This window comes from Agromyces sp. CCNWLW213 (assembly GCF_037199545.1).
Lineage (GTDB): Bacteria > Actinomycetota > Actinomycetes > Actinomycetales > Microbacteriaceae > Agromyces.
The window spans coordinates 1-54,951 of sequence record NZ_JBBBDX010000012.1; the positions used below are offsets into that span (position 1 = coordinate 1).

55 protein-coding genes, 1 tRNA gene, 1 rRNA gene, 1 pseudogene and 1 riboswitch (1 of these 59 only partly in view) are annotated in these 54,951 nt (G+C 73.2%); of the genes and pseudogenes, 39 read left to right on the top strand and 19 right to left on the bottom strand.

The genetic code is table 11. The features are described 5' to 3' along the window. The 3 genes from rrf to WBQ80_RS16380 all read left to right on the top strand — a co-directional run. Window positions 1–73 (top strand): 5S ribosomal RNA (gene rrf, locus WBQ80_RS17030); the annotation flags it as partial. 95 nt (window positions 74–168) lie between these two features. Beyond that, window positions 169–2,082 carry a thioredoxin domain-containing protein gene (locus tag WBQ80_RS16375; protein ID WP_336573498.1) on the top strand — a complete coding sequence of 638 codons (1,914 nt, stop codon included), beginning with the start codon at window positions 169–171 and terminating at the stop codon, window positions 2,080–2,082. Window positions 2,083–2,098: 16 nt separating this feature from the next. Next, window positions 2,099–2,494 (top strand): DUF3054 domain-containing protein, encoded by a 396-nt coding sequence (locus WBQ80_RS16380; protein WP_336573499.1) that lies wholly within the window; start codon window positions 2,099–2,101, stop codon window positions 2,492–2,494. A gap of 19 nt (window positions 2,495–2,513) precedes the next feature. Here the strand turns inward: WBQ80_RS16380 and WBQ80_RS16385 are convergent, their stop codons facing one another. After that, window positions 2,514–2,846, bottom strand: coding sequence for a hypothetical protein (locus WBQ80_RS16385; protein WP_336573500.1), 333 nt, complete (start codon window positions 2,844–2,846; stop codon window positions 2,514–2,516). A gap of 146 nt (window positions 2,847–2,992) precedes the next feature. Between WBQ80_RS16385 and WBQ80_RS16390 the strand changes: the two genes are divergently transcribed. The 4 genes from WBQ80_RS16390 to WBQ80_RS16405 all read left to right on the top strand — a co-directional run bounded on the left by WBQ80_RS16390 (window position 2,993) and on the right by WBQ80_RS16405 (window position 7,544). Continuing rightward, window positions 2,993–4,582 (top strand): DUF7059 domain-containing protein, encoded by a 1,590-nt coding sequence (locus WBQ80_RS16390; RefSeq protein ID WP_336573501.1) that lies wholly within the window; start codon window positions 2,993–2,995, stop codon window positions 4,580–4,582. A gap of 131 nt (window positions 4,583–4,713) precedes the next feature. Then, window positions 4,714–5,649, top strand: coding sequence for a DnaJ domain-containing protein (locus WBQ80_RS16395; protein ID WP_336573502.1), 936 nt, complete (start codon window positions 4,714–4,716; stop codon window positions 5,647–5,649). A gap of 31 nt (window positions 5,650–5,680) precedes the next feature. Further along, window positions 5,681–6,964: a M18 family aminopeptidase gene (locus WBQ80_RS16400; protein ID WP_336573503.1), complete on the top strand. Its 1,284-nt coding sequence runs from the start codon at window positions 5,681–5,683 to the stop codon at window positions 6,962–6,964. A gap of 97 nt (window positions 6,965–7,061) precedes the next feature. Continuing rightward, the gene (locus WBQ80_RS16405; RefSeq protein WP_336573504.1) at window positions 7,062–7,544 is read left to right on the top strand and encodes a rhodanese-like domain-containing protein; all 483 of its coding nucleotides are present in this window, start codon (window positions 7,062–7,064) and stop codon (window positions 7,542–7,544) included. A gap of 51 nt (window positions 7,545–7,595) precedes the next feature. Here WBQ80_RS16405 and WBQ80_RS16410 read toward each other — a convergent pair whose 3' ends face one another. Further along, window positions 7,596–7,787, bottom strand: coding sequence for a hypothetical protein (locus WBQ80_RS16410; protein WP_336573505.1), 192 nt, complete (start codon window positions 7,785–7,787; stop codon window positions 7,596–7,598). A gap of 71 nt (window positions 7,788–7,858) precedes the next feature. Further along, window positions 7,859–9,235: an L-serine ammonia-lyase gene (locus WBQ80_RS16415; protein ID WP_336573506.1), complete on the bottom strand. Its 1,377-nt coding sequence runs from the start codon at window positions 9,233–9,235 to the stop codon at window positions 7,859–7,861. Window positions 9,236–9,416: 181 nt separating this feature from the next. Here WBQ80_RS16415 and WBQ80_RS16420 point away from each other — a divergent pair, with 181 nt between their 5' ends. Continuing rightward, window positions 9,417–9,974: a GNAT family N-acetyltransferase gene (locus tag WBQ80_RS16420; RefSeq protein WP_336573507.1), complete on the top strand. Its 558-nt coding sequence runs from the start codon at window positions 9,417–9,419 to the stop codon at window positions 9,972–9,974. Between the two features lie 12 nt (window positions 9,975–9,986). Here the strand turns inward: WBQ80_RS16420 and WBQ80_RS16425 are convergent, their stop codons facing one another. From WBQ80_RS16425 to WBQ80_RS16440, 4 genes are all read right to left on the bottom strand, one after another. Next, a complete protein-coding gene (locus tag WBQ80_RS16425; protein ID WP_336573508.1) occupies window positions 9,987–10,610 on the bottom strand; it encodes a CoA-binding protein in 624 nt (207 codons plus the stop codon). Then, complete coding sequence (locus tag WBQ80_RS16430; RefSeq protein ID WP_336573509.1) at window positions 10,607–11,932, bottom strand: O-acetylhomoserine aminocarboxypropyltransferase/cysteine synthase family protein; 1,326 nt, start codon at window positions 11,930–11,932, stop codon at window positions 10,607–10,609. The genes WBQ80_RS16425 and WBQ80_RS16430 overlap by 4 nt, the downstream gene beginning before the upstream one ends. A gap of 85 nt (window positions 11,933–12,017) precedes the next feature. Then, complete coding sequence (locus WBQ80_RS16435) at window positions 12,018–12,935, bottom strand: hypothetical protein (protein WP_336573510.1); 918 nt, start codon at window positions 12,933–12,935, stop codon at window positions 12,018–12,020. A gap of 122 nt (window positions 12,936–13,057) precedes the next feature. Beyond that, on the bottom strand, window positions 13,058–13,618 hold the full coding sequence (locus WBQ80_RS16440) for a cysteine hydrolase family protein (protein ID WP_337282612.1): 561 nt from the start codon (window positions 13,616–13,618) through the stop codon (window positions 13,058–13,060). 118 nt (window positions 13,619–13,736) lie between these two features. On the opposite strand from WBQ80_RS16440, the gene WBQ80_RS16445 reads away from it, so the two are divergent. From WBQ80_RS16445 to WBQ80_RS16475, 7 genes are all read left to right on the top strand, one after another. Further along, entirely contained in the window at window positions 13,737–14,060 is a 324-nt protein-coding gene (locus WBQ80_RS16445) for an antibiotic biosynthesis monooxygenase family protein (protein ID WP_336573211.1), read from the top strand. Continuing rightward, entirely contained in the window at window positions 14,057–15,229 is a 1,173-nt protein-coding gene (locus tag WBQ80_RS16450; RefSeq protein WP_336573212.1) for an FAD-dependent oxidoreductase, read from the top strand. Before WBQ80_RS16445 ends, WBQ80_RS16450 begins: the two co-directional genes overlap by 4 nt. A gap of 71 nt (window positions 15,230–15,300) precedes the next feature. After that, a riboswitch (guanidine-III (ykkC-III) riboswitch) is annotated at window positions 15,301–15,367 on the top strand. Window positions 15,368–15,378: 11 nt separating this feature from the next. After that, window positions 15,379–15,708, top strand: coding sequence for a DMT family transporter (locus WBQ80_RS16455; RefSeq protein ID WP_336573213.1), 330 nt, complete (start codon window positions 15,379–15,381; stop codon window positions 15,706–15,708). Between the two features lie 219 nt (window positions 15,709–15,927). Continuing rightward, the gene (locus WBQ80_RS16460) at window positions 15,928–16,359 is read left to right on the top strand and encodes a hypothetical protein (protein WP_336573215.1); all 432 of its coding nucleotides are present in this window, start codon (window positions 15,928–15,930) and stop codon (window positions 16,357–16,359) included. Further along, window positions 16,353–16,589, top strand: coding sequence for a helix-turn-helix transcriptional regulator (locus tag WBQ80_RS16465; RefSeq protein ID WP_336573216.1), 237 nt, complete (start codon window positions 16,353–16,355; stop codon window positions 16,587–16,589). Before WBQ80_RS16460 ends, WBQ80_RS16465 begins: the two co-directional genes overlap by 7 nt. After that, entirely contained in the window at window positions 16,586–17,584 is a 999-nt protein-coding gene (locus WBQ80_RS16470) for an NAD(P)-dependent alcohol dehydrogenase (RefSeq protein WP_336573217.1), read from the top strand. Before WBQ80_RS16465 ends, WBQ80_RS16470 begins: the two co-directional genes overlap by 4 nt. Further along, on the top strand, window positions 17,581–18,630 hold the full coding sequence (locus WBQ80_RS16475; protein ID WP_336573218.1) for an NAD(P)-dependent alcohol dehydrogenase: 1,050 nt from the start codon (window positions 17,581–17,583) through the stop codon (window positions 18,628–18,630). Before WBQ80_RS16470 ends, WBQ80_RS16475 begins: the two co-directional genes overlap by 4 nt. On the opposite strand, the gene WBQ80_RS16480 is transcribed toward WBQ80_RS16475, so the two are convergent. Beyond that, window positions 18,606–19,604: a YeiH family protein gene (locus tag WBQ80_RS16480; protein WP_336573219.1), complete on the bottom strand. Its 999-nt coding sequence runs from the start codon at window positions 19,602–19,604 to the stop codon at window positions 18,606–18,608. The genes WBQ80_RS16475 and WBQ80_RS16480 overlap by 25 nt on opposite strands. Further along, window positions 19,601–21,262 carry a dolichyl-phosphate-mannose--protein mannosyltransferase gene (locus tag WBQ80_RS16485; RefSeq protein WP_336573220.1) on the bottom strand — a complete coding sequence of 554 codons (1,662 nt, stop codon included), beginning with the start codon at window positions 21,260–21,262 and terminating at the stop codon, window positions 19,601–19,603. The genes WBQ80_RS16480 and WBQ80_RS16485 overlap by 4 nt, the downstream gene beginning before the upstream one ends. 53 nt (window positions 21,263–21,315) lie before the next feature. Here WBQ80_RS16485 and rsmI point away from each other — a divergent pair, with 53 nt between their 5' ends. The 14 genes and pseudogenes from rsmI (at window position 21,316) to WBQ80_RS16550 (ending at window position 35,740) form a co-directional block, all read left to right on the top strand. After that, entirely contained in the window at window positions 21,316–22,143 is an 828-nt protein-coding gene (rsmI, locus tag WBQ80_RS16490; RefSeq protein WP_336573221.1) for a 16S rRNA (cytidine(1402)-2'-O)-methyltransferase, read from the top strand. Window positions 22,144–22,205: 62 nt separating this feature from the next. Continuing rightward, the gene (locus WBQ80_RS16495) at window positions 22,206–23,333 is read left to right on the top strand and encodes an NADP-dependent oxidoreductase (protein WP_336573222.1); all 1,128 of its coding nucleotides are present in this window, start codon (window positions 22,206–22,208) and stop codon (window positions 23,331–23,333) included. Between the two features lie 129 nt (window positions 23,334–23,462). Beyond that, window positions 23,463–23,786 (top strand): annotated as a pseudogene (locus tag WBQ80_RS17035) (alcohol dehydrogenase catalytic domain-containing protein); the annotation flags it as partial. Between the two features lie 233 nt (window positions 23,787–24,019). Next, complete coding sequence (locus WBQ80_RS16500; protein WP_336573223.1) at window positions 24,020–24,568, top strand: zinc-binding dehydrogenase; 549 nt, start codon at window positions 24,020–24,022, stop codon at window positions 24,566–24,568. A gap of 92 nt (window positions 24,569–24,660) precedes the next feature. After that, the gene (metG, locus tag WBQ80_RS16505; RefSeq protein WP_336573224.1) at window positions 24,661–26,223 is read left to right on the top strand and encodes a methionine--tRNA ligase; all 1,563 of its coding nucleotides are present in this window, start codon (window positions 24,661–24,663) and stop codon (window positions 26,221–26,223) included. Window positions 26,224–26,279: 56 nt separating this feature from the next. Next, window positions 26,280–27,170 (top strand): TatD family hydrolase, encoded by an 891-nt coding sequence (locus WBQ80_RS16510; protein ID WP_336573235.1) that lies wholly within the window; start codon window positions 26,280–26,282, stop codon window positions 27,168–27,170. Between the two features lie 67 nt (window positions 27,171–27,237). Continuing rightward, window positions 27,238–28,131 carry a 16S rRNA (adenine(1518)-N(6)/adenine(1519)-N(6))-dimethyltransferase RsmA gene (gene rsmA / locus WBQ80_RS16515; protein WP_336573225.1) on the top strand — a complete coding sequence of 298 codons (894 nt, stop codon included), beginning with the start codon at window positions 27,238–27,240 and terminating at the stop codon, window positions 28,129–28,131. A gap of 116 nt (window positions 28,132–28,247) precedes the next feature. After that, window positions 28,248–28,790, top strand: a complete 543-nt coding sequence (locus WBQ80_RS16520) for a hypothetical protein (RefSeq protein WP_336573226.1) — start codon at window positions 28,248–28,250, stop codon at window positions 28,788–28,790. Between the two features lie 22 nt (window positions 28,791–28,812). Continuing rightward, window positions 28,813–29,766 carry a 4-(cytidine 5'-diphospho)-2-C-methyl-D-erythritol kinase gene (locus tag WBQ80_RS16525; protein ID WP_336573227.1) on the top strand — a complete coding sequence of 318 codons (954 nt, stop codon included), beginning with the start codon at window positions 28,813–28,815 and terminating at the stop codon, window positions 29,764–29,766. 291 nt (window positions 29,767–30,057) lie between these two features. Further along, window positions 30,058–30,858: a hypothetical protein gene (locus tag WBQ80_RS16530; RefSeq protein WP_337282613.1), complete on the top strand. Its 801-nt coding sequence runs from the start codon at window positions 30,058–30,060 to the stop codon at window positions 30,856–30,858. A gap of 159 nt (window positions 30,859–31,017) precedes the next feature. After that, window positions 31,018–32,877, top strand: a complete 1,860-nt coding sequence (locus WBQ80_RS16535; RefSeq protein ID WP_336573229.1) for an ABC-F family ATP-binding cassette domain-containing protein — start codon at window positions 31,018–31,020, stop codon at window positions 32,875–32,877. Window positions 32,878–33,067: 190 nt separating this feature from the next. Further along, complete coding sequence (locus WBQ80_RS16540; RefSeq protein ID WP_336573230.1) at window positions 33,068–33,955, top strand: MetQ/NlpA family ABC transporter substrate-binding protein; 888 nt, start codon at window positions 33,068–33,070, stop codon at window positions 33,953–33,955. Between the two features lie 97 nt (window positions 33,956–34,052). Then, window positions 34,053–35,081, top strand: coding sequence for a methionine ABC transporter ATP-binding protein (locus WBQ80_RS16545; protein WP_336573231.1), 1,029 nt, complete (start codon window positions 34,053–34,055; stop codon window positions 35,079–35,081). Next, complete coding sequence (locus WBQ80_RS16550) at window positions 35,081–35,740, top strand: methionine ABC transporter permease (protein ID WP_336573232.1); 660 nt, start codon at window positions 35,081–35,083, stop codon at window positions 35,738–35,740. Before WBQ80_RS16545 ends, WBQ80_RS16550 begins: the two co-directional genes overlap by 1 nt. 27 nt (window positions 35,741–35,767) lie before the next feature. On the opposite strand, the gene WBQ80_RS16555 is transcribed toward WBQ80_RS16550, so the two are convergent. Then, window positions 35,768–36,262 (bottom strand): MarR family winged helix-turn-helix transcriptional regulator, encoded by a 495-nt coding sequence (locus tag WBQ80_RS16555; protein ID WP_336573233.1) that lies wholly within the window; start codon window positions 36,260–36,262, stop codon window positions 35,768–35,770. 98 nt (window positions 36,263–36,360) lie between these two features. On the opposite strand from WBQ80_RS16555, the gene WBQ80_RS16560 reads away from it, so the two are divergent. The 4 genes from WBQ80_RS16560 (at window position 36,361) to WBQ80_RS16575 (ending at window position 40,591) form a co-directional block, all read left to right on the top strand. After that, a tRNA-Gln gene (locus tag WBQ80_RS16560) sits at window positions 36,361–36,432 on the top strand. Between the two features lies 1 nt (window position 36,433). After that, window positions 36,434–37,882, top strand: a complete 1,449-nt coding sequence (gene glmU, locus WBQ80_RS16565) for a bifunctional UDP-N-acetylglucosamine diphosphorylase/glucosamine-1-phosphate N-acetyltransferase GlmU (RefSeq protein ID WP_337282614.1) — start codon at window positions 36,434–36,436, stop codon at window positions 37,880–37,882. A 37-nt stretch (window positions 37,883–37,919) separates the two neighbouring features. After that, window positions 37,920–38,891 carry a ribose-phosphate diphosphokinase gene (locus tag WBQ80_RS16570; protein WP_336571071.1) on the top strand — a complete coding sequence of 324 codons (972 nt, stop codon included), beginning with the start codon at window positions 37,920–37,922 and terminating at the stop codon, window positions 38,889–38,891. Then, complete coding sequence (locus tag WBQ80_RS16575; protein ID WP_336571072.1) at window positions 38,891–40,591, top strand: long-chain-fatty-acid--CoA ligase; 1,701 nt, start codon at window positions 38,891–38,893, stop codon at window positions 40,589–40,591. The genes WBQ80_RS16570 and WBQ80_RS16575 overlap by 1 nt, the downstream gene beginning before the upstream one ends. A gap of 24 nt (window positions 40,592–40,615) precedes the next feature. Here the strand turns inward: WBQ80_RS16575 and WBQ80_RS16580 are convergent, their stop codons facing one another. The 5 genes from WBQ80_RS16580 to WBQ80_RS16600 all read right to left on the bottom strand — a co-directional run bounded on the left by WBQ80_RS16580 (window position 40,616) and on the right by WBQ80_RS16600 (window position 44,036). Beyond that, window positions 40,616–40,984, bottom strand: coding sequence for a hypothetical protein (locus tag WBQ80_RS16580; RefSeq protein ID WP_336571073.1), 369 nt, complete (start codon window positions 40,982–40,984; stop codon window positions 40,616–40,618). Next, the gene (locus WBQ80_RS16585; RefSeq protein WP_336571074.1) at window positions 40,981–41,319 is read right to left on the bottom strand and encodes a DUF202 domain-containing protein; all 339 of its coding nucleotides are present in this window, start codon (window positions 41,317–41,319) and stop codon (window positions 40,981–40,983) included. Before WBQ80_RS16585 ends, WBQ80_RS16580 begins: the two co-directional genes overlap by 4 nt. A gap of 10 nt (window positions 41,320–41,329) precedes the next feature. After that, window positions 41,330–41,683: a YidH family protein gene (locus tag WBQ80_RS16590; protein WP_336571075.1), complete on the bottom strand. Its 354-nt coding sequence runs from the start codon at window positions 41,681–41,683 to the stop codon at window positions 41,330–41,332. 36 nt (window positions 41,684–41,719) lie between these two features. Further along, window positions 41,720–43,189 (bottom strand): NADP-dependent phosphogluconate dehydrogenase, encoded by a 1,470-nt coding sequence (gene gndA, locus WBQ80_RS16595; protein WP_336571076.1) that lies wholly within the window; start codon window positions 43,187–43,189, stop codon window positions 41,720–41,722. A 100-nt stretch (window positions 43,190–43,289) separates the two neighbouring features. Next, entirely contained in the window at window positions 43,290–44,036 is a 747-nt protein-coding gene (locus WBQ80_RS16600; protein WP_336571077.1) for a FadR/GntR family transcriptional regulator, read from the bottom strand. Between the two features lie 236 nt (window positions 44,037–44,272). Here WBQ80_RS16600 and WBQ80_RS16605 point away from each other — a divergent pair, with 236 nt between their 5' ends. Further along, the gene (locus WBQ80_RS16605; protein ID WP_336571078.1) at window positions 44,273–44,920 is read left to right on the top strand and encodes a 50S ribosomal protein L25/general stress protein Ctc; all 648 of its coding nucleotides are present in this window, start codon (window positions 44,273–44,275) and stop codon (window positions 44,918–44,920) included. 158 nt (window positions 44,921–45,078) lie between these two features. Continuing rightward, on the top strand, window positions 45,079–45,663 hold the full coding sequence (gene pth, locus WBQ80_RS16610) for an aminoacyl-tRNA hydrolase (RefSeq protein ID WP_336571181.1): 585 nt from the start codon (window positions 45,079–45,081) through the stop codon (window positions 45,661–45,663). 32 nt (window positions 45,664–45,695) lie between these two features. Here pth and WBQ80_RS16615 read toward each other — a convergent pair whose 3' ends face one another. After that, complete coding sequence (locus tag WBQ80_RS16615; RefSeq protein ID WP_336571079.1) at window positions 45,696–46,394, bottom strand: RNase H family protein; 699 nt, start codon at window positions 46,392–46,394, stop codon at window positions 45,696–45,698. 106 nt (window positions 46,395–46,500) lie between these two features. On the opposite strand from WBQ80_RS16615, the gene mfd reads away from it, so the two are divergent. Continuing rightward, window positions 46,501–50,172, top strand: coding sequence for a transcription-repair coupling factor (gene mfd / locus WBQ80_RS16620; RefSeq protein ID WP_336571080.1), 3,672 nt, complete (start codon window positions 46,501–46,503; stop codon window positions 50,170–50,172). Window positions 50,173–50,185: 13 nt separating this feature from the next. On the opposite strand, the gene nhaA is transcribed toward mfd, so the two are convergent. Then, window positions 50,186–51,388, bottom strand: coding sequence for a Na+/H+ antiporter NhaA (gene nhaA / locus WBQ80_RS16625; RefSeq protein WP_336571081.1), 1,203 nt, complete (start codon window positions 51,386–51,388; stop codon window positions 50,186–50,188). A 161-nt stretch (window positions 51,389–51,549) separates the two neighbouring features. On the opposite strand from nhaA, the gene WBQ80_RS16630 reads away from it, so the two are divergent. Next, window positions 51,550–52,212: a MazG family protein gene (locus tag WBQ80_RS16630; RefSeq protein WP_336571082.1), complete on the top strand. Its 663-nt coding sequence runs from the start codon at window positions 51,550–51,552 to the stop codon at window positions 52,210–52,212. Between the two features lie 17 nt (window positions 52,213–52,229). Here the strand turns inward: WBQ80_RS16630 and WBQ80_RS16635 are convergent, their stop codons facing one another. Together WBQ80_RS16635 and WBQ80_RS16640 are read right to left on the bottom strand one after the other, a co-directional pair. Further along, complete coding sequence (locus WBQ80_RS16635; RefSeq protein WP_336571083.1) at window positions 52,230–53,312, bottom strand: ABC transporter permease; 1,083 nt, start codon at window positions 53,310–53,312, stop codon at window positions 52,230–52,232. Continuing rightward, window positions 53,309–54,232: an ABC transporter ATP-binding protein gene (locus tag WBQ80_RS16640; protein ID WP_336571084.1), complete on the bottom strand. Its 924-nt coding sequence runs from the start codon at window positions 54,230–54,232 to the stop codon at window positions 53,309–53,311. Before WBQ80_RS16640 ends, WBQ80_RS16635 begins: the two co-directional genes overlap by 4 nt. Before the next feature lie 181 nt (window positions 54,233–54,413). On the opposite strand from WBQ80_RS16640, the gene WBQ80_RS16645 reads away from it, so the two are divergent. Both WBQ80_RS16645 and hisS read left to right on the top strand, forming a co-directional pair. After that, a complete protein-coding gene (locus tag WBQ80_RS16645) occupies window positions 54,414–54,851 on the top strand; it encodes a hypothetical protein (RefSeq protein ID WP_336571085.1) in 438 nt (145 codons plus the stop codon). A gap of 71 nt (window positions 54,852–54,922) precedes the next feature. Further along, window positions 54,923–54,951, top strand: the 5' end (the start) of a protein-coding gene (hisS, locus tag WBQ80_RS16650; RefSeq protein ID WP_336571086.1) for a histidine--tRNA ligase. 1,234 nt of this gene lie beyond the right edge of the window; 29 of the gene's 1,263 nt are visible here — the first part of the coding sequence; it begins with the start codon at window positions 54,923–54,925; the stop codon falls past the right edge of the window.

Below are 54,951 nucleotides of genomic sequence, written 5' to 3' on the forward strand. Positions count from 1 at the left end.
CCCGGAAGCTAAGACTCGCAGCGCCGATGGTACTGCAGGGGCGACCCTGTGGGAGAGTAGGACACCGCCGGACATTCTTCACGGAAGAGCCGCCCAGAGTTGGGCGGCTCTTCTGCATTTCACCCTCGTGGGTCTGCCGCGGGCGCGGGGGGAGCCTACGCTGGGTCGATGGGGAACCGACTCGGCGCCGCACTCAGTCCGTACCTCCGCGCCCACTCGGAGAATCCCGTCGACTGGTTCCCGTGGGGCGACGCCGCATTCGACGAAGCCCGCCGTCGTGACGTCCCCGTCCTCGTCTCGATCGGGTACGCGACGTGCCACTGGTGCCACGTGATGGCGCGCGAGAGCTTCAGCGACCCCGAGATCGCCCGGGTCCTCAACGACCGGTTCGTGTCGATCAAGGTCGATCGCGAGGAGCACCCGGACGTCGACGCGAGCTACCTGGCCGCGGCCTCCGCCTTCACGCGAGAGCTGGGCTGGCCCCTCACGGTGTTCACCCGCCCGGACGGCCGTGCCTTCTACGCCGGCACCTACTTCCCGCCGCGCCCGATCCAGGGCGTCCCGTCGTTCGCCGACGTGCTCGCCGCGGTCGACGAGTCCTGGCGCGAACGCCGCGGCGACCTCGACCTGACGGCCGACGCCGTCGGCGAGGCCCTCGCCGCGGCATCCGTCGCCCGGACGAGCGGCGACCTGCCCGACGAGGTCGCGCTCCGGACCGCGGCGGAGAACCTCGCCCAGGCGGAGGATCGGCGATTCGGCGGCTTCGGTGGTGCGCCGAAGTTCCCCGTCGCGCCCGTGCTCGGGTTCCTCGCGCACCTGGGCGGCGACGCACGCGAGCTCGCGGCGCGCACGCTCCGGCGCATGGGCGCCTCACCGCTGCGGGATCCGGTCGAGGGCGGCTTCTTCCGATACGCCACGCAGGCCGATTGGAGCGACCCGCACTACGAGCGCATGCTCACCGACAACGCGCTCCTGCTCGCGGTCGCCGCCGAGCTCGGGACGGGAGCCGACGCGCCGACGTTCACGGAGTCGCTCGCCGACGGACTGATCGACTTCCTCACCGAGCGGATGCAGCTTCCCAGCGGCGGGTTCGCGAGCGCCCAGGACTCGGAGAGCGTCATCGACGGCCGGCGCAGCGAAGGCGGCTACTACCGCAGGGACGCCTCCGGCCGAGCCGAGCTCGAACCGCCGGCACTCGACGAGAAGGTGCTCACCGGATGGAACGGCCTGGCCATCGGCGCGCTCGCACGAGCGGGCTCGGTCTTCGCCGACGCCCGCGCGATCACCTCCGCGAGGCGGGCGGCGGACTTCGTGCTGAAGACGCATCTCGGCCCCGACGGCCGCCTCGCGCGCGCTTCGCTCGACGGCGAGCTCTCGGACGCGGTGGCGACGCTCGAGGACGCCGGCATGCTCGCCGGAGGCCTGCTCCGACTCGCGATGGCCTGCGGCGAGGTGCGGTACGCCGTCGCTGCGCGCGACCTCGTCGATGCGGCGTCCGCGGCTGCGCCCCGGGATGCGGACGTCCCGTTCGCCGCGCCCGCCGGGCCGGACCCCGTGCTCGCCGCCCGCGGATTGGCCCTCCCGGCCGATCCGGCGGAGGGCGCGACCCCGTCGGGCGTCACGGCGTGCGCGGCGGCGGCGTTCGAGTTGTACGCGCTCGGGGCCGGGGACCGCTACCGGATGCTCGCCGAGCGGGCGATGCGATCGGTCGGCGGCATCGCGACCGAGCGCCCCATCGCATTCGGCGGCTCCCTGGAGGTGATGGCCCGCCTCGCGGCGCCGCTCGTGCAGCTGGTCACGGTCCTGCCGGGAGGCCGCCGCGGAGACGTCTCCGCGGGCCGAGAGGACGCTGAGGCGGAGGGCGAGGCGCTGCTGCGCGCCGCCCGTCGGCAGCCGGCATCCGTCTCGGCGATCGTGACCGACGAGCAGGCCGAGGCCTTCGCGGCCGCGGGGTTCGAGCTCTTCGAGGAGCGACGCGCTCGCGACGGGCGCGGGGCGGCGTACCTGTGCCGCGCGTTCGTCTGCGCGCTCCCCGTGACGAGCGCCGACGGCCTCGCGGCGATCGGCCGGCCCCCGGCCTGATCCGTACCATGGACGGATGCCCTCGAACCGCCCCAGCGCAGCCGTCGTCGCGATCGCGGCGGCCGTCGATGCGCTGCTCGTGGTCGCGTTCGCGGTCGCGGGCCGGTCCAGTCACGCCGAGGGGCTCGACCTCTCCGGGGTGTGGCGCACGGCGTGGCCGTTCCTCGCAGGCGGCGCCGTCGGGTGGGTCGCCGCGCTCGGCTGGCGTCGTCCCTTCGCGGCATGGCCGACGGGCGTCGCCGCCTGGCTCGGCGCCGTCGTCATCGGCATGGTGCTCCGCACCGCGACCGGCCAGGGCACGGCGATGCCCTTCATCGTCGTCGCGACGCTGAGCCTCGCGGTGCTCATCGTCGGCTGGCGTGCCGCGCTCGCGCTCGTCACGCGAAGGCGTGCGCTCCGTCTCGTGCGCTGACGCACGAGCGGGACGGCGCTCACCAGGTCGACGGAACGCGCTCGAGCATGCTCCAGACGGCGCTGCTCAGCTCGGGGTGATCGAGGGCGATGTCGCGCAGCACCTCGAACTCGAACCGCGCGACGTCTCCCCGGCGCGCGGTCGGATGGTAGGCGCGGGCGCGCGCCGGGCTCCACCGCTCGGAGTGCAGCCGTTCCTCGCGGAGCGTCGCCACGACCTGCTCGTCGACCGAGGGCAGCTCGGGCAGGAAGGTCCACGGGTCCTCGCCCATGCGGCAGCGCAGCTCGATGAGCGCGGCGAGCTCATCGCGTGCGTCCTGACGCAGGCGTTCCAGCGTCGACGGCTCCGCCATGGTGCGACCTCCCCTCGCTCGTCCGATGGTAACCGACGGTACGCGGCGCATGTGTCGGCCGGGTTACACGCCGACTCCGGGCATGGCGGCCGGATGTCGCGCGGGTGACGATCCGGGAACGGGGGACCGGCTGGTTGAATGGGGCGGTGAGCACCGACCCCGCGCGCGCCGACGACGGACCTGATCCTGCGACGGTCGACGCCCTCGCCGCCGACCTGGCCGCCTCAGGATTCACCGTCGCCACCGTCGACGCGCTGTGGGAGCGCGGGGCGGCGATCGACGGCACGCACCCGGGCGCGGCGCTGCGACGCGGTCATCGCGTGCCCGCGCGGCGCGCCCTCGAGCGGGCGGGCTCCGACGATGCGGCCCTCGCGACGCTCGTGCGCTGCTTCGTGCTCGGCATGCCGGTGGCCTCCGCCGCCCTCGCCTCGGCGCTGCCCGCGCTGGGGCTCGACGGCGCGGAACGGCTGGGGCTCGTCGCGATCGACGGCCCCGACGCGGTGCCGCGCGTCGACCTGCGGCCGTACGCGTTCGCCGACGCGGCCGGCGAGGGCGAGTGGTGGATCGCCTCCGACCCCGGGGAGCTCGCGACCGGGGGCGCGCTCCCCGAGGAGCACGTGCTCGGCGTGGGCGGTGCGTCGCTCACGTTGAGCGGGCTGCTCCTGCCCGACCGCGCCCGGTCGACCCTCGACCTCGGCACCGGATGCGGCATCCAGGCGATGCACGCGGCGCGGTTCAGCGACCGGGTCGTCGCGACGGACGTCTCCACTCGTGCGCTCGGCTTCGCCGCGCTCAACCTGCGCCTCAACGGCATCGCGGGCGTCGAACTGCGGCACGGAAGCCTCTTCGACCCGGTGCCGGGCGAGCGGTTCGACCGGATCGTGTCCAACCCCCCGTTCGTCATCACTCCCCGCCGGGAGGGCGTCCCGACCTACGAATACCGTGACGGCGGCATGGTGGGCGACGGCCTCGTGGAAGCGGTCGTGCGCGGGACGGCCGCGCACCTCCGGCCCGGCGGGATCGCGCAGCTGCTCGGCAACTGGGAGTACCGGCGCCGCGGCGACGACCTCGTCGACGGCCTCGAGCGGGTGGCGGGCTGGGCGGCCGGGGCGGGCCTCGAGTACTGGATCGTCGAGCGTGAGCGGCAGGATCCCGGCGAGTACGCGGAGACCTGGATCCGCGACGGCGGAACGCGTCCCGGGACGCCGCAGTTCGAGGCGCTGTACGACGCCTGGCTCGACGACTTCTCGGCGCGGGGCGTCGAGTCGGTCGGCTTCGGGTACCTGCTGCTGCGGATGCCGCCGCCCGACGAGCGGCCCCGGCTCGCGCGCGCGGAGCGCCTCCACGGCTCGCTCGGCGCGGGCTCCGGCGGGCTCGCCGGGCACCTCGCCGACTGCCTCGCCGCCATGGACGGCGTCGCCGGGCTGGACGACGTCGGGCTGCGCGCCATCCGCATCGCCGTCGCGCCCGACGTCACCGAGGAGCGCCACCACTGGCCGGGCGCCGGGCAACCCGCGGTGATCCTGCTGCACCAGGGCGGCGGCTTCGGCCGGACGGTCGACGCCGGCACCGGACTCGCGGCGCTGGTGGGTGCCGCCGACGGCGAGCTGCCGCTCGGCGTGCTCTCCGACGCGATCGCGCAGCTCCTCGAGGTCGAGCCGGCGGAGCTCTGGGAGGAGCTCGCCCCGGCGGTGCGCGAACTCGTGGCGGGCGGGATGCTGCGCCCGATCGGCTGAGCGTCCGTCCCTCTCGCCGGCAGTCGCGAGCGCCCGCGCGGTCCGCCACGGCCGGTGCCCGCGGCCGCCGGCGTTCGGCGCGTTTCCGGGCGGCGGCGGTATTCTCGTGCTCGCCCACCGAAAGCGAGTCCATGCCCGACAGCCCTCTCTCCGCCTCCCCGTACGAGGTCCTCGGCGTGCCCGCCGACGCGGATGCCGCGCAGCTCCGCCAGGCGTACCGTCGCGCGCTGCGTCACGCGCATCCCGACACCGGCGGCGACGCGGTCCGCTTCCACGCCGTGCAGGCGGCGTGGGAGCTCGTCGGCACCCCGGAGGCGCGGGCCGCGTTCGACCGCGGCATCCGGACCACGGCGCCGTCCGACGCGCCGCACGACCCGTTCGCCCCGGCGGCACCCAGGCCGCGGCGGGACTCGCGGCCGCTCGCGCGGTCGTACGGCCACCCCGGCGGGTTCTCGCGCGAGCAGTACCTGGCGCTCATCCGGGAGTGGGCAGGGCGCGGCGTCACCCTCGACGACCCGTACGACCCGGCGCTCGTGCGGAGCGCCCCCCGCGACATCCGTCACGTGCTGGCCGACGCCCTCGCCGAGGAGGAGACGGCACGCGCCCTGTCGACGCTCGGCATCGCCTACACCGTGTGGCACGACCTCGCGACGGACGCGGGTGGGCCGGGGCTGCCGCCGAAGCTCGACCACCTCGTGCTCGGGCCCACCGGCCTCGTCGCGATCCAGTCCGAGGACTGGGGCGGCCCGGTCGCCCTCAAGCGCGGAGAGCTGATCGGCGAGGCCCTCGCGGGCGAACGGCCGATCCGGGCGCTCGCGGCGCGCGCCAAGGCGGTCACCCGGCCGGCGAGGGTCAAGCCCACGGCGCTCATCGTGGTCGTGCCCGACGAGCACGCCGCGGTGCCGCTCGAGGTCGGGGGCACGAACCGGGGCGCGGCGATCGTCCTCGCGCGGCGGTCCCGGCTCGCCAGCGCCATCCGCGACGGCATCCCCGGGTCGCCGCTGCTGGGCGGCGTCGACTCGATGGAGGTGCGGGCGCGCCTGCAGGCGACCATCCGCTTCGCGTGAACTCGCGCGCGTCGTGGGGGAGGATGGAGGGATGGGCCTGCCTGACGTCGACGCGTACATCGAGGACTTCACCGCATTCGTGACGGCATCGCCGTCGTCGTACCACGCCGCCGCCGAGGTCGCTCGCCGGCTCGAGGCCGCCGGGTTCGAACGGCTCGAGGAACGCGACGCGTGGCCGGCCGGCGCCGGACGCCGCGTCGTGGTCCGCGACGGAGCGGTCATCGCGTGGGTGCAGCCGGAGACGGCCGGCCCCACGACGCCGTTCCGGATCGTGGGTGCGCACACCGACTCGCCGTCCTTCAAGCTCAAGCCGAATCCGTCCAGCGCGGCGGCGGGGCTCTCGCAGGCGAACGTCGAGGTCTACGGCGGTCCGCTGCTGAACTCGTGGCTCGACCGCGAGCTGCGCCTCGCCGGCCGGCTCGTCACGCGCGACGGCGTCGAGCACCTCGTCGCGACGGGTCCGCTGCTGCGCATCCCGCAGCTGGCCATCCACCTGGACCGGGGCGTCAACAACGACGGGCTCACCCTCGACAAGCAGCGGCACGTGCAGCCGATCTGGGGCGTCGAGGGCGGCCCGGAACCGGCCGACCTCGTGGCGCACCTCGCGGGACTCGCGGGCGTCGCACCCGAGGAGGTGGTCGGGCACGACGTGCACGTGGTCGACGCCGCAGCGCCCGCGCGCTTCGGCCGCGGCGACGTCTTCCTCGCCTCGGGGCGGATGGACAACCTCAGCTCCGTGCACGCGGGCCTCACGGCGCTGCTCGACGCGCCGGCCGACGCCGGCCACGTGAGCGTGCTCGCCGCCTTCGACCACGAGGAGCTCGGCTCCGAGTCCCGCTCCGGCGCGAGCGGCCCGTTCCTCGACGACGTGCTCACGCGGATCGGTGCGGCCCTGGGTGCGGGGGTCGAGGAGCGGCGCCGGGCGTTCGCCGAATCCTGGCACGTCTCGAGCGATGCCGGCCATGCGGTGCACCCGAACTACCCCGAACGGCACGATCCCGTGAACCGTCCGGTGCTCGGCGCGGGTCCGCTGCTGAAGCTCAACGCCAACCAGCGGTACGCGACGGATGCCGCGGGCTCCGCGCTCTGGGCGGCGGCGTGCCGCACGGCGGGCGTCGGCATGCAGCAATTCGTGTCGAACAACGCCATCCCCTGCGGCTCCACGATCGGCCCGCTCACCGCGACGCGGCTCGGCATCCGCACGGTCGACGTCGGGCCGCCGCTGCTGTCGATGCACTCGGCGCGCGAGCTCGCCCACGTCGACGACCTCGCCGCGCTCGGCGGCGCGCTGTCGGCCTTCCTCTCGGGAGCCTGATCGCCGGCGCCCCGGCCGGAGCACGTTGGCGGGATCTCGCGCATCGTCGTCGCGAATCCCGCCGTCGCGCGCGGCCCGGTGATGCGAGCATCGGGGCATGACCACGACGAGCGCCGCCCCCGCCCTGTTCGACCACGTCGCCGCGCCCGAGGAGGCCGTGCGCCACTTCCGGGCCCGCCTCGGCTTCGAGACCGACGTGTCGGACGTCGCCGGCGCCCTCGCGACCGGCGACCCCGGCTTCGTGCTCGTCGACACGCGGAGCGAGGCGGCGTGGGAGGCGGGACGCATCCCCGGCGCGATGCACCTCCCCGGTCGGCGCGTCGCGGACGACGCCCGCCGGCGGATCGCGCCCGGGACCCCGGTCGTCGTCTACTGCTGGGGTCCCGGGTGCAACGGCGCCACACGCGCCGCGCTCGCCTTCGCGACCCTCGGCCACCCGGTCAAGGAGATGCTCGGCGGCTTCGAGTACTGGGCGCGCGAGGGCTTCGCGGTCGAGCGGGACGCCGGCACGGAGCGGCACCCGCTCGACCCGCTCACCAACGTCAAGACCGCGTCGGACGCGATCGAGTGCGCCTGCTGACCGGCGGCCGTCGACGTACCCGGTGCACCCGGCGCCCCGGCGCGGCATCCGTCAGCGCAGCGGGCCCCGACGGGACTCGAGCCACAGCGTGTGCTCGCGCAGGGCGTTGCGCACCGCCGCCTTCATGATGAGGTAGCCGATCCACAGGCTGAGCGCGAGGGTCGCGAGGTAGATGAGCGCGCCGATGAGGAGGGCGAAGGTGCCCACGCCGGCGACGATGTCGGGGTCGATGTTCGGGTCCACCCCGTTACCTTGGCAGAGCGCACCGGTCACGAGAAGGGACCATTCCGGGGGACAGGCGCCCCGGAGGGCCGTCAGCACTCGATGACGTTCACCGCGAGGCCGCCCTCGCTGGTCTCCTTGTACTTCGTCATCATGTCGATGCCCGTCTGGCGCATCGTCTCGATGACCGTGTCGAGCGAGACCACGTGCGTACCGTCGCCGTGCAGTGCGAGCCGCGCGGCGGACACCGCGGTCGAGGCGGCGATGGCGTTGCGCTCGATGCACGGCACCTGCACGAGGCCGGCCACCGGGTCGCACGTGAGGCCGAGGTGGTGCTCCATGGCGATCTCGGCCGCGTTCTCGACCTGACGCGGCGTGCCGCCGAGGACCGCGCACAGCGCTCCGGCTGCCATCGCGCAGGCGGACCCCACCTCGGCCTGGCAGCCGCCCTCGGCGCCCGAGATCGACGCGTTCTTCTTGACCAGGCTCGCGATCGCCGCGGCCGTGAGGAGGAAGCGCCGGATGCCCGCGCGGTCGGCGCCGGGGACGAAGCGCAGGTAGTAGTGCGCCACGGCCGGGATGATGCCCGCGGCGCCGTTCGTCGGCGCGGTGACGACCCGGCCGCCCGACGCGTTCTCCTCGTTCACGGCGAGCGCGAACGCGTGGAGCCACTCGGTCGAGGTGTCGCGGACGTGCTCGTCGCGGTCGTACTCCTCGAGCCGGCGTCGCACCTCGGGTGCGCGGCGCTTGACCTTGAGGATGCCCGGCAGGACGCCCTCCGTGTGCAGGCCGTGGTTGACGCACTCGGCCATCGCCGCCCAGATCGCGTCGAGTCCGGCGTCGATGCCCTCCTCGCCGTGCACCGCGACCTCGTTGCGCCGGGCGATGTCGCAGAAGCTCAGGCCGTGCTCGTCGCACAGGTCGAGCAGCTCGGCGGCGGTCGAGTAGGGCAGCGGATGGCGCAGCGCCTCGGCCTGCTCGGGCGCGTCGCCCTCGCGCCGGATGAAGCCGCCGCCGACGGAGTAGTAGGTCTCCTCGGCGAGCGGAAGGGCGTCGTCATCGCCCCAGGCCTGCAACGTCATGGCGTTCGGGTGACCGGGCAGGCGCGTACGCGGTTCGAGCGAGACGTCGGCCTGCGTCATCGTGACGGGATGCCGGCCGGCGAGGCGGACCTCGGCGCCCGAGGCGCCGAGCCGCGACCATGCTTCGCGCACGTCGTCGGGGTCGCAGTCGTGCGGGGTGAGCCCCGCGAGGCCGGCCACGACCGCGTCGGGCGTTCCGTGGCCCAGCCCGGTCGCGCCGAGCGAGCCGTACAGCGAGCAGGTCACGCGCCGCACCCGTTCCAGCGAGCCGTCGGCGACGAGCGTCCCGACGAAGGCCCGGGCCGCCCGCATCGGTCCGACCGTGTGGGAGCTCGAGGGCCCGATCCCGATCGAGAACAGGTCGAGGGCTGAGACGAACGCGGTCACCCACCCAGCGTACGTCGCAGCACGCGCACCGTTCCGCCGAACCGTCGAAGATTCGTGCGCGAAGCCGCGGGACGGTCGCGGATCCCGAGCCGATCCGCGCCGCACGGGCGCCCGCCGGCCGCCGCGGCCGGAGGGGGCGGCCACGGCGGTCGCACAGGCGAGGCGGCGTAGACTCGCCCGGATGTCCGTGAACGATTCCGCCGGGGTGCGCGTCCGTCTCATGCGCGACGACGAGGCCGCCCCGGTCGGCCGCCTCGTCCGCCAGGCGTACGCCGGCGACTACGAGCTCTCCGACGACTACCTCGCCGAGATCGAGTCCGTCGCCGATCGTTCGCGCGAGCACGAGGTGTGGGTCGCGGAGGACGCGACGACCGGTGCGCTGCTCGGCACGGTCACCACTCCGCGGGCGGGACGACGCATGTCGGCCGTCGCCCGCGAGGCCGACGAGCTCGACTTCCGGTTCCTGGGCGTCGCGCCGGCCGCCCGCGGCCGCGGCGTCGGCGAGCGGCTCGTGCAGCACGTCGTCGCGCTGGCCGCCCACCGCGGCCTCCGCCGCGTGGTGCTCAACACGGGTCCGCAGATGATCGCGGCCCAGCGCCTCTACGAGCGCCTCGGCTTCGAGCGCCTCCGCGAACGCGAGTTCACGTTCGGCCGGTCCGACGGCACGACCATCCTGATCTGGGCGTACGGGCGCGACGTCGACGACCTGGCGTCGGGCCGCTCGGCCCACGCCGCCTGACCGAGCGAGTCCTCAGCGCCCGCCGCGGCGGCTCGTGATCTGTCCGGTGTCGAAGCCGAGCAGGTGCAGGCCGCCGTGGAAGCGGGCGTGCTCGACCTTGATGCAGCGGTCCATGACGACCGTGAGGCCCTGCTCCTCGCCGTAGTAGGCGGCCTGCTCGTTCCAGATGCCGAGCTGCACCCAGATGGTCTTCGCGCCCGCGGCGACCACGTCGTCGACGACGGACGGGATGTCGCTTCCGCGACGGAACACCACGACGATGTCGGGCACCTCGGGCAGGTCCTGCAGGCTCCCGTACGCGGGCTGCCCGAGGATCTCGGTCTCGTTCGGGTTCACGAAGTGCACGCGATAGTCGCTCGACTGCTGGAGGTACGTGCCGACGAAGTAGCTCGACCGCTGCGGCTTGGGCGAGGCGCCCACGATCGCGACGGACTCCGCGTCGTTGAGGATGCGCTGCCGCTGCTTCGCGTCGGGGCCGATCCAGGTGCGCTGCGACGTCAGCAGCTTGGCGAGCGGGGAGCTCGAGGGGAGCTCGCACGACAGACCGTTGACGAGACGGACCGTCTCGACGTCGCCGGTTGCGGCATCCGTCGCCTCGAGGCGGCTCGCGGTCGTCGTCTCGGCGGCCGCGCTCATCGGGGGCCTCCGATCGTGGCGCCGGCGACGGCCAGGCCCGCGGTCGCCGCGGACAGCGCCTGGTCGAGGTCGGCGATGATGTCGTCGACATCCTCGATGCCGACCGAGAGACGCACGACGCCGGGCAGCACGCCCGCGTCGACGAGCTGCTGGTCGGTGAGCTGCGCGTGCGTCGTCGACGCGGGGTGGATGATCAGCGTCTTCGCGTCGCCGATGTTGGCGAGGTGGCTCGCGAGGTTCACCGATTCGATGAGCGTCTGGCCGACCTCGCGGCCGCCCTTGACCTCGAAGCTGAAGACCGAGCCGGGCCCCTTCGGCAGGTACTTCGCGGCGCGCTCGAAGTGCGGGTGGTCGGGGAGTCCGGCCCAGAAGACGCGCTCGATGCGCGGGTCGGCGTCGAGCCACTCGGCGACCACGCGCGCGTTGTCGACGTGGGCCTGGATGCGGTACGGCAGCGTCTCGACGCCCTGGGCGAGCAGGAAGGCGCTGTGCGGCGCGAGCGCCGGCCCGATGTCGCGCAGCTGCTCGGCGCGCAGCCGGGTCAGGAACGCGTATTCCCCGAAGTTGCCCGACCACTGCAGGCCGCCGTAGCTCGGCACGGGCTCGCCGAACAGCGGGAACTTCTCGGAGTGCCAGTCGAACCGGCCCGACTCGACCACGACGCCGCCCAGGGTCGTGCCGTGCCCGCCCAGGAACTTCGTCGCGGAGTGGGTGACGAGGTCGGCTCCCCACTCGATGGGGCGGTTGAGGTACGGCGTCGCGATCGTCGAGTCGACGATGAGCGGGATGCCGTGCGCGTGCGCGACGTCGGCGAGCCCCTCGAGGTCGGCGATCTCGCCCGACGGGTTCGCGACGGTCTCGACGAAGATCGCCTTGGTGCGCTCGGTGATCGCGGGCGCGTAGTCGGCCGGGTCGGAGGAGCGCACGAACGTGGTCTCGACGCCGAACCGGCGGAGCGTGACATCCAGCTGGGTGATCGAACCGCCGTAGAGGTTCGCCGACGCGACGATGTGGTCGCCGGTGCCCGCGAGGCTCGCGAACGTGATGTACTGCGCCGCGAGGCCGCTCGCGGTCGCGACCGCGCCGAGGCCGCCCTCGAGGCTCGCGACGCGCTCCTCGAACGCCGCGACCGTCGGGTTCGCCAGGCGCGAGTAGATGTTGCCGTACTTCTGCAGCGCGAAGCGCGCCGCGGCGTCGGCCGTGTCGTCGAAGACGAACGCGCTCGACTGGTAGATCGGGAGCGCGCGGGCGCCCGCCTCGGCGTCGGGGATGTTGCCCGCGTGGATGGCGCGGGTCTTGAAGCCGTATTCGCGGTCTGCCATGGGCCCACGGTAGTCCGCCTGCGCGCGGCATCCGCCCGCCGCCGTAACGGAGGGCAACGGATGCCGCCGCCGGCCGGCCGGGCCGCTACGTCAGGGTGAGGATCAGGTGCGGCACCTCGACCCGGAACGCCCCGCCCTCGGCGTCGAGGTGCACCGAGCCGTTCATCGCGACCCATTCGGTCAGCAGCTCGACCTCGATGAGCATGGACGCCTGCGCGGGGACGGACACCCCGGTCGCGGGCAGGAACTCGTTGAACGCGATCGACCTGCTGTCGTCGCTGCCGAAGAACCCGCCCGTCGTGCCCGCGCTGGTCAGGATGCGGTCGTGCACGATCGAGCGGATGGACGAGTCCATGGACCACACCGTCGTGCGGGCCCGCACGGTCGCCCGCGCCTCCGTGGTCGGGAAGAACCACGATGCGACGCCGCTCCACTCCGCATCGACCGACAGGTGCGCGTTGACCACGAGCCGGGCGCCCGCCGTCATCACGACCGGCTGGGTCCGCGGGTTGCGCCACAGGGTGAAGAAGCTGAGGCGGCCGGTCCCCGTCTCCCGGATCGAGTCGGCCGATTCGCTGAGCCGGTACCGGGCCCAGCTGTCGAGCGAGCCGACCTGCGAGTCGACGACCGTGCCGCCGCCCGCGAAGCTGCGGATGAACGTGACCCGGTCGATGATGACGTTCATCGGGTCGTCCGGCAGCACCATGGTCGGCGTCACCTCGGCGAGGCGCCGGGCGACCTCGCGCGAGGCGTCGATCGCGCGCCGCCGCTGGTCGTCGGCGCGTTCCCGCCGGGCCTTCGAGCGCTCCTCGGCGATCGCGTCGAGGCGCTCCGGGTCCAGCCCGCCGCCGAGGAGCTCGTGTCGGGCGAGTTCGGCGTCCTCCCGGGCCGCCTCGGCGCGTGCCCGCTCGCCCTCCTCGTCGTGCCATGCCGGGGCGGCCCTGCCGGCCGCCTCCTCGACGAAGGCCTCCGCCTGCTCGCGCTCGCGCGCATCCGTGTCCATGGTCGACGCCCTTCCCCCAACGTCCCCGTCACCGGACGGTGCCGGCGGACGAGGCCGATGCTAGACCCGCCGCGTCCCGGCGTCCACGGACCTTCGGCCCCGCAGGACGGGCGGGCGCGCGGCTACCCCCCGACGACGTCGTCGGTCGACACGACCCGTGCGAACCCGCCGCCGTCGAGGTTCACGGCGGTCGCGCGGGCGAGCTCCGCGGCCGACAGGCGGAGCCCGCCGGGGCCCGCCATGTCGAACGTGTGGGTCGCGTCGATCGGGAGGGTCACGTCGTATCCGAGGTTGCCCGCCATCCGGGCCGTCGTCTCGACGCACTGGTTGGTCTGGATGCCGCAGACGACGAGCTGCCGCACCCCGCGCTCCACGAGGAACGCCTGCAGGTCGGGCTCGCCGTAGAACGCCGAGTTGACGTGCTTGGTCACGAACAGGTCGTGGGGCGCGTCGGCCACGACGGGCTTCAACGCGTTGCCGGGGGAGCCGGGCGCGAGGGGCGACCCGGGCGTGCGCGAGTCGTGCCGGACGAGCACGATCGGCCGCGCGGCATCCGCCCACGCCTGCACGAGGCGACCGATGTTCGCCTCGGCGTCCGGGTTGTCGCGCTCGCCCCAATACGGGTCGTCGAAGCCCTGCTGCACGTCGATCACGATGAGGGCGGCGGTGTCGTCGAAGTCCATGGGTCCATCGTGGCGCGCGGGCCGGCGATCGGCGGCGGTCCGGCCTGCCGTTCTTCCGCGAGAGGCTGCCAACGGATGCCGCGCTCGCCGCCGCACGTCGGCGGGTAGCGTGGGGCGGGTGATCCTCGAGCACGCCGTCCTGCCCGTCGTCCCCGGACGCGAGGCCGAGTTCGAGGCCGCCTTCGCGGAGGCGACCGCGATCATCGCCGCGATGCCCGGCTTCGTCGACCTCACGCTCTCGCGCTCGGTCGAGACCCCGAACGAGTACCTGCTGCTCGTGCAGTGGGAGCGCCTCGAGGACCACGATCCCGGCTTCCGAGGCTCGGCCGGCTACGCGCGATGGCGCGAGCTGCTGCACGGGTTCTACGAGCCGTTCCCGGTGGTGGAGCACTTCCGCGAGGTCCTCGCGGTGGCGCCCGCCGGGCCGGAGCGCGCGCGTTGAGCGCCGTCACCCGGGTCGAGACCGTCGTCGTCGGCGGCGGCGCGATGGGCGCCGCGACCGCGTGGCAGCTGGCCCGGCGGGGCCGCGACGTCGCGCTGCTCGAGCGGTTCGAGCCCGGCCACCGGAACGGCGCCTCGCACGGGGCGTCGCGCAACTTCAACGTCGCGTACGCCGACCCCGTCTACGTCGCGATGCTCGCCGAGGCGCTCCCGCTGTGGCGCGACCTCGAGGCCGAATCCGGCACGTCGTTGCTCGAGCTCGTCGGCGTGGCGAACCACGGCCCGGCTCCGCAGTTCGACGCCGTGCACGCGGCGCTCAGCGCTGCCGGCATCCCCGCCGAGTTCCTGCCCGTCGAGGACGCGGGGCGCCGCTGGCCCGGCATCCGCTTCGACACCACGGTGCTCTTCAACGAGCGAGCAGGGCGGGTGAACGCGGATGCCGCGATCGCCGCGCTGCACGCGACGGCCGCCGCCGACGGAGCCGACGTGCGGCACCGCACGCGGGCCACGCGCATCGAGCCGCTCGGCGACGACCGCGTGCGCGTGGCATCCGTTACCGACGCCGGCGTCGAGGAGGTGTTCGAGGCGCGCACGGCGGTCGTGACCCTCGGCGCGTGGACGACGAAGCTGCTCGGCGGCACGCCCCTGCCGCGGCTCGTGGTCACGCAGGAGCAGCCCGCGCACTTCGCCGTGCGCGACGCGTCGATGCCGTGGCCGAGCCACAACCACTTCCCGGGCGCGGCCGCCGACGGCTACGACTACTGGCGCTCGCCGGTGTACGGCATGCTCACGCCGGGCGAGGGCGTGAAGGCCGGATGGCACGGCGTCGGCCCCGTCGTGGATCCCGACGCGCGCGACTTCCTGCCCGTCGCGGACCAGCTCGCCGACCTGCAGCGCTATGCGCGCGAGTGGCTGCCGGGCGTCGACGCCGACGCGGTCGAGCCGATCAGCTGCACGTACACGACCACCCCCGACGAGCACTTCGTGCTCGACCGGATCGGGCCTTTCGTCGTGGGTGCGGGCTTCTCGGGGCACGGGTTCAAGTTCACGCCGGTGGTCGGGCGCATCCTCGCCGACCTGGCCGACGGCTCCGGGCCGGCGCCGGCGCGGTTCGCCGCCGACCGGGCGATCGCGGCGGGCTCGTCGCCCACCGGGCTCGCGGGTCGCTGAGGCGGCGCGCCGCGGCATCCGCTCGCCGTCGACTGCACAGGCCCTGATCAGGCCCCGTTGCTACCCTCGAGGGAGGTCGCCGAAGGGTGGCCCCGGACGAGGGAACCCAGTACCCGGAGCGCGACAAGACTGGCCGAAGGAGTGCCGTCATGTCGTGGATCGTCCTCATCCTCTCCGGTGTGCTCGAAGCCGTGTGGGCCACCGCCCTCGGCAGGTCGGAGGGCTTCACGAAGCTCTGGCCGTCGGTCGTGTTCGGCGTGACGCTCGTGCTCTCGATGGGCGGGCTCGCCTGGGCGATGCGCGACATCCCGGTCGGCACCGCCTACGCGGTGTGGGTCGGCATCGGCGCGGCGCTCACCGTGATCTGGGCGATGGTCTCGGGTGAGACGGATGTCTCGTGGGCCCGTCTCGCGCTCATCGCCGGGCTCGTCGGCTGTGTGGTGGGGCTCAAGCTCGTCGACGGCGGCGCCGGGCACTAGCGCCCCCGCCGCGCCGTGCGGCGTCGCGTGGCGTTGCGGCGAGGGTATGGCGAACGCCCCCGAACGCTCGGCGACGCCGACGTTCGCCATACCCTCGCGCGCCGGCGGGCACGGCGCTCCGCGCGCGGCGGCCGATGTGTAAAAAATGATTGACACGGTGTCGAGAATGGTTGACACTGGCCGTGTCAAACATCTTTCACATCGTCTGGGGAGGCGTGCATGTCGTACGAGGAGAAGGGCACCTTGTCGTTCCTCGTGGTCGCGATCGTCGGCTACGGGGTGTACCTGTGGCTCGTGTTGCCCGAGCTGCTGGGGGGCTCTCCCGTCGAGCAGGTCGACTACGCCATCCCCATGCTCTGGACCATCGGCGGGGCGATCGTCGCCGGCATCGTCGCGCGCATCGCGATCGCGGTCGTGAATCCGGGCGAGGAGCACACGGCGGATGTGCGCGACAAGCAGATCGACCGCGCGGGAGAGCAGGTGGGCAACTCGCTCGTCGCCATCGCCGCGATCGGCGCGCTCGTGCTGGCGATGCTCCAGGTGCACTGGTTCTGGATCGCCAACGCGATCTACCTCGGATTCGTGCTCTCCGCCGTGCTCGGGAGCATGGCGAAGCTCGCGATGTACCGCCGCGGGGTGCCCGAATGGTGAAGCCGACGAGGGTCACGAACGACATCCGCACGCTGCGGTTCCGGCACGGCGAGATGACGCAGGCCGAGCTCGCGCAGCGGCTCGGGGTCACCCGCCAGACCGTCATCGCCATCGAGCAGGGGCGCTACTCGCCGTCGCTCGAGATGGCCTTCCAGATCGCGCGGGTGTTCGGGGTGCCGCTCGACGACGTGTTCCAGTACCCCTACGAGGCAGAGGAGTCGGCATCATGAGGATCGCCGCCTACCACCGGTACGGATCGCCCGACGTCGTCGGCGTCGAGGAGCGCGAGGAGCCCGTGCCGGGCCCCGGTGAGGTGCGAGTGCGGGTGCACGCGGCATCCGTCGGCTCGTCGGATGCCGCGGGGCGGGCCGGCTCGCCCTGGTTCGCCCGCCTCGCGTTCGGCCTCCGCAGGCCGCGGAACGCGGTGCTCGGCTCGGACTTCGCCGGCGTGGTCGACGCGGTCGGCCCCGGCGTCGCGCGCTTCGCCGCGGGCGACCGGGTGTTCGGCGCGACCGGCGCCGACGGCGGCGCGCACGCCGAGGCGATCATCGTCGGCGAACGGGGCGCGATCGTGCCGCTGTCCGACGACGTCGCCGTCGAGGCGGCGGTCGCCATCTGCGACGGCGCGATGACCGCGCTGCCCTTCCTGCGCGACGGAGGAGGTCTGCGGACCGGCATGCGGGTGCTCGTGATCGGCGCCTCCGGTGCCGTCGGCTCGGCGGCCGTGCAGCTGGCCCGGCGGCTCGACGCCGAGGTGACGGGGGTGTGCGGGCCCGCGCACGTCGAGCTCGTCGCGTCGCTGGGCGCGCACCGCGTCATCGACTACGGGCAGGGCGATCCGGTCCGACCGGGTACCGGCGCGAGCTACGACGTCGTGTTCGACGCGGTCGGCGCGAGCAGCTTCCGCCGGGCGCGACACGTGCTCGCCGACCGCGGGCGGTACCTCACGACCGTGCCGTCTTGGGCGATCATGCTCCAGCAGCTCACGTCGCGGCTCGGCCGTCGCCGCGCCGTCATCATGTTCACCGGGCTCAGGTCGGCCGACGCCAAGCGCCCCGACCTCGAGGAGCTCGCCGCGCTCGCCGCGTCCGGCCGGTTCACCCCGATCATCGAGCGGGTGCTCCCGCTCGACGACGTCGCCGAGGCGCACCGCATCGTCGACACCGGCCACAAGGCCGGCACCGTCGCCATCACGCCCGTGCTCGAGCACCAGGAGGCATCATGAGAGCCGTCGTCCAGCACGCCTACGGAGGGCCCGAGGTCCTCGCCGTCGCCGAGGTGCCCGATCCGGCGCCGCCGGGCAAGGGAGAGGTCGCGATCGCGGTCGACGCGGCCGGCCTCCACGCGGGCGACGTGTGGATCATGCGCGGCGAGCCGCTCGTCCTCCGCGCCGCCTTCGGCCGGAAACGGCCCCGGCGGCCCGTGGGTCGCGACCTCGTCGGCACGGTCACCGCGGTCGGCGAGGGCGTCACGACGCTCGCGGTCGGCGACCGCGTGTTCGCCGAGTCCGATCAGGGCGGCTTCGCCGAGACCGCCGTGATGGATGCCGCGTACGTGCGTCGCGCGCCCGCGAACCTCGACGACGTGCACGCCGCCGTCATCCCGGTCTCGGGGACGACCGCGCTGCAGGGGATGCGCCTCGCGGGCGTCGGACCCGGCGACCGCGTGCTCGTGATCGGTGCATCCGGGGGCGTCGGCACGTACGCGGTGCAGCTCGCGGCCGCGCTCGGCGCCGAGGTGACGGGCGTCGCGAGCGCGGTCAAGGCCGACCACGTGCTCGCCGCAGGCGCGACCCGCGTGATCGACTACCGCACCGAGGACGTCACGGCCGGCGACGCCGTCTACGACGTCGTGTTCGACCTGGTCGCGGACCGGTCGATCCGCGCGCTGCAGCGGATCATCGCACCGCGCGGCACGCTCGTGCTCTCGTCCGGCACCGGATCCCGCCTGCTCGGCCCGATCCCGCGGCTCGCGGCCGCGGCGCTCCGGTCGCCGTTCACGCGGCAGCGGCTGAAGCCCCTGGTGGTGCGGCGCAGCGGCGAGGACCTCGACGTGCTCCGCGCCCATGCCGAGGCGGGGCGGCTGCGGCCGGTCGTCGACGAGGTGTTCCCGATCGACCGCGCGCCCGAGGCGTTCGCCCGGCTCGCGTCGGGCTCGGTCCGCGGCAAGGTCGCGATCCGGGTGCGCGGCGACGACGAGACGAGGGATGCCGCGGCGAGGGCGGCCGCCGACCGGGCCGACGACGCTCAGCCGAGCAGCACCGCGCCGTAGGCGAGCACCGCGACGAGCGTCCACGACGACACGCCCACGACGAGCGCGCGCCAGCCGGTGTGCAGGAGCGCGCCGACGCGGATCGACGCGCCGAGCGCGAACAGCGCCATCGCGAGCAGGGTCGTCTGCACGAGGTCCGCTCCGGCGAGCAGTTCCTCGGGCAGCGGCACGAAGGTGCGGAGCAGCACCGCGACGACGAAGCCCACGACGAACAGGGGAACGATCGCGGGACGCGGGCCCGCGGCATCCGACGCCCGTCGCCGCTCGACGCCGGCTGCGATGGCGACCATCGGCGCGAGCAGCAGCACGCGCGTGAGCTTCACGACCACCGCGACCGCGAGCGCCGACGCGCCCGCGACCTGCGCCGTCGCGACGACCTGGCCGACGTCGTGCACGCCCGCGCCGACCCAGTGCCCGAACTCCGGGGCGGTGAGGCCCAGCGGATGCCACAGCGCGGGCAGCACCGCGATCGCGAGCGTGCCGCACAGCGTGACGAGCGCCACCGGCACCGCCTGCTCCTCGTGGCGCGCCCGCACCGCGGCGCCCATCGCGCCGATCGCGGACGCACCGCAGATCGCGAACCCGCTCGCCACGAGCAGCGGCTCGCGCCCCGGCAGGCCGAGGGCCCGGCCGAGCCACCAGGTGCCGCCGAACGTCAGTACGACCACGCCGACCGTGGTGAGCACCGTGACCCATCCGAGCGCGGCGATGTCGCCGAGGCCGAGCTTCAGCCCGAGCAGCACGATGCCGGCGCGGAGCAGCGTGCGCGCGCTGAACGCGAGCCCCGGATGCAGCGGTCCGTCGAGGCGCGGGCGCATCCACGGCACCTGGCCGGCCACGATGCCCGCGGCGACCGCGACCGTGAGGAGCGGCACGACCGGCGCCGCGAGATGCACGAGCCACGCGACCACGGCCGCGAGCGCCGCGACGCCGAGGCCCGGCATCCGCTCGCGCCACCCGTGGGCGGTCGTCATCCCCACCCCGGCAGCCAGAAGTGCAGCTGCCGGAACTCCGGCGTCGTCGGGACCGCGCTCCAGATCGGGTAGAAGAACGCCGAGACCATGAGCACGACCGCGAGGAAGACGGCGACCGTCGCGATGCCCTGCTGCCGCCGCCATCGGACGTCGTCCGGGCGGCCGAGCACGAGTCCCAGCACGTACACGAGCGCGAGCACCACGTAGGGCTCGTACGCGATCGTGTAGAAGTGGAAGACGGTCCGCTCCACGTACAGCAGCCAGGGCAGGTAGCCGCCGACGATGCCGACGAGGATCGCCCCGGCCTGCCACTCCCGGTACCGCGCGAAGCGGTACACCAGGTAGGCGACGGCGAGGGTGCCGCCCCACCAGATGAGCGGGTTGGCGATGCCGATGATCGATGCGACGCACTCGTCGGCACCGCAGCCCGTGGTGTCGGCGATGTACATGTTCGTCGGCCGGAGCATGAGGGGCCAGGTGAGCGGGTTCGCCTCCCAGGGGTGCTCGCTGCGGACGCCCACGTGATAGCCGTACGCGGCCTGGTGGTAGTGCCACAGGCTCTGCAGCGGATGCGGCATCCACGACCAGAACCCCGTGGCCGCGTTCCCCGGCTGGTCGGCCCAGTCGCGGTAGTAGCCGCCGGACGTGACCAGCCAGCCCGTCCACGAGGCGAGGTAGGTGGCGGCGGCGACCGGGACCAGCAGGAGGAACGTCGCCGGACCCTGCTTGAGTACCGCGCCCTGGACGAAGAACGGGAGGCCCGCCCGACGACGCGCGACGGCGTCGACCAGCACGAGGAAGATGCCGACGGCGGCCAGGAAGTAGAGGCCCGACCACTTGACCGCGATCGCCGCGCCGAACGCGACGCCCGCGGCGACCACCCACGGCCGGGCCCACACCACCGGTCCGGCGTGCGGATCCCGGCCCGCCTCGCGCAGGGCCGCCAGGCGCGTCGCGAACCGTTCGGATGTCGGCGACCGATCGAGCAGCACGAACCAGAAGCCCAGCAGGCAGAAGAGCATGACCCAGTTGTCGAGGAGCGCCACGCGGCTCATGACGATCGCATTGCCGTCGACCGCGAGGAGCAGGCCGGCGATCACGGCGAGCGTGGTCGACCGGAAGAGGATGCGCCCGACCATGGTCAGCGCGAAGACCGCGACGACGCCCGCGAGCGCCGTCGAGGCCCGCCACCAGAACGCGCTGTCGGCGCCGAAGAGGGCCATGCCGAGCCCGACCATCCACTTGCCGAGCGGCGGGTGGACCACGTACGACGGGTCGTCGAGGTACATGTCGGTGTCGCCGCGCGCGAAGTCCTCGTTCGCGCCGTCGGGCCACGCGGACTCGTAGCCGTTCGCGATGAGGGTCCAGGCGTCCTTGACGTAGTACGTCTCGTCGAAGACGACGGCGTGCGGGGTGCCGAGGTTCCAGAACCGCAGCACGGCGGCGAGCAGGGTCACGAGGACCGGCCCGCCCCAGTACCAGATCGCGCGGCGTCGGTGCGTTCGCAGCAGGCGGGCCCACCGCTCGTCGAGGCGCGACCCGCGCGGCTCGGGGACGGGCCCGTCCTCCGCGGGTGCCGGATCGCGGTTCGGCAGCGGCCACTCCGGGTCGTCGGATGTCGCGCCGCGCGCCTCCGCGTCGACCCCGTTCGCACCCATGCGCCCCACTGTAGCCGCGCCCCTCGGCGGCGTCGGTGCGTCAGACTGGACCCGTGATCATCCTCGCGGCGACGCCCATCGGCAACCTCGGCGACGCGTCGGTCCGGCTCCGGCAGGCACTCGAGGACGCCGTCGTCGTCGCCTCCGAGGACACGCGCGTGACGCAGCGCCTGCTCGCCGGCCTGGGCATCGCCAACCGGCCGAAGCTCATCGCGCTGCACGAGCACAACGAGCGCGCCCGGGCCGCCGACCTCGTGGAGCTCGCGCGCGACGGCGACCTGCTCGTCCTGAGCGACGCGGGCATGCCCACGGTCTCCGACCCGGGCTTCCCGCTCGTGCAGGCGGCCGTCGCCGCCGGCGTCGAGGTCACCGCCGTCCCGGGCCCCAGCGCCGTGATCACCGCGCTCGCCGTGTCGGGCCTGCCGACCGATCGGTTCGCATTCGAGGGCTTCCTGCCGCGCAAGGCGGGCGATCGGATGCGGCGGCTCGCCGATCTGGCAGGCGATCGCCGGACGCTCGTGTTCTTCGAGGCGCCGTCGCGGCTCGCCGCGACCCTCGGATCCCTCGCCGAGGCGTTCGGCGCCGATCGGCCGGCCGCGGTGTGCCGCGAGCTCACCAAGCTGCACGAGGAGGTGCGCCGCGGTCCCCTCGCCGAACTCCTCGCCTGGGCCGCCGACGGCGTCCGCGGCGAGATCTGCGTCGTCGTGGGGGGAGCCCCCGAGCCGGCGCCGGCCGACGAGGACGAGGCCGTGGCGCGCGTCGTCGCGCTCGCGGCATCCGGCACCCGGTTGAAGGATGCCGCGGCGGCCGTCGCGGCCGAGACGGGTCTCGGCCGGCGCGACCTGTACGAGGCGGCGCTCGCGGCCCGCCGGACCGACTGACCCTCGCGGAGCGCCCCCGAAGGGAGGAGAATCGGGGGAGGCGCACTCCGTGGAGGTGCGACATGGCCCACGCGATCAGATACCACCGCTTCGGCGGACCCGAGGTGCTCGAGGTCGAGGAGATCCCCACTCCCGAGCCCGGTGAGGGCGAGGTCCTCGTCGAGGTGTTCGCGACCGGGTTGAATCCGATGGAGAGCCTGGTGCGGCGCGGAGCCGCCGGCGGGCCGGGGGACGAGGCCCTCCCGCACGGCCAGGGCCGCGACCTCGCGGGCGTGGTCGCGCGCGTCGGTGCCGGAGCGCGCGCGTTCGCGCCCGGCGATCCGGTCCTCGGCTGGGTCGAGGACGGCGCGCAGGCGACGCACGTCGTCGTCCCGGAGGGACAGCTGCTGCGTCGGCCGGCGTCCGTGCCGTGGGAGGTCGCGGGATCGTTGTACACGGCGGGCACCATCGCCTGGTCGGCGGTCGAGGGACTCGCTCCCGGCCCCGGCGACACGATCGTCGTCACCGCCGCGGCGGGCGGGGTCGGATGCCTCGCGGCGCAGCTCGCGCGACTGCGCGGCGCGACCGTGATCGGCACGAGTGCCGCCGCGCGCGGCGACTTCCTCGCGCAGTTCGGCATCGTGCCGCTCGCCTACGGGCCCGGACTCGCCGATCGGGTCCGTGCCGTGGCCGAAGCTCCGGTCACGGCGTTCCTCGACTTCCTCGGCGGGCAGGCGCACGAGGCGATCGCGCTCGGCGTGCCGCCGTCGCGCATCCTCACCGTCCTCGATCGGACCGCCGTCGACGAGCACGGCATCGTCGCGGTGGAGCCGGGCGACGCCGTCGCGCTGCGGCGCATCGCCGGCCTGGTCGCTGCGCACGGCGTCCGTCTGCCGATCGCCGACGTCTTCCCGGCGGATCGCGTCCAGGACGCCTATCGCGCCCTCGAGCGACGCGACGCGGCCGGGAAGATCGTGCTCGGGTTCCGCGTCGTGCACTACGACCAGCAGCGCGTGCACGAGCCCGACCTGAAGGAGCAGCAGGTCACGCTCGACGTGCCGACACCGCATCGCCACGTCGACGTCGAGGAGTCGGTGCCGCCCGTGCTCGGGGACGGGCGCGCCCGGCGTCGGCATCGGGAGGCGCGCGAGGCCCGGTCGGAACGCAAGCGGGACGCCGCCCCGGACGGCGCGAACGGGCGCGTTCCCTGACGGCGTCCGCCGGGGGCCTGCGGTCCCCATCAGTCCATTCGCTTGCATGGGAATCACAGGCGCTTCCCAACCCGCTCCCACCGGCCGAGCGCAGGATGACCGCGACGACGGAGTCCCGGGGGAGGGGTCATGGCCAAGGCAGTGCGGTTCAACGAATTCGGCGGTCCGGAGGTGCTCGAGATCCAGGAGATCCCGATACCCGAGCCCGGACCGGGCGAGGTGCTCGTGGAGGTGTACGCCGCAGGGATCTCGCCCGTCGAGACCGCCGTCCGGCTCGGCGGCGACGCCGGCCGGTGGCCGGTCGAGTTCCCCTCGGGACAGGGCCGGGAGCTCGCGGGCGTGGTCGTCCGGGTCGGCGAGGGGGTGACGCGGTTCCGGCGGGGCGCCGAGGTCATGGGCTACGTCGCGCGCGGCGCGCATGCGACGCACGTCGTCGTTCCCGAGACGCAGCTCCTGCCGAAGCCCGCCTCGCTCTCGTGGGAGATCGCCGGCTCGCTCTACGTCGCGGGGACGACGGCGCTCGGCGCGGTCGAGGGCCTCAACCTCGGTCCGAACGACGTCGTCGTGATCACGGCCGCCGCCGGCGGGATCGGATGCCTCGCGGCGCAGTTCGCGCGGGCCCGGGGCGCCGTCGTGATCGGCAGCACGACGGAGGACGGTTCGACTTCGTCCGGCAGTTCGGCATCGTGCCCGTCACGTACGGACCCGGGCTCGCGGCACGCGTGCGAGCCGTCACCGGCGCCCCCGTCACGGCGTTCCTCGACTTCCTCGGCGGGCAGGCCGAGGAGGCCGCCGCCCTCGGCGTCCCGCCGACGCGCGTCTTCACCACCACCGACTGGGGTGCCGTCGAGGACCACGACGCCGTCAAGCTCTACGCAGGCGACACGATCGCCCTGGGCCGGGTCGCGCAGCTCGTCGCCGACCGCCAGGTGAGGCTGCCCATCGCCGACGTGTTCTCCCTCGACGAGATCGGCGACGCGTACCGGCAGCTCGACCAGCGCGACTCGGCGGGCAAGATCGTGATCGGCATGAAGCTGGTGGACTACAAGGGGCAGAAGGTGAAGCCGTCGCGGCTCAAGCAGCAGGACGTCACCATCGGGGTCCCGACGCCGCACGACCGGGTGAGCGTGGAGGGCGTGCTGCCGCCGGTCATCGGCGACGGCCGCGCGCGGAAGCTCCGCACCGGGCCCATCCCGCAGGTCGGGGCGCCCCCCGCCGCGGCATCCGCTCGCTGACCCCCGCCGCGGCATCCGCTCGCTGACCGTCGCCGCCGGGGCGCCGACCGCCCCGGCGTTACGCGCGGTGCACCGCCCGTAGGATTGTCGGCATGGCCGACGGCTCCTCGTTCTACATCACCACCCCCATCTTCTACGTCAACGACGTGCCCCACATCGGGCACGCCTACACCGAGGTCGCCGCCGACGTGCTCGCGCGGTGGAACCGGCAGGCCGGTCGCGACACGTGGATGCTGACGGGGACCGACGAGCACGGCCAGAAGATCCTCCGCACCGCGACCGCGAACGGCGTGACGCCGCAGGAATGGGCCGACAAGCTCGTCGCCGAGGCGTGGAAGCCGCTGCTCGACACGATCGACGTCGCCAACGACGACTTCATCCGCACGACCGACGAGCGCCACGAGGCCAACGTCCAGCGGTTCCTGCAGAAGCTCTACGACGACGGGCACATCTACACGGGCGAGTACGAGGGCTACTACTGCGTCGGCTGCGAGGAGTACAAGACCGAGGCCCAGCTCGAGCCGGGCACGGGCGAGTACGAGGGCCAGCTGGTGTGCATCATCCACTCCAAGCCCGTCGAGCTGCTGCACGAGAAGAACTACTTCTTCCGCATGTCGGCCTTCGCCGACCGGCTCCTCGCGCTCTACGAGGAGCGCCCCGAGTTCGTGCAGCCCGAGTCGGCGCGCAACGAGGTCGTCTCGTTCGTCCGGCAGGGCCTGGCCGACCTGTCCATCTCGCGCTCGACGTTCGACTGGGGCGTCAAGGTCCCGTGGGACGACTCGCACGTCGTCTACGTCTGGTTCGACGCGCTCCTCAACTACGTCACCGCGGTCGGCTACGGACAGGACGACGCGGAGTTCGCGCGCCGCTGGCCGGCTCAGCACGTGATCGGCAAGGACATCCTGCGCTTCCACGCGGTCATCTGGCCGGCGATGCTCATGGCGGCCGGGCTCGACGTGCCGCGCGGCGTGTACGCGCACGGCTGGCTCCTCGTCGGCGGCGAGAAGATGTCGAAGTCCAAGCTCACGGGCATCGCGCCCGCCCAGATCACCGACGTGTTCGGCTCCGACGCGTTCCGCTACTACTTCCTGTCGGCGATCTCGTTCGGCCAGGACGGCTCCTTCTCGTGGGAGGACCTCGCTGCCCGCTACCAGGCCGAGCTCGCCAACGGCTTCGGCAACCTCGCCTCGCGCGTCATCGCGATGATCGGTCGCTACTGCGGCGGCGACGTCCCCGCGGGCGCAGCCGGGCGCACCGACGCCGACGAGGCGATCGCCGAGCTCGAGGCCGAGGTGACGGATGCCACGTGGCGAGCCGTGCAGCGCCTCGAGATCCACGACTCCATCGCCGCGACCTGGCGCCTCGTCGACGCGCTGAACGGCTACCTCACCGAGCAGGAGCCGTGGGCGCTCGCGAAGGACCCGGCCAATCGCGAACGGCTCGAGGCCGTGCTGGCCACGGCGTACCACGGGCTCGGCACGCTCGCCGCGCTGCTCTCGCCGGTGCTGCCGAAGGCCACCGCGAGGCTGTGGACCGCGCTCGGCGCGCCCGGCACGGTGCAGGAGCAGCGCATCGACCGTGCCCACGAGTGGGCCACGGGGTCGCGCGTCGCCGCGCTCGAGCCGCTGTTCCCGCGCGTGGAGGTCGCCGAGTGACGGCTCCGGCCGACCCCGCGGCCGGGGAGCCCGCGGAGGGGGCGACTCGCGACCACCTGCGCACGCGCTCCGACGGCGGCCGCGCCGCCGAGTACCCGCCCGCGCCCGAACCGCTCGCCGTCCCGGTGTACGACAACCACACGCACCTCGAGATCGCCGACGGGGCGATGCCGATGACGCCGCACGAGCACCTCGAGCGCGCGGCATCCGTCGGCGTCGCCGGGGCGGTGCAGGTCGGCACGGACGTCGCGACGAGCCGGTGGTCCGCCGAGATGGCGGCGCGCGAGCCGCGACTGCTCGCGGCGGTCGCGCTGCACCCGAACGAGGCGCCCGAGCTCGAGGCTCGCGGAGAGCTCGACGCGGCGATCGCCGTGATCGACGAGCTCGCGGCGCAGCCCCGGGTGCGCGCCGTGGGCGAGACCGGACTCGACTTCTACCGCACCGGCGACGACGGCCGCGACGCGCAGTACCGCTCGTTCGAGGCGCACCTCGACATCGCGAAGCGGCACGGGGTCGCGCTGCAGATCCACGATCGCGACGCGCACGACGAGGTCGTCGCGACGCTGCGCCGCGCGGGGGCGCCCGAGACCACGATCTTCCACTGCTTCTCGGGCGACGCCGACCTCGCGAGGCTCGCCGCCGACGCCGGCTGGTACTGCTCGTTCGCCGGCAACGTCACGTTCAAGAACGCCGAGAACCTGCGCGAGGCGCTCCGCGTGCTGCCGAGAGAGCTCATCCTCGTCGAGACCGACGCGCCGTACCTCACGCCCGTGCCGCTTCGCGGCCGCCCCAACGCACCGTACCTCGTGCCGCACACCATGCGGTCCATGGCCGAGACGCTGGCCGTCGACCTCGACGAGCTGTGCGCGCAGGTGGCCGGCAACACCGTGCGCGCCTACGGCTCGTGGGCCGACGGGCTCGACGCCCACCCCGCGGGATCCGCATGACCCGGCGCGCCGCGTCCGCCGCCGCCCGCACGTGGCCCAGCATCGAGACCGTGCGGGGGAGCAACCGGTGAACGCGCACCGCCACGAGGCCGACGGGGCGGACCGTACGGCGCGCCTGCTCGGGCCCGCCGAGATCCGCGACCTCGCGGAGCTCCTCGACGTCACCCCGACGAAGAAGCTCGGCCAGAACTTCGTGCACGACGCCAACACCGTGCGTCGCATCGTGCAGGCCGCCGGGGTCGAACGCGGCGAGACGGTCCTCGAGATCGGACCCGGGCTCGGCTCGCTGACCCTCGGGCTCCTGGAGGCCGGGGCCGACGTCGTCGCCGTCGAGATCGACGGACGGCTCGCGAAGCAGCTGCCGCACACCGCCACGGTCATGCAGCCCGGCACCCGGCTGACGGTCGTGCACGAGGACGCCCTGCGCATCGCCTCCCTGCCCGGCGAGCCCTCTCGCCTCGTCGCGAACCTCCCGTACAACGTGTCGGTGCCGGTGCTGCTGCACCTGCTCGAGCACTTCCCGTCGCTGCGGACCGGTATCGTCATGGTGCAGGCCGAGGTCGGTCACCGGCTCGCGGCCGAGCCGGGATCAAAGGTGTACGGCGCGCCCAGCGTCAAGGCCGCGTGGTACGGCCGATGGCGCATCGCCGGGCAGGTCTCTCGGATGGTGTTCTGGCCCGTGCCGAACGTCGACTCCGTGCTCGTGGGCTTCGAGCGGGGCGAGGCCCCGGGCGACCCTCCCGGAACCGAGGCCGAACGCGTGGCGGTGTTCGACCTCGTCGACGCCGCGTTCCAGCAACGCCGCAAGATGCTGCGGCAGTCGCTGTCCGGGCGGTTCGGGGGCTCGTCGGCCGCGGCCACCGAGGTGCTGGAACGGGCGGGCGTCGACCCGCAGGCGCGGGGCGAACAGCTGACCGTCGAGGACTTCCTCGGGATCGCCCGCGCCGCGGCATCCGCCTGACGCCGCCGTACCCGACCGGGCCGACCTGCCGGACCTCGCCGACCCGCCCGACGGGACGCATCGCCTGCGCGCCACCCCTTGCGGGCGGCACGGTCCGCCGGAGTAGCGTGAGGGCCATGACGCACGGGAGCATCGGGTCGAGCGGCGACGGAGTCGGCGACGCCAGGGTCCGCGAGGTCACCGGCCGCGATCGCGAGGAGTGGTTCGGGATCCTCGACGAGGCGGGCGCGAGAGCGTGGACGCACCCCGAGATCGCGGCGTGGCTCGCGGCCGACCAGGGCGTCGACCCGTGGTGGTCGCAGCACCTGACCGTCGCGTACGAGCAGGACCGCGGCATCCGCTCGCCCGGCCAGCGCCAGGACGGCGTCTTCGAGGCCAGCGTCTCGCGCACGGTGCCCCTCGCCGCCGTCGACGCGCTGCACGCGCTGGCGAACATCGTCGCCGCCGACCTCGAGGTGGAGCCGCTCGCGCGCAACACCTCCGCGCGGCATCCCACCGCCCGGTTCCACCTCGACGGCGGCGAGTTCGTGCTCGCGAGTGCGAGTCCCCGGGGCGACGATCGGTCGTCGATCTCGCTGACGTGGGGCCGCATGCCCGACGGCTCGCGCGTCGCCGACGTCAAGGCGGCGCTGCGCGAGTGGCTCGGGCGCGTCGGCTGAGCGCATGCCCTAGCGTGGACGCATGACGATCGCGGCGACCGACGAGGCAGTGCACGTCCGGGCGCCCGGCAAGATCAACGTCTTCATGCGCGTGGGCGCACTCGACTCCGACGGCTACCACGACGTCGCGACGGCCTACCAGGCCGTCTCGCTCTACGAGGACGTGCGCGCCTGGCCCGACGACGAGATCACCGTCGCGTTCTCCGGTTCGGTCGACACGTCAGACCTGCCCACGGATGCCTCCAACCTCGCCGTGCGCGCCGCGAAGCTGCTCGCCCACCACGCCGGGGTACCCGGCGGCGTGCGCCTCGAGATCGAGAAGCACGTCCCGATCGCGGGCGGAATGGGCGGCGGGTCCGCGGATGCCGCGGCGACCCTCGTCGCGTGCGACGCGCTCTGGGGCACGGCGCTGCCCAAGGAGGAGCTGCATGCGCTCGCCGCGTCGCTCGGCGCGGACGTGCCGTTCGCCCTCACCGGCGGCACGGCCATCGGCACCGGGCGCGGCGATCGGCTGAGCCCCGCGCTCGCGACGGGGTCGTTCCACTGGGTGCTCGCCGTCGCCGAGTTCGGCCTGTCCACGCCGGCCGTGTACCGCGAGCTCGACCGTCGCCGCGACGCCGGACTCGAGGAGGACTGGCGCTCGGGGGCGGATGCGGCATCCGCGGCCGCGCCCACCGTCGACCTCGCCGTGCTGCAGGCGCTGCGCGCGGGCGACCCCCGTCGGCTCGCGGACGCGCTGCACAACGACCTGCAGTCGGCGGCGCTCTCGCTCGCGCCCGGACTCGGACGGATCCTCGACATCGGCGAGCGGAACGGCGCCCTCGCGGGGCTCGTCTCGGGCTCGGGACCGACCGTGGCGTTCCTCGTCGACGACGCCGACTCGGCGATCGAGCTGCAGGTCGCGCTCTCCGCCGCGCGCCTGACCGCGGTGCACGTGCACGGCCCCGTGCACGGCGCGCGCGTCGTGCTGCGCTGACGCCCCTCACTGACCGGCATCGAGAGTATGGGACACGTCGTTCGGCCCACCTGATCAACGACGTTCGGCATACTCTCGACGTCGGTCGTTCGCGCCTGTGGACGGCCGCGCCCCCCGACCGTCCCCGGCGGCCATGATGGGCGGATGCGACGGCCGTCCCCGCTGCCTCCCGAACTCCGTTCCGTGCCGGCGTTCACGGTTCATCAGGCGCGGCGGCGCGGCGTGCACCCGAGCCGCCTCGCCGCTGACGATCTCCGCCGGCCCTTCCATGGAGTCCGCCAGCACGCGGTCGTGGCCGACGGTGCGCGGGCCCGAACCATGGCGTACGCCGAGCGGATGCCGGGACGGCAGGTCTTCAGCCACTCGACGGCCGCGCTCCTCTGGGGCGTCCCGCTGCCTCCGCGCCTCGAAGAGGACCTGAGGGTCCACGTGGCGGTACCCGCGGGGAGCACGAGGTCGCTCGCCGCAGGCGTCGTGGGCCACGTCATCCACCCCGATCGGCTGGGTGCGACGACGCTCGCAGGCATCCGTCTCTCGGCGCCATCCGACACCTGGTGCCAGCTCGGCTCCATGCTCGACCTCGACGATCTCGTCGCGGTGGCGGACCACCTCATCACCGGTGGCGAGCCGGTGGGTCGGGATCCGGCGCTCTGCAGCCGCGGCGAGTTGGCCGCGGCACTGCGCCGGCACGACGGGTGCCGAGGCATCACCCGGCTCCGGGATGCCTTCGAACTCGCGCAGTGGGGTCCGCTGTCCCGCCGCGAGAGTCTGCTTCGTCTGCAACTCGTCCGGGGCGGGCTCCCGGAGCCCGTCCCGAACCTTCGGGTGCTGGACGCGGCCGGCCGCCTCGTCGCGATCGTCGACCTCGCAATCCCGGCGTGGAGGGTCGGCATCGAGTACCAGAGCGACCTGCACCGATCTCCGGCGCAGTTCCGCGCCGACGTCCGCCGACTCGAGCGGCTGGCCGACCAGGGATGGCTGATCGTGCAGGCGACGTCCGACGACGTCGGCGCCGATGGCCGGGTGCGGGACTCCGCCGCCTTCCTCGACCGAGTCGCCGCACGCTTGCGCTCGCGGGGCTGGTCCCCGTAGCGACCGCGGAAGACGAGAGTATGGCGGATCACGGCTTGGCCGGCGGGGGAACGACGTTCGGCATACCCTCGAACGCTCCCGCGCAGGAGCCCGGGAGCGCGAGCGGGCGGGCTGGTGCGGCGGGCGCGCACAGGCGGGGTGGCTAGGGTTGACGGCGACATGGCACACCTCCTCGGCGCCGAGCGCCTGCACCTCGAGTTCCCCACGCGCACCGTCTTCGACGAGGTCACCGTCGGCATCGACGAGGGCGACCGCATCGGCGTCGTGGGGCGCAACGGCGACGGCAAGTCCACGCTGCTGAAGCTGCTGGCGGGCCGGCTCGAACCGGACGGCGGTCGCGTGACGGTGCGCCGCGGCATCCGCATCGGCATGCTCGACCAGGCCGACACCGTGGACCCCGGCGCCACCGTGGCCGAGGCCGTCGTCGGCGGCATCGAGGAGCACGTGTGGGCGGGCGACGCGAAGGTCCGCGACGTCATCGCGGGCCTGCTCGCCGACGTGCCGTGGCACGCCCGCGTGCGCGACCTCTCGGGCGGGCAGCGGCGACGCGTGGGGCTGGCCGCGCTGCTCGTCGGCGACTGGGACGTGCTGTTCCTCGACGAGCCCACGAACCACCTCGACGTCGAGGGGATCGCGTGGCTCGCCGGCCACGTGAAGGACCGCTGGGCGGCGAACGACGGCGCGCTCGTGGTCGTGACGCACGACCGGTGGTTCCTCGACGAGGTCTGCACCGCCACGTGGGAGGTGCACGACGGGATCGTCGAGCCGTTCGAGGGCGGGTACGCCGCATACGTGCTGCAGCGCGTCGAGCGCGACCGGATGGCGGCGGCATCCGAGGCCAAGCGCCAGAACCTGATGCGCAAGGAGCTCGCGTGGCTGCGCCGTGGCGCCCCGGCGCGCACCTCGAAGCCGAAGTTCCGCATCGAGGCCGCGAACCAGCTCATCGCGGACGAGCCGCCCGTGCGCAACCCGGTCGAGCTCAACCGCCTCGCGGTCACCCGGCTCGGGAAGGACGTCGTCGACCTCCTCGACGTCACGGTCGAGTACCCCGTGCAGGATGCCGCGCCGAGCGCCCCGGCGACCCGGACCGTGCTGCACGAGCTCGAGTGGCGCATCGCGCCGGGGGAGCGCACCGGCATCCTCGGCGTGAACGGCGCCGGCAAGTCGACCCTGCTGAAGCTCGTGACGGGCGAGGTCCAGCCGACGACCGGACGGGTCAAGCGCGGCAAGACCGTGAAGATCGCGGTGCTGAGCCAGGAGCTCGCCGAGCTCGCCGAGTGGGCGCATGAGCGCGTGAGCGCGGTCGTCGCCGCCCAGAAGACGGCGTACGTCGTCGGCGCGGGCTCGAAGGCGGTCGAGCTCACCCCGGGCCAGCTGCTCGAGCGCCTCGGCTTCACCAACCAGCAGCTCGCGACGCCCGTGAAGGACCTCTCGGGCGGGCAGAAGCGGCGGCTGCAGCTGCTGCTGATCCTGCTGCAGGAGCCGAACGTGCTCATCCTCGACGAGCCCACGAACGACCTCGACACCGACATGCTCGCCGCGATCGAGGACCTCCTCGACGCGTGGCCGGGCACCCTTCTCGTCGTGAGCCACGACCGCTACCTCGTGGAGCGTGTGACCGATCGGCAGGTGGCGATCCTCGACGGGCACCTCCGCGACCTGCCGCGCGGCGTCGACCAGTACCTCGAGCTGCGGCGGCAGCAGCAGACGGATGCCGCGGGGCCGGCCCGCGCCGGCGCGGCGACGCCTGCGGCGGGCGCCGTCGCGACCTCCGCGGCCCCCGCCCTCGCGCTCGCGGGCGCCGACCGCCGCGCGGCCGAGAAGGAGCTCGCCTCGATCGACCGCCGACTCGAGAAGCTGCAGTCCCAGATCGCCGTGCAGCACGAGAAGCTCGCCCGCCACGACCAGTCCGACTACGTCGGGCTCGGCTCGCTCGGCGACGAGCTTCGGGCGCTCGAGGACGCGGTGGCCGATCTCGAGACCCGCTGGCTCGAAGTATCCGAGCAACTCGAAGGCTAGCCTCGCAGGATCTGTGACGTATCGTGACCCGCGCGTCGCGCGGGCGAAGGATCTTCGCATAGCGTGGGAGGTGCGTTCGCGAACGCGGCATCGACGCCCCACCGCCACCAGCGGTGGGGTTTCGTCATGCCGGGCACCATCCGCCACCAGCACCCGATCGCGCGCGCCCACGTGAAAGAGGAACGCCAGCATGCCCAGCACCCGAACCAAGCTCGTCGCCGCGCTCGCCGCCGCACCGCTCGTCATCGGCCTCACCGCCTGCTCGTCCGCCGGAGCCGCCGAGGGCGACGACGTCGTCCGCATCGGCGTCGTCGGCAAGTCCGACCCGCAGTGGCCCGCCTTCGAGGAAGCGGCCGCCGAGGCCGGCATCGAGATCGAGCTCGTCGACTTCGCCGACTACGCCCAGCCGAACCCGGCGCTCACCGAGGGCGAGCTCGACCTGAACCAGTTCCAGCACATCGTCTACCTCGCCGACTACAACGTGTCGGCCGACGCCGACCTCACGCCGATCGGCGCGACCGCGATCTACCCCCTCGGCCTGTACTCGACGAAGTACGAGTCGGTCGACGACATCGAGGCCGGCGAGACCGTCGCCGTGCCCGACGACCCCTCCAACCTCGCCCGCGCGCTGCTCGTGCTGCAGTCGGCCGGGCTCATCGAGCTCGAGGACGGCGGCTCGATCTTCTCGACCGTCGCCGACATCGACGAGGCGAACTCCAAGGTGAAGGTGACCCCGCTCGAGGCGTCGCTGACCCCGACGAGCCTGCCGGATGTCGCGGCCGCCGTCATCAACAACGACTTCGTGCAGGACGCGGGGCTCACCTTCGCCGACGCGATCGCGCAGGACGACCCGGCCGACCCGAACGCGCTGCCCTACGTGAACATCTTCGCCGCGTCCGCCGATGAGGCCGACAACGAGGTGTACCTCGAGCTCGTCGAGATCTTCCAGACCGACCCGGAGGTGCAGGCCGGCCTGCTCGAGGCGTCCGGCGACACGGCCGTGCCCCTCACGACGTCGGTCGACGAGCTCGCAGAATCGCTCGCGACCGTCGAGGACGACACCCGGTCCCAGGGCTGATCCCGACGCACGCGACGATCGCGTGCGCGCACGGGCGGACGGAGCCGCGAACCGCGGTGCCGTCCGCCCGTCGGCGCGTTCGCGCAAGGAGGTATCCATGGCGCTCGTGACCCTCGAGCACGTCACCAAGTCCTACCCGGCCGCCGATCGGCGCGCCGAGGCGGTCACCGCCGTCGACGACGTCTCCCTCGAGATCGAGGCCGGCGACGTCTACGGCATCATCGGCTACTCCGGCGCGGGCAAGTCGACGCTCGTGCGGCTCGTGAACGCGCTGGAGCCCGCGACGAGCGGGTCGATCCGCATCGACGGCCGCGAGATCACCGGCCTCGCCGAGCGGGAGCTCCGCGGCATCCGCCTCGGCATCGGCATGATCTTCCAGCAGTTCAACCTGTTCGAGGCGAAGACGGTTCGCGCCAACATCGCGTATCCCTTGAAGGTCGCCGGATGGCGCAGCGCCGACATCCGCGCCCGCGTCGACGAGCTCCTCGAGTTCGTCGGGCTCGCCGACAAGGCCGGCGCCCGTCCCGACCAGCTCTCGGGCGGGCAGAAGCAGCGCGTCGGCATCGCGCGGGCGCTCGCGACCCGCCCGCGGATCCTCCTCGCCGACGAGGCGACGAGCGCCCTCGATCCCGAGACGACGCACGAGGTGCTCACCCTGCTGAAGCGCGTCAACGAGGAGCAGGGCGTGACGATCATCGTGATCACGCACGAGATGGACGTCATCCAGACGATCGCGACGAAGGTCGCCGTGATGGACCGCGGCCGGGTCATCGAGCACGGCGACGTGTTCGACGTGTTCTCGGGCCCGCGGCATCCGTCGTCGCAGAAGTTCGTCGGCACCGTCATCAAGGGCGTGCCGTCGCCCGCCGAGCTCGCGGTGCTGCGCGAGCGGCACGAGGGGCGCATCGTGACGTTCTCGTTCCGCGACGGCGACGCGTCGCAGGCGCAGGTGTTCGTCGACCTCGCCGCGGCGGGGCTCGAGTTCGAGCTCGTCTACGGCGGCATCAACGACATCCGCGGTCGCGCGTTCGGCCACCTGACCCTCGCGATCAGGGGGGCGGATGCCGCGATCGACCGTGCGCTCGCACAGGTCGCGCGCCACGCCGACGTGACGGAGGTGCGCTGATGGACGCCCTCGTCGACCTCGCCCCCGAGTTCTGGGAGGCCGCCGCCGAGACGCTGTACATGGTGGCGCTCACGATGCTGTTCGGCGGCGCCGGCGGCTTCCTGCTCGGCACCGGCCTCTACGTCACGCGCCGCGGCGGCCTGCTGCCGAACGCGGTCGTGAACAACGTGCTCAACGTCGTCATCAACTTCTTCCGCCCGATCCCGTTCATCATCTTCATCGCGGCCGTGCAACCGGTCACGCGCGCGGTCATCGGCACGGGCATCGGCACGGATGCCGCGATCTTCGCGCTCTCGCTCGCGGCGTCGTTCGCCATCGGCCGCATCGTCGAGCAGAACCTGCTCACCGTGCGACCCGGCGTGATCGAGGCGGCCCGGTCGATGGGCGCCGGACCCTGGCGGATCCTCGGGACGGTCGTCGTGCCCGAGGCGCTCGGTCCGCTGATCCTCGGGTACACGTTCATCGTCGTCGCGGTGATCGACATGACCGCCATGGCCGGCTTCATCGGCGGCGGCGGCCTCGGCTACTTCGCGCAGCTGTACGGGTACCGCCAGTTCGAGCCCGTCGTGACGTGGGCGGCGGTGCTGCTCATCGTGGCGTTCGTGCAGGTCGTGCAGTACCTCGGCAACTGGCTCGCGCGGCGCGTGCTGCGGCGCTAGTGGTAGTGCGCCGACCCCTCGTGGGCGTCAGGCGAAGCCGAGCGACAGCTTGCGCAGCAGTGTCGCGAGCCGGCGCTGCTCGGCCGGCGGCAGGCCGGCGAGCAGTTCCGCCTCGGCGTCGACGAGCCGCGTGATGGCGGCGTCGACGCGCGTGAGACCCGCGGGCGTCATCTCGACGAGGATCCCGCGGCCGTCGTGCGGGTCGGTCTGCCGGGTGACCAGGCCGCGCGCGACGAGCCGGTCGATGCGATTGGTCATGGTGCCGCTCGAGACGAGGGTCTGCGCGAGCAGCGCCTTCGGCGGCAGGCGGAAGGGCGCCCCGGCCCGGCGCAGCGCGGAGAGCACGTCGAACTCCCACGACTCGAGCTCGGATCGCTCGAACGCCTGCTTGCGCGCGCGGTCGAGCAGCTTCGCGAGCCGTCCGACGCGCGAGAACACCTGCAGCGGCGCGAAGTCGAGGTCGGGGCGCTCGCGCTCCCAGTCGTCGACGATCCGGTCCACCTCGTCCGCGTCCGCCGTCATGCCGCCAGTATCGCATCGGCGGTGCGGCGTCCGTTCCGAGGCGGCGGATGCCGCGTGGCAGACTTGGTAGGCGCTCGGCGGACCCGTGCCGGGCGCGGTCCGCCATGGTGTAACGGCAGCACGACAGCCTTTGGAGCTGTGAGGACCAGGTTCGAATCCTGGTGGCGGAGCATGGACAACAACCTCGCCATCATCGTGCTCGCCGCGGGTCAGGGCACCCGCATGAAGTCGGCCACGCCGAAGATCCTCCACCCCCTCGCGGGCGCGCCGATCATCGCGCACGTGCTCGCCACCGCCCGCGCCCTCGACGCGGCGCACGTGGTCGCCGTCGTGCGCCACGAGCGCGACCTCGTCGCGACGGCGATCGAGGACGAGCTGCCCGGCACGATCATCGTCGACCAGGACGAGATCCCGGGCACCGGGCGCGCCGTCGAACAGGCCGTCGAGGCGCTCCCGGCCGACTTCGCCGGCGAGGTGCTCGTGTTGAACGGCGACGTGCCGCTGCTCAACGCGTCGACGCTCACCGAGCTGCTCGAGCGGCACCGCGCCGACGGGCTCGCGGCATCCGTGCTCTCGGCCCGCTACGACGACCCCACCGGCTACGGCCGGATCGTGCGCGCGGCCGACGGCTCGTTCGACCGCATCGTCGAGCAGAAGGACGCGAGCGAGACCGAGCTCGCCATCGACGAGGTCAACGCGGGCGTCTACGCGTTCGGCGCCGGCGCGCTGCGCGACCAGCTCGCGAACCTCACGACCGAGAACGCGCAGGGCGAGAAGTACCTCACGGACGTGATCGAGCACCTGCGCGCGGCCGGCTCCGAGGTGAAGGCGCGGCCCGTCTCCGAGGGCTGGCTCGTGGCCGGCGTCAACGACCGGGCCCAGCTCTCCGAGACGGCCGCCCGGCTGAACGCGCTCATCGTCCGCGGCTGGCAGCTCAACGGCGTCACGATCGAGGACCCGGCGACGACCTGGATCGACCTCGCGGTCCGCATCGAGCCCGACGTCACCATCCGCCCCGGCACGCAGCTGAAGGGCGCGACGGCGATCGCCACCGGCGCGATCGTGGGGCCCGACACCACGCTGGTCGACTGCGAGGTCGGCGAGAACGCCGAGGTGAAGCGCACGGATGCCACGCTCGCCGTCATCGGCCCGGGCGCCTCCGTCGGCCCGTTCTCGTACCTGCGCCCGGGCACCGTGCTCGGCGCCGACGGCAAGATCGGCACGTTCGTCGAGACGAAGAACGCGAACATCGGCGCGGGCAGCAAGGTCCCGCACCTCTCGTACGTCGGCGACACGGAGATCGGCGAGGGGTCGAACGTGGGGGCCGGCTCCATCACCGCGAACTACGACGGCGTGGACAAGCACCGCACCACGATCGGCTCCCACGTGCGCACCGGGTCGCACGGGGTGTTCGTCGCGCCCGTTACGATTGGGGACGGCGCCTACACGGGGGCCGGGACGGTCGTCCGCAAGGACGTTCCGGCCGGGGCCCTCGCGGTGAACGTCGCCCCGCAACGCAACATCGACGGGTGGGTCCGCGAGCACCGGGCGGGCACGAAGGCCGCCGAGGCGGCCGAGGCGGCCGGCACGGGCGAGGCCGTCCAGGCGACCGAGGACTGACCAGAGAACGCCGCCACCGGTGGGAAGGACTGCACACATGATCGAGACCACCGGTTCGAAGCGGCTCGTGCTGATCTCGGGGCGCGCGCATCCCGAGCTCGCCAAGCAGATCGCGGCGGAGCTCGGCTCCGAGCTGGTGCCGACCGATGCGCGCACGTTCGCCAACGGCGAGCTGTACGCGCGCTACGGCGAGAGCGTGCGCGGCACCGACGCGTTCGTCATCCAGTCGCACGCGGCGCCGATCAACGAGTGGCTCATGGAGCAGCTCATCATGGTCGACGCGCTGAAGCGCGCGTCCGCCAAGCGCATCACGGTCGTCTCGCCGTTCTACCCCTACGCCCGGCAGGACAAGAAGGGCCGCGGCCGCGAGCCGATCTCGGCGCGCCTGGTCGCCGACCTCTACAAGGCGGCCGGTGCCGACCGGATCATGTCGGTCGACCTGCACGCCGCGCAGATCCAGGGCTTCTTCGACGGGCCGGTCGACCACCTGTTCGCCATGCCCGTGCTGCTCGAGCACTTCCGCAAGCTGCTCGATCCCGAGACCCTGACGGTGGTCTCTCCCGACATGGGCCGCGTGCGCGTGGCCGACATCTGGTCCGACAAGCTCGGCGCGCCGCTCGCGATCATCCACAAGCGGCGCGACCCGCTCGTGCCGAACCAGGTCTCGGTGCACGAGATCGTCGGCACGGTCGAGGGCCGCGTGTGCCTGCTCGTCGACGACCTCATCGACACGGGCCGCACGATCGTGAAGGCGGCCGAGGCCCTGAAGAAGAACGGCGCCACCGGCGTCGTGGTCGCCGCCACCCACGCGGTGTTCTCGAACCCGGCGGTCGAGATCCTGCAGTCCGACTTCATCGACCAGGTCGTCGTCACCGACACGCTCCCCGTGCCGGAGGAGAAGCGCTGGGACCGCCTGACCGTGCTGCCCATCGCGCCGCTGCTGGCCCGCGCGATCCACGAGGTGTTCGAGGACGGCAGCGTGACGAGCATGTTCGACGGGGCGGCCTGATGGCGGATGCCACGGCGAAGCCCTGGCTCCGAAGCTATGCTCCGGGCGTCCCGCACGAACTGCCGGCGCCGGAGGGGTCGCTCTACGAGCTGATCCGCGCCTCGGTCGAGCAGTACCCCGATCGTCCGGCCCTCGAGTTCTTCGGACGGGTCACCAGCTACGCCGAGCTCGGCGACCAGGTCGAGCGCGCCGCCGAGGGCCTCCGGCGGCTCGGCGTGCAGCCCGGCGACCCGGTCGCGATCGTCCTTCCGAACTGCCCTCAGCACATCGTGGCGTTCTACGCGGTGCTGCGCCTCGGCGCGATCGTCGTCGAGCACAATCCCCTCTACACGCCGCGCGAGCTGCGGCACCAGTTCGAGGATCACGGCGCCCGCGTCGTGATCGCGTGGGACAAGGTCGTCGAGACGATCCAGGCCTTCCCGGACGACCTCCGCGTGCAGCACGTGGTCTCGGTCGACCTGACCCGGGCGATGCCGTTCGCGACGCGCGCGCTGCTGCGCCTGCCCGTCGCGAAGGCGCGCGAGTCGCGCGAGGCGCTGACCACGCGCGTGCGCGGCGCCGTGCCGTGGCGCGAGGTGCTGGCCGCCGATCCGGTCGACGCGCACATCACGGCGCCCGGCGTCGACGACGTCGCCCTCATCCAGTACACGAGCGGCACCACGGGCTCGCCGAAGGGCGCGACCCTGACCCACGCGAACCTCCTCGCCAATGCGGCGCAGGCCCGGGCCTGGGTGCCCGAGATCGAGCGCGGCACGTCGGTCGTCTACGCGGTGCTGCCGATGTTCCACGCGTACGGGCTCACGCTGTGCCTGACCTTCGCGATGAGCATGGGCGCACGGCTCGTGCTGTTCCCGAAGTTCGATCCCGAACTCGTGCTCAAGGCGGCCAGGAAGCGGCCTCCGACCTTCCTGCCCGCCGTTCCGCCGATCTACGAGCGCCTGACGCGCGCAGCCGTCGAGCAGGGCGTCTCGCTCCGCGGCATCCGGATCGCCATCTCGGGCGCCATGCCGCTGTCCGCCGAGGTCGTCGAGCCGTGGGAGGCGCAGACGGGCGGCTACCTCGTCGAGGGCTACGGGCTGTCGGAGTGCTCGCCCGTGCTCATGGCGAACCCCGTCGCGCCGAGTCGCAAGGCGGGCACGGTCGGACTGCCGCTGCCGTCGACCGAGGTGCGGGTCGTCGACCCCGACGACCCGACCCGAGACGTCCCGCACGGCGAGCGCGGCGAGCTCGTCGTGCGCGGGCCGCAGGTGTTCGGCGGCTACTGGAGGAAGCCCGACGAGACCGACGCCGTCTTCGTCGACGACCCCGACGGCGGTGCCCGGTGGTTCCGCACGGGCGACATCGTCACGATCGACGACGACGGATTCGTGAGCGTCGTCGACCGGATCAAGGAGCTCGTCATCACGGGCGGCTTCAACGTGGCGCCGAGCGAGGTCGAGGAGGCGCTCCGGCACCACCCCGACGTCGAGGACTGCGCCGTGGTGGGCCTGCCCGACGAGCGGACCGGCGAGGAGGTCGTCGCGGCGGTCGTGCTGCGACCCGGCGCGACGCTCGACGCGGAGTCCATCAGGTCGCTCGCCCGCGAGCGGCTCACGGCGTACAAGGTGCCCCGGCGCGTGGTCGCGGTCGACGACCTGCCACGCTCGCTCATCGGCAAGGTGATCCGTCGTCAGGTCAGGGATCGCCTGCTCGAGCGATAGCCGGACGCGACGGACCCGGCGCCGCTACGCCTCGCGTCCCGGCTCGGCCGGGCGCGGCGCCGCGGGCATCAGGCCGAGGTTGCCGAGCAGCATCCCGCGATCACCCGGCCCGACCCGCGCGGAGCACAGCCAGCCGGGCCCGCCCTCGGCGAACAGGTCGAACGCCACGCTCGAGGTCGCGTTGACGCTGTAGTCGAGCGCGTAGACCGCGCAGGCGCGCTCCGCCGCCGCGCGGGCGACGCCGTACGCGGAGAGGACGAGCGGAAGCAGCATCCCGGCGAGCGCGAAGAGCACGACGATGCGCAGCGCGCGTCGCCGCCGCTCCGTGCGGACCGGTCGGTCGTCGCGGTCGTCGCCGTCGTCGAAGAGCTCGGGATGCGAATCGTCCATCATGCCGATCCTTCCACGAGCACCGAGGCGATGCCCCCGATGCTCGCGAGGACGGTGGCGGCGGCGACACCGGGCAGGGCCCAGCGGGGCGGCGTGATGGTGAGCTCGGCGCCCGAGAGCTGGACGCGCCGGACGGCGCCGATCGCGACCGCGCCGCCGGCCGCGGCGAGGAGCAGCGCGCCCACGGCGACGAGGGACGCCTCGTCGAGGACCAGCCCGGCCCGGAGGGACAGCAGCGCGTTGACCGCGATGGCCAGGGAGGTGCGGCCCCAGGCGAGCGCCGTGCGCTCGGGTTGCAGCCCCGGATCGCCGGTGGCCGGGACGCGGTGGACGCTCACGTGCGGCGGCTCACGACGCGATCAGGACGACGGTGAGCACGGCCGCGGTCACGAGGCTGGTGGCGGCGAGCACGGGCAGCGCCCACCCGTACGGCAGTGGCCGCCCGTGCCGCATCGCGATCTCGTTGGCGCGCCAACGGGTGTAGGCGATCACGCTGAGCGCGGTCGACGCGACGCCGAGCCCGACGGCGATCACCACGAGCACCAGCCGGGGCTCGAGTCCGGTCGCGAACTGGTGCAGCAGGACGCCGCCGGCGAGCAGGGCGAGCGCCGTGCGGATCCAGGCGAGGAACGTGCGCTCGTTGGCGAGCGTGAAGCGGTAGTCGGGGTCCTGCCCCTCCTGCTGCCACGACGGCCTGGCCATCATCAGCTCCCCGCCGCCCGATTCCCGCTCCCGGCGCTAGTGCGACGAGGGCGTGGCCTCGATCTCCGAGCGGTCGCCCGACCACAGCGTGTGGAACACGCCGGGTCGGTCGACACGCTGGTAGGTGTGGGCGCCGAAGAAGTCGCGCTGGCCCTGCACGAGCGCGGCCGGCAGCCGGTCGGCGCGGAGGCCGTCGTAGTAGGCGAGGGACGACGAGAACGCGGGGGTGGGGATGCCGGCGCCCGCGGCGACCTGCACGACGCGCCGCCAACTGTCCTGCGCGCCGGCCACGGCCTCGCGGAAGTACGGCGCGGTCACGAGCGCGACGAGGCCCGGGTCGGCCTCGTACGCCTCGGCGATGCGGTTGAGGAACCGGGCGCGGATGATGCAGCCCGCGCGCCAGATCTTGGCGATGTCGCCCTTCTTGACGTCCCAGCCGAACTGCTCGGCGCCGGCGACGATCTCGTCGAAGCCCTGCGAGTAGGCGATGATCTTCGACGCGTAGAGCGCACGGCGCACGTCCTCGACGAACGCGTCGGCGTCGCCCTCGGCGACGGTCCAGGCGGTCGACGGGCCGGGCAGGTCGGCGGCGGCCTCGCGCTGGGCGCGCTTCGACGAGAGGCTCCGCGCGAACACGGCCTCGGCGATGCCCGAGACCGGGACGCCGAGGTCGAGCGCGTTCTGCACCGTCCACGCGCCCGTGCCCTTGGCGCCGGCCTCGTCGAGGATGACGTCGACGAGCGGCTGCCCGGTCGCGGCATCCGTCTGGCGGAGCACCTCGGCCGTGATCTCGATCAGGTAGCTCTCGAGCTCGCCGGTGTTCCACTCGGCGAAGATGTCGGCGATCTCGGCGGGCGACTTGCCCGTGCCCTGGCGGATGAGGTCGTACGCCTCGGCGATGAGCTGCATGTCGGCGTACTCGATGCCGTTGTGCACCATCTTCACGAAGTGCCCGGCGCCGTCCGTGCCGACGTGGGTCACGCACGGCTCGCCCTCGGCGACCGCGGCGATCGAGGCCAGGATCGGGCCGAGGGTCTCGTAGGACTCGGCGGACCCGCCGGGCATGATCGACGGGCCGTTGAGCGCGCCCTCCTCGCCGCCCGAGATGCCGGCGCCGACGAAGTGGATGCCGGTCGGCGCGATCTCGGCCTCGCGGCGGATGGTGTCGTGGAAGTTCGCGTTGCCGCCGTCGACGATGATGTCGCCCGGCTCGAAGCGCTTCACGAGCTCGGAGATGACCGCGTCGGTGCCCTTGCCGGCCTGCACCATGATGATCGCGGTGCGGGGCTTCGCGAGCGAGGCGACGAACTCGTCGTAGCCCTCGGCGGCGACGAAGCCCGCCTCGGGGTGCTCGGTCGTGAGCGTGCGCGTCCGCTCGGGCGAGCGGTTGAACACCGCCACGGTGTTGCCCTCGCGGCTCGCGAGGTTGCGGGCCAGGTTGGAGCCCATCACGGCGAGTCCGACGACTCCGATGTTGGCGGGGGCGGTGGTCGTGTTCTCGGGCATGCGCGGGCTCCTGCTCGTGGGGGGGTACCGGCACCACGCTAGCAGGGCGGTGCCGTACGAGAATCAGACGTCAACCAGTATGGCGACGAATAAATCCGATTTAAACGGATGGCACGGCGCCGCCGCGATCGCGGCCGGGGAGGGCCCGCGGAACGTCGCGCCACGTGCGCTCGACGTCGTCGGTCGTGCGGCCCAGCACGCGACGCATCGCCTCGCGCGCGGCATCCGCTCGGCCCGCGAGGATCGCGTCGGCCACGTCGACGTGCCACTGCATCGCATCCTCGTTCGGGTGCGTGGGCATGAGCCCGCTCGACGTGCGCCCCCGGAGCACCTCGCCCACGGCATCGCCGAGCGCCGCGAACATCTCGTTGCCGGACGCCCGCAGCACCGTGCGGTGGAACTCGACGTCGAGTTCGAGGAACTCAGCGGCGTCGCCCGCGCGGCCGGCCGAGCGCATCGCCGCGGCGATGCGCATCAGCTCGGTCCCGAGCTCGGCGGGCGCGAACCGGGCCGCGAGCTCTGCGGCGACGGGTTCGACCGCCGTGCGCAGCTCGGTCAGCGAACGCAGCTGCGCGCCCTTGCGCTCGGAGGCCAGGCGCCACCGGATGACGGAGGGGTCGAACAGGTTCCAGGCGGTCGCCGGCAGGACCCGGATCCCGACGCGCTTCACGCTCTCGACGAGTCCCAGCGACTGCGCCACCCGAACCGCCTCGCGGACGACGGATCGCGACACTTTCAGGTCGTCCTCGAGCGACTCGGTCCGCAGGACCGTGCCCGGCGCGAGCTCGCCCGACACGATCCGCGTGCCCAGGTGCTCGACGGCCAGGTCGTGCAGGCGGGAGCTCATGGGTCGAGGATATCGGCGGCGAATGCCCGACCTCCGGCATCCGGTAGACTGGGCGATTGAACTTCGGCGAGGGATGCCGCCGGAGCCGGGCTCGCCCGGGCGCGGCATCCGTGATCGACGCGGTGGAACGAGACTCACGGCTGTTCCTCACGCTGGCTGCGTCCCACGCGGTCCCGGGCGTTCGAGTTGACACATCAGACACCATCTGGGCCGCGAGCCCGCAAGGAGCCATCACCATGGACGAAGACAACAAGGTCGTCGCCGAGACGCGCGAGTCGTTCGGCAAGGGCGCGGCGCGCAAGATCCGCGCCGCCGGCAAGATCCCCGCCGTGCTCTACGGCCACGGCACCGACCCGAAGCACCTCACGCTGCCCGGCCACCAGATCCTGCTGCTGGTGCGCAAGGCCAACGCGGTGCTCGAGCTCAAGATCGGCAGCAAGACCGAGCTCGCGCTCGTGAAGGACGTCCAGAAGGACCCCGTGCACCAGATCATCGAGCACGTCGACCTCATCGTCGTCAAGCGCGGCGAGAAGGTCCAGGTCGAGGTCCCCGTGCACGTCGAGGGCGAGCCCGAGTCGGGCACCATCGCCGACCTCGACGCCAACACGCTGCTCCTCGAGGTCGAGGCCACCCACATCCCCGAGAACATCACCGTCTCGGTCGAGGGCCTCGAGGACGGCACCAAGCTCCACGCGAGCGATGTCGAGCTGCCCGAGGGCGCGACGCTGGTCAGCGACCCGGAGACGCTCGTCGTCAACGTGCACGTGCCGCAGAAGGTCGACCTCGGCGAGGAGGCCGCCGAGGCCGAGGCCGAGGGCGACGAGGGCGCCGAGGCTCCCGCCGAGGGCGAGGCCGAGGCCGCCGAGGGCGAGTCGGCCGAGTAGTCGACCGCCTCACGACGATCGGTCGCGAGGGCCTGCGACGCCGCATCCGGGTACGCTCGGACGCGGGCCGCAGGCCCTCCGCCGTTCCCACCACCCCTGCCCCGGAGGCATCCGTGAACCTGCTCGACCGCCTCCTGCACCGCCGGAAGGACGAGGTCGTGTCCGACAACACCTGGCTCGTCGTCGGCCTCGGCAACCAGGGCGCCCAGTACGCGGGCAACCGCCACAACGTGGGCCAGATGGTCGCCGACGAGCTCGCGACGCGCATCGGGGCGTCGTTCAAGAGCCACAAGACGCCGTCGCGCGTCGCCGAGGGGTTCCTCGGCCCGGGCCGGCCGAAGCTCGTGCTCGCGAAGCCCAACAGCTACATGAACACGTCCGGCGGACCGGTCTCGGCGCTGCTCAAGTTCTACTCGCTGCCCGTCGACCGGCTCATCGTCGTGCACGACGAGCTCGACATCCCGTTCGACACCGTTCGGCTCAAGCGCGGGGGCGGGCACGGCGGGCACAACGGGCTGCGCGACATCCAGAAGGCCGCGGGGTCGCCCGAGTTCACACGCGTCCGCGTCGGCATCGGCCGGCCGCCGGGGCGCATGGACGCCGCGGACTACGTGCTGCGCGACTTCGCCGGCGCCGAGCGCGAGGCGCTGCCGAACCTGCTGGCGGATGCCGCGGACGCCGTCGAGTCGATCGTCTCGGACGGGCTCGTGGCGGCGCAGCAGCGCTTCCACTCACCGGCCTGAGCCGTCGCGGCGCGGTCGGCCCGACCCTGACGCTAGATCAGCCCGCGGAGGAACTCGTCGGGTGACGTCCCGGCCGCCCGGGCGCGCTCGACGAGCCGCGTGTGCTCCTCGGTCGTGAGCTCGAGCGTGAGCGTGGTCCAGTCGGCGCTCGGGTCGTCGAAGTCGAACAGCGCCGCATCGGCGGGCGCGGGCTCGTCCGCCGTGCCGTCGATCCCGGCCACGACCTCCTCGGCCGGCGAGGACGCCAGCGCGTCGACCGCGGGCTCGCACGCCCCGGTCCAGCCGGGCCCCTCGGGGATGTCGCCGCCCTTCTGGTACGCGATCGCGACCGCGCGGGCGCGCTCGTCGGCGGCCTCGTTCATCGGGTGGCCGGCGTGGCCGCGCACCCATTCGAATCGGTAGCGGCGGCCCCGCAGCGCCTCGTCGAGCGACTGCATGAGCTCGAGGTTGAGCACGGGCGAGCCGTCGGCCTTGCGCCAGCCCTTGCGCTTCCAGTTCGGCATCCACTTGGTCAGCGCGTTGATCACGTACTGGCTGTCGCACTGGACGAGGAGCTCCTCGTCGAGGTGCGCCGTCGCGCGGAACAGCTCGAGCACGGCAGTGAGCTCGCCCATGTTGTTCGTGCCGTGGGGCCAACCGCCCGCGGCCCAGCACGAGTCGTCGACGTACCAGGCCCACCCGGCCGGGCCGGGATTGCCGAGGGCGGAACCGTCGGCGGCGGCGATGATCATGCGGGTCCTTCCGAAGCGCGAGCGGCCGGTCGTCCGGCGCGGCGACCATGCTATCGGCGGCCGCCGTCCTCGGAGCGCTGTCAGGGGCCGCGCGTAGACTGCTCCGGTGATCCTGCAGGGCTTGAACACGGCGCTTTCGCGCGCCTCCACGATCGAACGAGCCCTCGCGGAGGCCGAGCGGAACGCCGACTTCTCCGCACCGGCCGGCCTCGACGCGCCGCTGCTCGCGGCCCTCCTCGAACGCCGCCGCGCCGCCGGGCTCGCGCCGGCGCTGTTCGTGGTGACCGCCACGAGCCGCGAGGGCGAGGCGCTCCGCGCTTCCCTCGAGCCCTACCTCGACGCGGGCGAGGTCCTCGAGTTCCCGGCGTGGGAGACGCTCCCGCACGAACGCCTGAGCCCCTCCGCCGAGACGGTGGGCCGTCGACTGCACGCGCTCCGCCGGTTGCGCACGTGGGAGGCCGAGGGCGCGCGCCATCCGCTCGTCGTCGTCGCCTCGGTGCGCGCCGCGCTGCAGCCCGTGGCCGACAACCTCGGCGACCTCGAGCCGATCGTGCTCGCCACCGGAGCGCGCGGCCACGACCTGTCGCAGATCGCGCTGCGGCTCGTCGACCTCGCCTACTCGCGCGTCGACATGGTCTCCCGCCGCGGCGAGTTCGCGGTGCGCGGCGGCATCCTCGACGTCTTCCCGCCGACCGCCGACCATCCCGTCCGCGTCGACTTCTTCGGCGACGAGGTCGAGGAGCTCCGCGCGTTCTCGGTCGCCGACCAGCGCTCGCTTCCCGAGCAGGTCGAGCGCGTCGAACTCCCGCCGAGCCGCGAGCTGCTGCTCACCGAGCCCGTGCGCCAGCGGGCGCGCGAGATGGTCCACGAGTTCCCGAACCTCGCGGGCATCCTCGAGAAGGTCGCCGAGGGCATCCCGGTCGAGGGCATGGAGTCGCTCGCGCCCGCGCTGGTCGACCGGCTCGTCCCGGTCACCACCTACCTCCCGGCGGGCGCCGCGGTGGCCGTCGTCGCGCCCGAGCGGGTCGCCTCGCGCGCCGTCAACCTCGCCGAGACCAACCGCGAGTTCCTGGCCGCAGCCTGGAACGCCGCGACGGCCGGTGCCGCAGCACCCATCGACCTCGAGGCCGGCGACTTCCTCACCGTGCGCGGGCTCCGCGAGTCGGCACTGCACAGCGCGCCGGGCGAGGCCGACGCGCGGCGCGTGTGGTGGACCTTCTCGAGCTTCGACCAGGGCGACGCCGCCGAGGCGATCGGCGAGACGCCGGGCGGCCCGGACGGCGCGTACGTCCGGGTCGGCGCCACGAGCGTGCCGAGCTTCCAGGGCAACGTCGAAGGCGCCGTCGCGCACGTGGGCGAGCGACTCCGCGACGGCTGGAGCCTCGTCGTCGCGGCCGCCGGGCACGGCCTCGTCGAGCGCGCTCGCGACGTGCTCGCCGAGCACGGACTCGCGGGCCGGCTGGTCGACGAGCTCCCCGCCGAACTCGAGCCCGGTGTCGCGTTCCTCGTGCAGGCGCCGGCGTCCGCGGGGTTCGAGGTCCCCGAGGCGAAGCTCGGCCTCATCGCCGAGGCCGAGTTCTACGGCCGGTCCGCCGGGTACGACACGCGGCAGGTCAAGAAGCTCGCGAGCCGACGGCGCAACGTCGTCGACCCGCTCCAGCTCAAGCCCGGCGACTACGTCGTGCACTCCACGCACGGCATCGGCCGGTTCGTCGAGCTCGTGCAGCGCGAGGTCGCGACCGGCACCCGACCGACCGGTCCCAGCCGCACCGCGGGCATCCAGCAGGCGCCGAAGTCGATCCGCGAGTACGTCGTGCTCGAGTACGCCCCGTCGAAGCGCGGCCAGGCGGGCGACCGCCTCTACGTGCCGATGGACCAGCTCGACCTGCTCTCTCGGTACGTCGGCGGCGAGGCGCCGTCGCTCTCCAGGATGGGCGGCAGCGACTGGGCCCAGGCGAAGAGCCGCGCGCGGAAGGCGGTCCGCGACATCGCCGTCGAACTCGTCAAGCTCTACTCCGCGCGGATGGCCGCGAAGGGCCACGCGTTCGGGCCCGACACCCCCTGGCAGCACGAGCTCGAGGAGGCGTTCCCCTACGCCGAGACGCCCGACCAGCTGCAGACCATCGACGAGGTCAAGGCCGACATGCAGCGACCCATCCCCATGGACCGCCTGCTCGCCGGCGACGTCGGCTTCGGCAAGACCGAGGTCGCCGTGCGCGCCGCGTTCAAGGCCATCCAGGAGGGCAAGCAGGTCGCGATGCTCGTGCCGACGACCCTGCTGGTCAAGCAGCACCTCGAGACGTTCAACGAGCGGTTCGCCGGGTTCCCCGTTCACGTCCGGGCGCTCAGCCGGTTCCAGACCGACAAGGAGGTGCGCGAGACCGTCGCCGGCCTCGCCGACGGGACCGTCGACATGGTCATCGGCACGCACCGCATCCTCACCGAGAAGGTGAGGTTCAAAGACCTGGGACTCCTCGTGATCGACGAGGAGCAGCGGTTCGGCGTCGAGCACAAGGACCAGTTGAAGAAGCTCAAGACCAACGTCGACATCCTCGCGATGAGCGCGACGCCCATCCCGCGCACGCTCGAGATGGCGGTCACCGGCATCCGCGAGATGTCGACGCTCGCGACGCCGCCCGAGGACCGCCATCCGATCCTCACCTACGTCGGCCCCTACTCCGACCAGCAGGTGGCGGCCGCCATCCGGCGGGAGATGCTGCGCGAGGGCCAGGTCTTCTTCGTGCACAACCGGGTGTCGTCGATCAACCGGGTCGCGGCCCGGCTCGCCGAGCTCGTGCCCGAGGCGCGCATCGCCGTCGCGCACGGCCAGCTCAACGAGCACGTGCTCGAGCAGATCGTGGTCGACTTCTGGGAGCGCAGGTTCGACGTGCTCGTCTCGACCACCATCATCGAGACCGGCCTCGACATCGCCAACGCGAACACGATCATCATCGACCGCGCCGACAAGTACGGGCTCAGCCAGCTGCACCAGCTCCGCGGTCGCGTCGGCCGCGGCCGCGAGCGCGCGTACGCCTACTTCCTCTACGACCCGGCCAAGCCGCTGAGCGAGACGGCGCACGACCGGCTCGAGACGATCGCCGCGAACAACGAACTCGGCAGCGGCATGCAGGTCGCCCTGAAGGACCTCGAGATCCGCGGGGCGGGCAACCTGCTCGGCGCCGAGCAGGCCGGCCACATCGCCGGCGTCGGCTTCGACCTGTACCTCCGCATGATCGGCGAGGCCGTGAACGCCTTCCGCGGCGAGGTCGCCGAGGGGCAGACCGAGCTGCGGCTCGAGCTGCCCGTCGACGCGCACATCCCCGAGGACTACGTCGACAGCGAACGACTCCGGCTCGAGGCGTACCAGAAGCTGTCGGCGGCGAGCGGACCCGCAGCGAAGGAGGGTCAGATCGACCTCGTCGTCGAGGAACTGGTCGACCGGTACGGCGAACCGCCCGAGGCGGTCGAGCACCTCGTCGCGATCTCGCGCCTGCGTCGCCGGGCGCAGCTCGCCGGGCTGTCCGACGTCATCGCGACGGGTTCCAAGCTCCGCATCGCCCCCGCGAAGCTCCCGGATTCCCGCCGGGTGCGTCTCGAGCGCATGTACCCGGGCGCGAAGGTGTTCGCGCAGAACGACGTGATCCTCGTGCCCTTCCCGACGCCCGGCGGCGAGGCTCCCGGCGACGCCGATCTCATCGAGTGGGTGTCGAACCTGATCGGCGTGATCTTCCCCGTCGAGCAGCCGGCCGAGGCGGGAGCCGCGGCGGCCTCGGGCTGACGCCCGGTCCGCGTCAGCGCGACATCGCGCCGCCGACGCCCGCCGCCTCCCCGAGGCGCCGGTAGTGGCGCGACCGGAGCGCGACGAGCACGGCGGAGACGACCATCGCGACGCCCGACCCCAGGAGCACCGCGACCGTCCCCTGGTCGATCACCTCGGGATACTCCCGGAAGGCCAGCTCGTTCATCAGCAGCGACACGGTGAAGCCGATGCCGCCGAGCGCGCCCACGACCAGGATGTCGGCCCACGTGAGCGGCTTGGCGCCCGTGCGTCGGTGGACGACGAGCGTGGCGAGCCCGCCGATGAGCGTGATGCCCACGATCTTCCCCAGCGGCAACCCGACGAGGATGCCCCAGAACGCCGGATCGAGCTCGCTCGGGCGCACCTGCGGGATCGCGACGAGGGCCGCGGAGAATGCGAACAGCGGCAGGATCACGCCGTTCGACCACGGCTCGAGGACGTGCAGGGCGCGGCCGGCCGGGCGCCGCGACATCACGAGACCGAGCATGACGCCCGCGATGGTCGCGTGCACGCCGGACAGGAAGACGAAGCTCCACGTCAGGACGGCAAGCACCACGAGCACGGCGATCACGGGCCACTGGGGTCGTCGGCCCAGCACGTACGGTGACCGCGGTCGCAGCAGGCGGCTCGTCACGCCGAACGCGGTCACGGTGATCGCCGCGAACCCGAGCCGGGTGAGGTCGGCGTCGGCCGTGAAGAAGAAGGCGATGAGCAGGATGGCGATGAGGTCGTCGAGCACCGCGAGCGCCAGCAGGAACACGCGCACGCGGGTCGGGATGAACCGGCCGAACATCGCGAGCACGCCGAGCGCGAACGCGATGTCGGTCGCCGTGGGGATCGGCCAGCCGTCGGCCGTCGGGGCGCCGGCCGCGAAGGCGAGGAACACCAGCGCGGGGACGACCACGCCGCCGACGGCCGCGATCGCCGGCAGCGCCGCCTTCGAGAGGCTGTTCAACTCGCCGATGACCAGTTCGCGCCGCAGCTCGACCGCGACGATGAAGAAGAAGATCGCGAGCAGGCCGTCGCTGATCCAGTGCCCGACCGACAGCTTCAACGGCGTGAACGGAACCTGGAGGTACGCGTGCTGCAGGTCGATGAGCGCCGGGCCGAGCGAGAGGTTGGCCAGCAGCAGGCCGAGCACGGCGGCGGACAGCAGGAGCGAGGCGGAGACGCGCTCGGAGCGGAGGAGGTTCATGGCACCTCTGCGGATCGGGGCGGCGGACCGGGCCGCGCGGGACGACGACGACGCTCGCGCGTCGGCCGACCAGACTTCCCGGCACTCCCGACCACCACTCTACCCGGCCGGTTACGCTCGCTACGAGGAGCCGCAGGGCGCGGACGGAAAGGCGACCACGGATGACGCAGGCACCCGCACCCGCACCCGGCGACGGGCTCCTCGGGCTCGTGGCGATGGTCGGCCGGCTCCGCGGACCGGACGGCTGCCCCTGGGACGCCGACCAGACCCACGAGTCGCTCGTGCAGTACCTCGTGGAGGAGTGCTGGGAGCTGATCGACGCGATCGAGTCCGGCTCGCGCGAGGAGATGATCGAGGAGCTCGGCGACGTGCTCTACCAGGTGCTGTTCCACGCCGACCTCGCCGCGCACACCCCCGGCGAGGATTACGACATCGACGAGGTCGCGCGTCACATGACGGCCAAGATGGTGGCGCGCCATCCGCACGTGTTCGGCGACCGCGAGGCGGAGACCGCCGCCGACGTCGTCGCGTTCTGGGACGAACTCAAGGCCGGCGAGAAGCCGCACCGCACGAGCGTGCTGGACGGCGTGCCGCAGGGCATGCCCGCGCTGGCCCTCGCGCAGAAGCTGCTCGGCAAGGCCGAGAAGGTCGGCGTGACGCGCGAGCCGACGGATGCCGCCCTCGCGCCGGCCACGGAGGCGGAGCTCGGCGCGACGCTGCTCGCGCTCGTGTCCTCGGCTCGCGACCAGGGATTCGACGCCGAACGCGCGCTGCGCGGCGCCATCCGCTCGCTGCAGGAGGACGTGCGGGCCGCCGAGGCGTGAGACGCCGGTGCGGCGGCTCAGGCGATGCGGCTGCCGCGCGCGAGTCGCTGCGCGGGCGTCCGTGTGCGGCGGATGGCCCAGGCGAGGGCGCCCGCCGCGAGCAGCACGTGGACGGCGAGTCCGACGAACCAGGACGGCACCGAGCGGTCGTACACCTCGGCGGGCCGCTCCCAGTCGTCGTCGGGCGCGATCGAGCCGGACGGCGTCCAGTTCGCGCACTCGTCGTACTCCACCTCGAGCTCGGGTGCGTGCTGGGCCTGCCGCACGCCGGTCGCGATCCAGCCGAACAGGTCGTTCGGGTTGCCGTGCTCGTCGAAGCTCCCGGGCGCGGCATCCGCCACGACGACGTACGGGTTCGCCGCGAGGAAGCCCCAGACGAAGTCGAACCGGGGCACCTGGTAGCTGTAGGTCTCGGACGGCAGGCACGGCGGCTCCTCGCCCGGAGGGACGCCGTCGCGCTCGACCGCCGCCCAGTCGACGTAGGTGTTCGTCGTCCGGGCCTCGGACCGGACGGACGCGCCGCCGAGCCCGAAGGCGATGAGCGTGCCGATCGAGAGCGCGGCGACGACGAGGTACGTGACCGCGACCGAGAACAGCGGCCGGGTCAGCACGCCGGAGAGGCCGACGCCGATCGCGGCGACCACGCCGAGCTCGAGCGCCGTCACGAGCGTTGAGACGACGATCGTCGACGCGGGCACCTCGCCGAGGGCGACCGCGAAGACGAGGAACGGGAGGGCTGCGACGAGGAAGGCGAGCCCGGTGATCCACGCGGCCAGCCATTTGCCGAGCACGATCTGCGCCGTGCCCACGAGCGTGACCTGCGTCGTCGCGAGCGTGCCGGCATCGCGCTCGCCGTTGATCGCGCTGGCGCTCAGCGCGGGGGAGACGAGCGTGCCGAGCAGGAGCACGAAGAAGACGATCGTCGAGAACACCCCGCCCCCGCCGTCGAAGAACGCGTCGGTCGCGAAGACGAGCAGCACCGTGACGGCGAGCACGAGCACCACGAACACGGCGAGCAGCACGTACCAGGCGAGAGTGCGCGTGCGCTGCCGCAGGTCGAGGGTGACCACCAGCCAGAGGCCCTGCAGGAATCCGGTCATGCGGGGCTGCCTCCGTTGCGGCTCAGGTCGAGGAAGACGTGCTCGAGGTCGCCGACCGCGGGCGCGAAGGACGAGATCGGGACGCCCGCGCCGACGAGGTGCGCGAGCAGCTGCGCGGCGTCCTCCTCGGAGGCGAGCGGGACGATCGCGCCCAGGTTGTCGATGCGGCTCGCCGACCCCCACCCGGCGGCGTCGAGCGCGACACGGAGCCGCTGGGGATCGAGCGACCGCACGCGCCAGTCGCGCGCCGCGCCCGCGGCGCGCGCGACGTCGTCGGCGGCGGCCGTGACGCCCCCGGAGAGGTACACGGCCTGGTCGGCCATCTCCTCGAGCTCGGCGAGCACGTGGCTCGACACGAGCACCGTGCGACCCTCGGCGGCGAGCCGGCGCACGAGCAGGCGCAGGGAGGCGCGCGCCATGGGGTCGAGGCCGGAGGCCGGCTCGTCGAGCAGCAGCACCTCGGGATCGTGCACGAGCGCCCGGGCGAGGCTCAGTCGCTGCTTCTGCCCGCGCGAGAGGACGCGCGTGGGGCGGTCGGCGAGCTCGCCGAGGTCGACGAGTTGGATGAGCTCGGCGGCGCGTGCCGCGGCGGCATCCGCCGGGCGACCGTACAGGCGCGCGCTCGCCACCAGCGCCTCGCGCACGGTGAGCGTCGCCCACGAGCCGAGCAGGTCGGGCATCCATCCCATGCGGGCGCGAACCTCGCGCGGCTCGGTCACCGCGTCGAATCCCGCGACCCGCACCGTGCCGGCATCGGGCCGCAGCAGTGTCGCGAGCATGAGCAGCAGCGTGGTCTTCCCTGCGCCGTTCGGGCCGATCAGCCCGGCGACATGCCCCGGCTCCACGGTGAACGTCGCGTTCCTCACGGCGTGCACGTCGCCGAACGCGCGTGCGACCCCGGACACCTCGATGCCGGCCATCCGACCTCCCTCGGGTCGGCGGATGCGCCGACGAGACGGCAGCCTATCGGCGGCAGACCGCCCGTGGACCGGGGACGGCACGGATGTGGAGAACCCCGTCCGGTACGACGCCGCGACTGTGATCGGCGGCCGGGGATCGCACCCCCGTGACGCCCGGCCCACGTCGGCGTAGCCTTCGGCCATGACCATCGATCGGACGAGACTGGGGCAGTTCCTCGAGCGCTACGGCGCGTCGCTCGCCGCGTTCGACGCCTCGGCGAGCGCATCGCTGTGGGGGGAGCCGCGCGCCATCCTGTCGGACGGCTTCGCCGGTGCGCTCGGCAGCGACGACGAGCTCGTGGCCGCGCTCGAGCAGTCGTACCCGCTCTACCGCGCGCTCGGCCTCGCGGGCGTCGAGCACGAGCTGCTGGAGGAGGCGCCGATCACCGACCGCATCACGCGCGTGCGGGTGCGCTGGCACTTCCTCGACGAGACGGGCGAGCGGATGTCGCGGAGCGACTACGAGTACTACGTCGTCGAGGGCGACGACGGCGCGCTGCGCGTGCGGTTCGCCGTGGGCATCGACGACGCCGAGCAGCTCGCCGACCTCGCGCGGCGCAAGGGGATCGACCTCGGCTGACCGGCCGGCGCGTCGCCGGTCGACCGCGCCCGGTTCGGGACGCGGCATCCGCTGCTGGAAGAATGGGTCGCATGGCCCAGACCCTGACGCCCCCGCGCGG

Excerpts from the sequence above, each read along its gene's own strand:
- WBQ80_RS16375 (WP_336573498.1), top strand. The coding sequence starts at position 169 with ATGGGGAACCGACTCGGCGCCGCACTCAGTCCGTACCTCCGCGCCCAC.
- WBQ80_RS16380 (WP_336573499.1), top strand. The coding sequence starts at position 2,099 with ATGCCCTCGAACCGCCCCAGCGCAGCCGTCGTCGCGATCGCGGCGGCC.
- WBQ80_RS16385 (WP_336573500.1), bottom strand. The coding sequence starts at position 2,846 with ATGGCGGAGCCGTCGACGCTGGAACGCCTGCGTCAGGACGCACGCGAT.
- WBQ80_RS16395 (WP_336573502.1), top strand. The coding sequence starts at position 4,714 with ATGCCCGACAGCCCTCTCTCCGCCTCCCCGTACGAGGTCCTCGGCGTG.
- WBQ80_RS16400 (WP_336573503.1), top strand. The coding sequence starts at position 5,681 with ATGGGCCTGCCTGACGTCGACGCGTACATCGAGGACTTCACCGCATTC.
- WBQ80_RS16405 (WP_336573504.1), top strand. The coding sequence starts at position 7,062 with ATGACCACGACGAGCGCCGCCCCCGCCCTGTTCGACCACGTCGCCGCG.
- WBQ80_RS16420 (WP_336573507.1), top strand. The coding sequence starts at position 9,417 with ATGTCCGTGAACGATTCCGCCGGGGTGCGCGTCCGTCTCATGCGCGAC.
- WBQ80_RS16425 (WP_336573508.1), bottom strand. The coding sequence starts at position 10,610 with ATGAGCGCGGCCGCCGAGACGACGACCGCGAGCCGCCTCGAGGCGACG.
- WBQ80_RS16430 (WP_336573509.1), bottom strand. The coding sequence starts at position 11,932 with ATGGCAGACCGCGAATACGGCTTCAAGACCCGCGCCATCCACGCGGGC.
- WBQ80_RS16435 (WP_336573510.1), bottom strand. The coding sequence starts at position 12,935 with ATGGACACGGATGCGCGCGAGCGCGAGCAGGCGGAGGCCTTCGTCGAG.
- WBQ80_RS16440 (WP_337282612.1), bottom strand. The coding sequence starts at position 13,618 with ATGGACTTCGACGACACCGCCGCCCTCATCGTGATCGACGTGCAGCAG.
- WBQ80_RS16455 (WP_336573213.1), top strand. The coding sequence starts at position 15,379 with ATGTCGTGGATCGTCCTCATCCTCTCCGGTGTGCTCGAAGCCGTGTGG.
- WBQ80_RS16460 (WP_336573215.1), top strand. The coding sequence starts at position 15,928 with ATGTCGTACGAGGAGAAGGGCACCTTGTCGTTCCTCGTGGTCGCGATC.
- WBQ80_RS16465 (WP_336573216.1), top strand. The coding sequence starts at position 16,353 with ATGGTGAAGCCGACGAGGGTCACGAACGACATCCGCACGCTGCGGTTC.
- WBQ80_RS16470 (WP_336573217.1), top strand. The coding sequence starts at position 16,586 with ATGAGGATCGCCGCCTACCACCGGTACGGATCGCCCGACGTCGTCGGC.
- WBQ80_RS16475 (WP_336573218.1), top strand. The coding sequence starts at position 17,581 with ATGAGAGCCGTCGTCCAGCACGCCTACGGAGGGCCCGAGGTCCTCGCC.
- WBQ80_RS16480 (WP_336573219.1), bottom strand. The coding sequence starts at position 19,604 with ATGACGACCGCCCACGGGTGGCGCGAGCGGATGCCGGGCCTCGGCGTC.
- WBQ80_RS16485 (WP_336573220.1), bottom strand. The coding sequence starts at position 21,262 with ATGGGTGCGAACGGGGTCGACGCGGAGGCGCGCGGCGCGACATCCGAC.
- WBQ80_RS16495 (WP_336573222.1), top strand. The coding sequence starts at position 22,206 with ATGGCCCACGCGATCAGATACCACCGCTTCGGCGGACCCGAGGTGCTC.
- metG (WP_336573224.1), top strand. The coding sequence starts at position 24,661 with ATGGCCGACGGCTCCTCGTTCTACATCACCACCCCCATCTTCTACGTC.
- WBQ80_RS16520 (WP_336573226.1), top strand. The coding sequence starts at position 28,248 with ATGACGCACGGGAGCATCGGGTCGAGCGGCGACGGAGTCGGCGACGCC.
- WBQ80_RS16525 (WP_336573227.1), top strand. The coding sequence starts at position 28,813 with ATGACGATCGCGGCGACCGACGAGGCAGTGCACGTCCGGGCGCCCGGC.
- WBQ80_RS16535 (WP_336573229.1), top strand. The coding sequence starts at position 31,018 with ATGGCACACCTCCTCGGCGCCGAGCGCCTGCACCTCGAGTTCCCCACG.
- WBQ80_RS16540 (WP_336573230.1), top strand. The coding sequence starts at position 33,068 with ATGCCCAGCACCCGAACCAAGCTCGTCGCCGCGCTCGCCGCCGCACCG.
- WBQ80_RS16545 (WP_336573231.1), top strand. The coding sequence starts at position 34,053 with ATGGCGCTCGTGACCCTCGAGCACGTCACCAAGTCCTACCCGGCCGCC.
- WBQ80_RS16550 (WP_336573232.1), top strand. The coding sequence starts at position 35,081 with ATGGACGCCCTCGTCGACCTCGCCCCCGAGTTCTGGGAGGCCGCCGCC.
- WBQ80_RS16555 (WP_336573233.1), bottom strand. The coding sequence starts at position 36,262 with ATGACGGCGGACGCGGACGAGGTGGACCGGATCGTCGACGACTGGGAG.
- glmU (WP_337282614.1), top strand. The coding sequence starts at position 36,434 with ATGGACAACAACCTCGCCATCATCGTGCTCGCCGCGGGTCAGGGCACC.
- WBQ80_RS16570 (WP_336571071.1), top strand. The coding sequence starts at position 37,920 with ATGATCGAGACCACCGGTTCGAAGCGGCTCGTGCTGATCTCGGGGCGC.
- WBQ80_RS16575 (WP_336571072.1), top strand. The coding sequence starts at position 38,891 with ATGGCGGATGCCACGGCGAAGCCCTGGCTCCGAAGCTATGCTCCGGGC.
- WBQ80_RS16580 (WP_336571073.1), bottom strand. The coding sequence starts at position 40,984 with ATGATGGACGATTCGCATCCCGAGCTCTTCGACGACGGCGACGACCGC.
- WBQ80_RS16590 (WP_336571075.1), bottom strand. The coding sequence starts at position 41,683 with ATGGCCAGGCCGTCGTGGCAGCAGGAGGGGCAGGACCCCGACTACCGC.
- gndA (WP_336571076.1), bottom strand. The coding sequence starts at position 43,189 with ATGCCCGAGAACACGACCACCGCCCCCGCCAACATCGGAGTCGTCGGA.
- WBQ80_RS16600 (WP_336571077.1), bottom strand. The coding sequence starts at position 44,036 with ATGAGCTCCCGCCTGCACGACCTGGCCGTCGAGCACCTGGGCACGCGG.
- WBQ80_RS16605 (WP_336571078.1), top strand. The coding sequence starts at position 44,273 with ATGGACGAAGACAACAAGGTCGTCGCCGAGACGCGCGAGTCGTTCGGC.
- WBQ80_RS16615 (WP_336571079.1), bottom strand. The coding sequence starts at position 46,394 with ATGATCATCGCCGCCGCCGACGGTTCCGCCCTCGGCAATCCCGGCCCG.
- nhaA (WP_336571081.1), bottom strand. The coding sequence starts at position 51,388 with ATGAACCTCCTCCGCTCCGAGCGCGTCTCCGCCTCGCTCCTGCTGTCC.
- WBQ80_RS16630 (WP_336571082.1), top strand. The coding sequence starts at position 51,550 with ATGACGCAGGCACCCGCACCCGCACCCGGCGACGGGCTCCTCGGGCTC.
- WBQ80_RS16635 (WP_336571083.1), bottom strand. The coding sequence starts at position 53,312 with ATGACCGGATTCCTGCAGGGCCTCTGGCTGGTGGTCACCCTCGACCTG.
- WBQ80_RS16640 (WP_336571084.1), bottom strand. The coding sequence starts at position 54,232 with ATGGCCGGCATCGAGGTGTCCGGGGTCGCACGCGCGTTCGGCGACGTG.
- WBQ80_RS16645 (WP_336571085.1), top strand. The coding sequence starts at position 54,414 with ATGACCATCGATCGGACGAGACTGGGGCAGTTCCTCGAGCGCTACGGC.